The organism is Bradyrhizobium iriomotense, assembly GCF_030160715.1.
In the GTDB taxonomy this organism is placed as follows: domain Bacteria; phylum Pseudomonadota; class Alphaproteobacteria; order Rhizobiales; family Xanthobacteraceae; genus Bradyrhizobium; species Bradyrhizobium iriomotense.
The window spans coordinates 1-41,357 of sequence record NZ_BSOW01000056.1; the positions used below are offsets into that span (position 1 = coordinate 1).

Below are 41,357 nucleotides of genomic sequence, written 5' to 3' on the forward strand. Positions count from 1 at the left end.
TGTTCGGCTCCTGCTCGAACTTCACCAGCTGATTGTCGACGGTGTCCAGGCTCTCGCTGGTCTCCGTCAAAAACTCCCGCAACAGATCATCCATGGAAAACAGGCCTTCATAAGGGAGGGCGCACATGTGCGCCTGTCAGAATGGGGCCAGCTTCTCCGCAAAGCGTTTAATATTGGTTGAGTAAGTGCAAAAGAACGGAACCAACAAAGAGATAAGGCGCTCCGAAGGTTTCGAAGCGCCCTGTAAAGCTTTGATTAACTGACGCCGTGCGGTTGCCGTTTACGAAGCCGTAACAGTTATCGCCTCGCCCTCGGGCGCGAGCGTCACGGTGAGCCCGCAGGCCTGCGCCAACAGGCGCGTATAATAAGGCTGGATCGCATGCGCGTCCGCGGCGGGTCCGCGCTCGCCGCTCAGCAGCTCGGCGATGTTCTGCGGGAGGCGCGCATTGTGCCCGGTTGCGGTGACGCGAAAGCTCATGGTCTCGCCCTCGCCGATCGGATCGACCTTCAGCATGCCGCCGCGCGGGATCGTATGCTGCGCGATCACCAGCATGTTGAGCAGCAGTTTGACGCGGTTCTTCGGCAACAGCAGCCGCGGCAGATTCCAGGTGATCGTGCACTTGCCGTCCTCGATGTGGCCGCGCGCCATGTTCTGCGCGTCACCGAGATCGATCTGCGCGCCGGACGATCCGGCCGCGCCGAAGGCGAGCCGGCAGAATTGCAGCCGCGCCGATGCCGTCTTGGCGCTCTTGCGGATCAGATCCAGCGCAAATTCGCGATCTTCGGGCTTGGGATCGTCATCGAGCACCTCGAGGCCGTTGACGATGGCGCCGACAGGGCTGATGAGGTCGTGACAGACCCGCGAGCACAGAAGCGCCGCGAGTTCGAGCATATCGGGAGCAGTAGCGGTACCGGGTGACGAGGTGCCAGACATCGATGGTTCCTGGAATTGCACGGCCCAAAGGCGGCGAATCACGCATGCCCTAGAATTGGCCCGGGTTCTAACATTCGCACCCCCGTCGCAGCTAGCGCTTGCGATAGGCTCGAAGCGGCCATAAGGACGCGAATCAACTGAGGCGAAAGAGGTTGCCGATGAATGAGGCATGCAGGTGAAGGGACGCATTGATGGGGCGATTGCCCTGAGCCTGATGGAGCCGTTGACTGCGCTGGTGCTGAAGGCAGGCGAAGCGATCCTCGCGGTCAATCGGGCCGCGATGCGGGTCGATGGCAAGCAGGACGGCTCCCCGGTCACCGAAGCGGACCTCGCCGCCGACCGCATCATCGGCGCGGGGCTTTTCCAGCTCGCGCCCGACGTGCCGACGCTGTCGGAGGAGCGGACCGAGCTTGCGACGACGCCGTTTCAGGGCAGTTTCTTCCTGGTCGATCCGCTCGACGGCACCAAGGAGTTCGTCGCCGGCCGCGACGAGTTCACCGTCAATCTCGCCATCATCACCGACGGCGTGCCGCTGCTCGGCATCGTCAGCGCGCCGGCGCTCGGCCTGCTCTGGCGCGGCATCGTCGGGCGCGGCGCGGAGCGCGTGACGTTTGACGGCGCTGTCATCGGGAGCGCCGAACCGATCCGGACCCGAAGGCTGCCGAAGCCGGGCGAGCCCTGGGTCGCCGCGGTCAGCCGCTCGCATGGCGATGCCAGGAGCGAGGCCTTCATTGCCGGCAGGCCCGGCGCGGTCAGGCAGACGGCGGGTTCGGCGGTCAAATTCGGCCGTATCGCCGAAGGCACCGCCGACATCTATCCCCGCCTCGGCCCGACCTCGGAATGGGACGTCGGGGCCGGCTGTGCCGTGGTCACCGCCGCGGGCGGCAAGGTCACGGACGGCAGTGGCGGCGAACTCCGGTTTGGCGAGAGGCGCGAAAGCTTCATCGTCCCGGAGTTCATCGCCTGGGGCGACCCGCAGGGCGCGTCCGGCCCTACTGGCTGAGCTGCTCTTGGAGCGCCGGCCAGCGCTTGCCGACCTCATAAAGGAAACGCTCGGGATTGGCGGCAAAGGCGTCGCGACTGTCCTCCCGGCTGAACAGATAGAGCCGCTGGGCCGAGATCAGGAAGAAACGGGGATTGCCGGCGACGACGACGCCGCGGGCGATATCGGTGGGATCATAGCCGCCGAATTGCGGTCCATAGACCTCGGGATGGGCCAAAAACTCGGCTCGGTTACCCTCGTTGCGGAACCGCCAGACCGCCCCCCAAAGGCTCGCCTCGAACTCGGGCGTGCCCTGGACGGGCCCGCCGTCGACGAAATAGGCCACGGGGTCGAACCCCTCGATGGCCACCCCCGAAAAGCGGTTGACCACGATCCGCTCGGTGGTGACGGCCTCGACGGCCGGGCCGTAAAATGTGAACCAAAGGCCGGCCAGAAGGCCGATCAAGGCAATTCCGGGGCGCAAAGGGCTTTCTTCCTGCCGTTGTGCCGTCATAGTTGCTGCGGATAACATCCGAGTCGAGGGGACATTCGGCGCAACCTAGCCCTCGCCTGTTGGCGTCAGGTTAAGCGTGCGAACGGATTCGATACCAGGGGTTCTTTTATGACTTTCGCATCACGCCTCGCCGCGGTCGCACTTGCCGCGCTGGTGGGCTGGATCGTGCCGGCATCCGCACAGCAGGCGCCGCCGCCCAACCTGCCGCCGCCGCAACGGACCCCGACGCCCAGTACTTATGGGCCGGACGAGCTGGTGAACGCCGGCCACCGCTTCTTCGGCAACGTCTCGCGCGGGCTCGCCTCGATCATCGAGAAGGCTGTCAGCCAATGGGGCCTGCCGAACGGCTACATCCTGGGTGAGGAAGGCTCCGGCGCCTTCGTCGCAGGCCTGCGCTATGGAGAAGGCACGCTCTACACCAAGAACGCCGGCGACCTCAGGGTCTTCTGGCAGGGCCCCTCGCTCGGCTTCGACTGGGGCGGCGACGGCGCACGCACCATGACGCTGGTCTACAACCTGCCCGCCACGAACGCGATCTACCAGCGCTTCGCCGGCATCGACGGCTCCGCCTACATCATCGGCGGCTTCGGCATGACGGCGCTGACCGCCAACAACATCGTGCTGGTGCCGATCCGGTCCGGCATCGGTCTGCGACTCGGGGCCAATATCGGCTACCTGAAATACACTCCGCGCGCGACCTGGAACCCGTTCTAGAGAGTTCGTCCGGACGGGCGACAAAATCTCGAAAACAACCCCATGCAAAGGAGCCGGCGACCGCCGGCGCGATGCCTTGCGCGTCTTACGCAACCGTTTGACACGTCGGGCAAATCAGCGGCATCACTTCATCGTCGCGGCACGCAGGATGGATGGAGCCGCCATCGAGCTGCTCGCCCGCTTGGGGAGCAGCATCGCGCTCCAAAACTCCTCTCCTCCGTCTGGTTACGGATTCACGTTGTTACCGATTCACGTTAACGACGGACCGGGGCTGGCTTTTTGCCAGCCCGCCATGGCATGGTCTTTGGTAAATTTTTCCTTGTCTTGGGGAGTTCTGGCCCATGGTCGAACCGATCATGTACCTTGCGATCGGTTTCCTGCTCTCGATGCTGTGCGGGCTCGCGATCGTGCCGCTGGTGCATAACCGCGCGGTGCGCCTGACCACGCGGCGGCTGGAAGCGGCAACGCCGCTGTCGATGGCGGAGATCCAGGCCGACAAGGACCAGCTCCGCGCCGAATTCGCCATGTCCGCGCGACGGCTGGAGATGAGCGTCGATCAGCTCAAGAACAAGACCACGAGCCAGCTTGCCGAGCTCGGCAAGAAGAGCGACGCCATCAACCGCATGAAGATCGAGCTCGGCGAGAAGAACGCCACGATCTTCGCGCTGGAAGCGCGCGAGAAGGCGGTGAAGGAGCAGCTCCGCGCCACCGAGGAGGAGTTCAGCGCCAAGACCGAAAGCTTGCGCACCGCCGAGCAGGCGCTGACGGACAAGCAGGGCGAGCTCGCCAGGATCAACCATGAGCTCTCCGACCGTTCGATGATGGCGGAAAGCCGTCAGGTCGAGCTGGTCGCGGTACGCGCGCAGATCGAGCAACTGAAAAATCGCGTCGGCGACGCCGAGAAGGAGTTTGCCTCGACCCAGGCGCGGCTGACGCAGGAGCGCTCGGACTCCGAGACCGCCTCGCGCGAGCTGACGGACGCGCGCGGGCGCGTCGAGAATCTGAGCCAGCGCGTCACCGACCTCGACCGCCAGCTCCTCGTGCAGGTCAAGGAGGCCGAGATGCTGTCCGGCCGCGTCGCCGATCTCGAAGGCCGGCTCGCAACGCAAGGCAAGCTGCTCGCCGAGCGCGAATACGAGAACAACCAGCTCCGCCAGGGCCAGGAGACCGCCGAGCGCACCATCAAGGAGCTGCGCACCGAGATCACCGGCTTGAGCGCCGGCAACAAGTCGCCTGCGCTGGAGGCGCTGCGCAGCGAGAAGGCCGCGCTCGAGGAGCAGCTCAAGCTCGCGCGCGACGAGCGCGCAAAGCTTCAGCGCGACATCAACGCGATCCAGCAGCAGGCCGAGAGCTCCTGGGCGACGGAGCGCATGGAGAACGCGCTGCTGCGCGAGCGCATCAACGACATCGCCGCCGAAGTGGCCAAGCTCGCGATACAGCTCGAAGGCCCGAACTCGCCGATCGAGGCGCTGCTTGCCGCCGAAGCAGGCGCACCGCCAAAACCCGCCCCTCGCCCGACCAATGGGACCACCACGAACGGCGCGGCCGCGACCAGCCTGCCCGAGGGCGGCGGCACGCTCGCCGAGCGCATCCGCGCTCTCCAGGCCCACGCCTCCCGTGCCCGCCAGCAGGGTGCGTAAGCGGGCGAAAACACGGTTTCGCTTGCGAATTGCGTGATCTACGGAAGGTTTTCAGGCCTGAGATCGCCTGAAAACTTGACACCTTCGGCCCGCACTTCTAAATCGCGGGCTCTGATGTGCCGGTCGGCGAGCCGCCTGACCGGCACAATGGTCCCGGGCGCATAGCTCAGCGGGAGAGCGTTCCCTTCACACGGGAGAGGTCCAAGGTTCGATCCCTTGTGCGCCCACCATTAGACCTTCAATTTCAATTGCTTAGAGGCTTGGCTCCCGCAGAGTGTGCCCCAGGAAATCTGGGGCACAATAGGGGCACACCACGCCAAACCTTGTGAGGACAGTTGCATGATCGAGCCTCGTGCCGACCGGCCGACAGCGATCACGCTTGGCGCCGACAAAGCTTACGATGCAGAAGATTTCGTCAACGAGCTGCGCTTGATGAACGTGATGCCGCATGTTGCGCAGAAGACCAGCGGCCGTAGCTCTGCGATTGACGGGCGAACGACCCGGCACGGCAGCTATGCTGTCAGCCAGCGCATCCGTAAGCGCATCGAGGAGGCATTCGGCTGGATCAAAACGGTCGCCGGCCAAGAGAAGACCAGCTTCCGTGGCCATGATCGCGTCGCATTGGCCTTTGCCTTCGCTGCCACCGCCTGCAATCTGGTGCGGCTGCCCAAATTGATCGCGGAGACCGGCTGATGGCCAAGGTGCCCGGCTTCGCCAAGGCCTTTGTCGGCCGCTGGCGCATCGTCGAGATGGACGTCTGGGACAGCGACTTTCTCGATCTTGTCGAGGAGGCGCATCTCACCTTCCAGGGCAAGTCCGATGGCGAAATCGCCTTTGGGGCTCTCAAGGGTTTCCTGGACGTGCGCTACGGCACCCGCGAGGGATCGGCCTGCGCCGAATTCTCATGGGAAGGGCACGACGAGAATGATCCGTCCTGCGGTCGTGGATGGGCTATGATCGGAACTGCGGGCAGGCTCGTCGGCCACTTCTACATCCACAATGGTGACGATTCAGCCTTCGTTTGCGAGCGCGGCTGAGTTCTTCAACAGCCTGTCTCTCATGTTTGCTGTCAAGGGACTCGATCAAGCGGAGCCGCTTCCGGCTGAGCGCCCGGACAGCTCCGCTCAGCCTGATCACCATCCAGTGCTGGCAATTTATTGCTTCAACAGAGTTGCTACTACGTGCACCCTACCCCAATGTGAATCTACAGGCTCTGGCGCCGCTCATCGCGCCTCTGCTCGTCCGGTCTCGCTTGACCAGTCGCAAGACCAACTTCCGTCATTGGATGTCAGCCGCTTCGTTCTGCCCCATATGATCCGGGCGACGCGGGGAAGACGACCGTCTTGTCGTCGTTGACCAGAACGCGGCGATGGATGTGCGCATGGACCGCCCGTGCGAGAACCTGACTCTCCACGTCTCTTCCCAGGCTCACATAGTCCTCCGGGCTCTGCGCATGTGTGACCCGGATGGTGTCTTGCTCGATGATCGGGCCTTCGTCCAGGTCAGCCGTTACATAGTGCGACGTCGCTCCGATCAGCTTCACGCCGCGCTCGAACGCCTGCCGGTAGGGATTGGCGCCTTTAAAGGACGGCAAGAACGAATGGTGGATATTGATGATCCGCCCGGACATCTTCCGGCACATTTCGTCGGAAAGAATTTGCATGTAGCGCGCCAGCACGATGAGCTCGGCTCCGGTCTCCTCGACGATGCGCATCTGCTGAGCCTCCGCCTCGGATTTGTTCTCCTTCGTCACGCGGATGTAGTGGAAGGGAATGTCGTGATTCACGACGAGCTTCTGGTACTCAAGGTGATTCGAAATCACCGCAACGATGTCGATCGGAAGCGCGCCGATCCGCCAGCGGTAGAGCAGATCGTTCAGGCAATGGCCGAAGCGCGACACCATGATCACGACTTTCATTCGCTTCGATGTGTCATGTATCGCCCACTTCATGTCGAACTGTTGCGCGACGGCGGCAAAACCCTCGCGCAAGGCTGAAAGCTTCGTACCTTCCTCGGAGAGAAAGCTTACTCTCATGAAGAAGTGGTCGGTCTGCGCATCATCGAATTGCGAGCTGTCCGTTATGTTGCAGCCGTTCTGCGCGAGGAACGTGGCAATCGCGGCAACGATGCCGCGCCTCGCCGGGCATGTAACCGTGAGGAGAAAAGTGGTCATTGGAGGTCTCGACTGGATTGGCAGACACCTGCCGGATGATGAAAACGGTCTTGGCTTCTCAAACCGTCAAGCCAGGTGGCTCAGGTAGGTTTCTGGCCCGATGCGCTGCTGTCAGCGTGTTGACGAGAAGGCAGGCTATCGTCATGGGCCCCACGCCACCGGGGACCGGCGTAATCGCGCCGGCTACGGCGGCAGCTTCGTTAAAATTGACGTCGCCGACGAGTCGAAATTGGCCATCGCGTTCGACACGATTGATGCCTACGTCGATCACGGATGCGCCTGGCTTGACCCAATCCCCGCGGATAATTTCGGCTCGCCCGACTGCGGCGATGAGAATATCGGCTCGCCGACATACCGACGGCAGATCGCGCGTTCGGCTGTGGGCCACCGTAACCGTGCAATTCGCCATCATGAGAAGCTGGGCCAGGGGCTTGCCGACGATCTTCGAGCGTCCCACGACGACCGCCTCGAGGCCCGAAAGGTCGCCGTGAATCTCCCTCAGCATCATCATGCAACCGAGCGGGGTGCACGGCACCAACGCCCTTTGTCCCGTCCCCAGCAGCCCGACATTGGAAATGTGAAAGCCGTCCACGTCCTTGTGCGGCGCGATCGCGTTGACGACGCGATCTGCATTCATGTGCTGCGGAAGCGGCAGCTGGACCAATATGCCGTCGACGGCAGGGTCACGATTGAGCGTTGCGACCAGCTCCAGCAGTTCGTCCTCGGAAGCGTCAGCGGGCAGCCGATGCTCGAACGAGTTCATTCCGATTTCGCGAGTTTGCGCGCTCTTGTTGCGGACGTAGACCTGCGAGGCAGGATCTTCACCTACAAGCACGACAGCCAGGCCACAGATCACTCCATGATCCTCGCGGAGCCGCGTGGCGGCCTCAGCCGCCCGCAATCGCATTTGGGCTGCCTTGGCCTTTCCATTGATGATTTGACTTTTCATTCAGTTGCTCCGATTGCGTTGGCGCTACGCAATTCTCTGCTTGAAGAACTCCAGATCGACGTTTCCTCCGGAAAGCACGACCACGGCGGTTCTGCCCCGCAGATCGGTGCGACCAGCCACCAGCGCGGCAAGCCCAACGGCGCCGCCCGGTTCGACAACCAGCTTGGCCACGTTGAACAACAGTCGAACAGATTCCACGACGTCCTGGTCGGAAACCGCAAAGCCCCCGGCGAGATTGCGAAGGTTGATGGGAAAAGTAATTTCCCCGAGGATTTGAGTGACGATCGCGTCGCAAATGGTATTTGAACCGGCGGAGTTGCCGGTACGCTCGCCTCGCTCCAACGACGCTCGCGTATCGTCGAAACCTTCCGGTTCGACGCAATAGACTTCTATCTCCGGTCGTAGCGCCTTCAGGGCGGTCGAAACGCCGGCTACAAGTCCGCCTCCTCCGACCGGGCAAAGCAATAGATCGGCCCGTGCACCCATGGATTCGAGTTGATCGACTATCTCCATTCCGATAGTGCCCTGCCCTGAGATGATCATCTCATCGTCATAGGGAGGGAACAAAATGGCCCCTGTTCTTATGGCAATCTCCTTGGCCATTGCCGCTCGATCGCCGGTGTGGCGATCATAGAGCACGACAACTGCGCCGAGCCTTCGCGTGTTCTCCCGCTTTATAACAGGCGCGTCCTCTGGCATCACTATCGTCGCCGCGATACCAAACGCCTTGGCTGCGGCGGCAACGCCCTGAGCATGGTTTCCCGATGAAAATGCCACTACGCCATTTCTTCGTTGTCCGTCGCCAAGAGAGGCGATCTTGTTGAAGGCGCCTCTGAATTTGAATGACCCCGTCCTCTGCAGATTCTCGGCCTTGAACAGAACGCGACCGCCAACACGATCGTTCACCTGATCGTATTCGAGCAGCGGTGTGACGACTTGCATTCCATTCAGCCGCGATCTCGCCTCCGAAATATCATTTATCGTTATCATTGCGGAATATCCATGGCTTTAAGGACTGATCGATTGAGCGCACGCATCAGTTCGGCGTTCCAATGATTACTTCGAGACGGCCTTACCGAACCCGATTGCCCGCTCCACGATCAGCACGATGCCAAGCGTGCCAAGCACCAGGAGCGCGGAGACTGCTGCAACGAGCGGATCGGTCCAGCTCTCGACGTAGTGATAGAGCGAGACCGGGAGCAACTTCAGCTGCGTTCCCGCGATGAACAACGAGATCACGACCTCATCGAATGAAACGATGAACGCCAACGCCGCCGACGCGACCAGAGCAGGCGTCATGAGCGGGAGAGTGATGCGGCGAAACACCTGCCAAGGGTCCGCGCCGAGCGTCCCGGCCGCGTCCTCGACAAAGGCAGGCATGGTGCTGAGTCCGGTGATGAGAACTCTCAACGCATAAGGCAGGGTGATGACCAGGTGCCCGATGATGACCCCAGGCCAACTGCCGACCAATCCGTAGCCGGCGAATATGACTAGGATGGCCAGGCCCAGGACGATGCTTGGCAGCAGAAGCGGCGCGGTGAACAAGGACGTCAGCGCGTCGCGCCCCCAAAACTTCCAGCGCGTCAATGCGACAGCCGCGGGCATCGCGACAACGAGCGTTAGAGCGGTCACGCACCCGGCAATCACCAGGCTGTTCCGAAAGGCCGTTACCATCTCCTCATTGTGAAGAAGCGCGACATACCACCTCGTGCTCCAGGCAGATGGAGGCCAGGCCACATGAGCGTCGGCGGAGAATGAGATCGGGAATACGAGAATGACCGGGGCAAGCAGGAACATCATTATCGAAATGATGCCCAATGCGTGAAGGCCTCGCGAGATCGTTGGCAGCACGACCAGCCCTCCTCACTCTACGATTTTTGAAAGTTGGCCGTAGAACAGCAAGGCCGTTCCGAACACGACCAGAATCAGGACCGACAGGCATGCCGCAACCGGCCAGTTTAGCGTAACGATTGCCTGGTCGTAGATCTCGGTTGCGAGCAGAGCGACTCGACCGCCTCCGAGCATTTTTGGCGTAATGAAACTGCTCACTGCAAGCACGAAGCAAAGCAGGCATCCAAGCAGAACGCCGGGCATGCTGAGCGGCAGGACGATTCGCCGAAAGACCGTGAGAGGTCCCGCTCCAAGGGTCTCGGCAGCCTGCTCCAGGGTTGTATCCAGCTTTCCAAATCCGGAAAGCAGGGACAGTATCATGTAAGGCATGAGGATTTCCGTCATGCCTATGACGACCCCAAGCTGGCTGTTGATCAGGCGCGGCGGCGTCACGTTGAAGGAACGCAATAGTGCCTGCAGGAAGCCCTGATCGCCGAGAATCACCATCCAACCGTAAGTGCGCACGACGGCAGAGATCAGCAGTGGTGAAATACATAATACGATAAGCAGCGCTTTGGCTCTCTCGGCACGGCTGACGAACAGCGCGAGAGGATAAGAAAGGACCAGTGTAATGAGTGTGATGAGCGCGCCGATCCAGACCGTTCGCCACAACATCGACCAGTAGTATGTGTCGGCGACCAGGGAACTCCAGGTCGCCAGATCCACGCCCTCCTTCATCGATCCGGTCGCCGTCGCTTCGCGGAACGACATGGCCACGAGATTTGCGACCGGCGCGATGAAGGCTATGACGTTCAGAAGGACGATCGGCAGAAGAAGGGTGATGAGCAGCCTTCCGCCGCTGCTTCTTGTCCCCTCGTCGGCGGTCGAAACGGTCATCCCGCGACCTCCGTGGAGAACGTCAGGGTGTCCCGCGTTTTCCAACGCAGCGTGACGGTATCACCAGGCTGGAAGGGGTCCGTCGCCGAGCTCGTAGCCTTTTCGACGTGCAACAGACCGCCCGTGGTCGCTACTTCATACTGAAACGTATCGCCGACGTAGGTAACATGTCGGATCGTGCCGTTTATGGCGTTCTCTTCCGGCGAGACCGCGCTCTTTGCGTCCGACGCGCTCAGGTCGATTCGATGGGGACGGATCATGATCAGCACCCGGCCCGTGCCGCCATCGTCCTTCGCCCGGATCAGGGAGTCACCCACCGCAACGGCGCCGTCGTTTCGCCATTGCCCCTCCAGTCGATTGATCCGCCCGACGAACTCGGCCACCATCGGCGTCGCCGGGTTCTCGTAGATGTCATGAGGGGTGCCGATCTGCTCCAATTTACCGCGATTCATCACGATGATCCGGTCGCAAATTGCCATGGCTTCCGTTTGATCGTGCGTGACGAAAACGGTGGTCATCCGCAGACGCTGCTGGATGTCCCGAATTTCACCGCGCATGTTGTCGCGCAGTTTTGCGTCGAGGTTGGAGAGCGGCTCATCCAGCAGCAGAATATCGGGCTCGATCACCAGCGCGCGCGCAAGAGCGACGCGTTGTTGCTGCCCGCCTGAAAGCTCTCGGGGCTTGCGTTCCGCGACGCCGCTGAGATGAACCATCGCAAGCGCCGATTCCACTCGCTTTGCGATGTCCGCGTGTCTAGCCTTGCGCATCTGCAGCCCGAACGCGACGTTCTCTGCGATCGTCATATGCGGGAATAGAGCGTAGGACTGGAACATCACCCCCATATTGCGTCGGTAGGTCGGCAGCCCGGTGACATCCTGACCGCCAACCTTGATCTTGCCCGATGTCGCCTGGACGAGACCGCTGATCATCCGAAGGGTCGTGGTCTTGCCACAACCCGACGGGCCGAGAAGGCCGAGCAGTTCCCCCTGTCCAAGCGAGAAGGATAGATCGGACACCGACGGCGCAAAGTGGCCGTACCGCTTCTCTAAGGATTCGACCTCTAGATACAATTTTTGCCCGCCACTTGCGCGACGCTCCTGCGCTGGATGCCGATCTTCGAACGGGCGGCCTAGCTGCGGCTGATGACGTTCCTGCGCCACTGCTCGGTGATCTTGTCCCTGAATTTGGCGACCTCGATCCAATCCACGTCGATCATTCGTGCCATGCGCTCTGGTGTTGCGGCTGTCTTCTTCCGCGCCTCCTCGGAAATTGCAGCCCCCTTGTTGGTTGGCACGTAGTACAGCGCTTCGGTGAAGGTCGCCTGCGCTTCCGCGCTCAGGGCATATGACATGAACTGAAGAGCCGCTTCAGGCTGCTTGGACCCGTTGACGAGGTTGATCGTGTTGATTTGCGCGATCGACCCCTCTTCAGGCATCGCGACCGCCATGCGATCCGCATTCTGCTTCGAAATCGTTTGCGCGCGCGCATTGTATCCAATGCCGAGGTCGACAACCCCGTTCGCAACCGCTGCGTAGGGATTGGGTTTCGGATCCCAAGTCTGGACGAGCGGAGCCATCTCGCCCAACAGCTGGATCCCCTTGTCGATCGACTGGCGATAGTCCCCACCTCCCGCCAGCTTGTTCGCGATCAGCGTCAATCCGACCCCGAGCAAATTGGGAGGAGCATCGATTGCGATGCGACCTGCATGCTGCTTGTTCCAAAGCTCTTTCCACGACGTCGGCGGAGTCGGGAACTTGCTAAGGGCGTACATCATGACGATCGTATCAAACGTCACGGCCGGACCTGGCACACCCTCGATGAGAGCTGCAGGAACCAGCTGCTTCATGACCGGAAGCTGCTCCGCAGTTACCGGCTTGTAGATGCCTTCATCGCCGCCGGCCTTGGCGACGACGACGTCCATGATGCAGACGTCGATCTGAGGCGCCGCCTTCTGCGCGCGCAACATCCCGAGATTTTGGGCGGAGGTCGGCATCCCCATGTAGTCCACGCGGATTCCGGGATTTGCCTTCATGAACGGCTCGATGACCGTTCTCTTGTAGATATCCTCGAAGATGTCGCTATATGCGGCGACGGTGATCTTCCGCTCCTGAGCGCTAGCCCTGGTGACCCACGGCATTGCCACACCCACGGCGCCCAGAGCCAGAACTTTACGGCGTGTGAAATTCTGCATCGGTTTCTCCTGTCTCACGTTGAATCGTCTTGTTGCGCGCTCATCTTTGGAGTCATTTTTCGATACCCGTCCGGCCGTCGGCGCGGACAAAGATCCTGCGGAGGTCAGGCTCCGCCGGGATAATGTTGCTTCACGTACTCATCAGAGAATTTGCCTGACGCCAGATCTTCGCGGATGGCCTCGGCACGCCGCTCGACCGGGGGACCGTAGCCGCCGGCTCCCGCGGTCTCGAGCACCGCGACGTCGTCCGGCTCCAGGCGAATGCAGCAAGCCTTGGCAGCAAGGTCTGTGACCTGCCCGTCATCGGAGCGAATGTAGAAGCGGCCGGCGGCACCATCTTCGCCACCGAACAATCCCCAGGGCTTGTGAACGAACCGCTCTCCGACGCCGTTGAACTCACAGACGTGACCGATCGGCCGGATGGTACGGCGGATCCCGAGCCCACCGCGGAAGCGGCCCGCGCCGCCGGTGTCCTCGACCAGGGAATATTCCTCGACGCGGAGCGGATATTCGAGCTCGATCGCTTCCACGGGAAGATTGGACGTGTTGGTGATGTTGACCTGGACGCCATCCTTGCCGTCGAAGGTTGCGCGGGCGCCCATGCCGCCGCCGAGCGTTTCGAGATAGACGTAGAGCTGCCCCGTCCGCGGATCGGTGCCGGCGAAGACCGCGCTGGTATTTGCGCCGTTTGTGCCTGCGACGACGCGGTCCGGAACCTGCTCGGCGAGTGCACCAAACACGCAATCGACGACCCGTTGGCAGGAATTGGCGCGCAAAGCGACCGCTGCCGGCGCGACGCAATTCACGAATGAACCGAGCGGCGCCTTGATTTCAATTGCGTCGAAGATGCCCTGATTGTTCGGCACATTCGGGTCCAGCAAGGCCTTGAGTGCGAAGCAGACCGCCGACTGGGTCGCATTGAAGACCATATTGAAATTGCCGCGCACCTGCGGGTCGCTGCCCTCGAAATCAAAGAGGATCCGGTCGCCCGTCTTTTCGATCCTCAGCGCGATCTTGATGTTCTCGGTGCCCGCGCCATCATCGTCCATGAAGTCGGTGAAGGAGTAGGCACCGTCCGGCAGCGAGGCGATCGCCTTTCGCATCCGCATCTCGGTGCGCGAGATGACCTCGGAGAAGATGGCCGTGATCCTGTCGCCGCCATGTTCTCGCAGCATGTCCTCGAGCCTGGACACTCCGAGCTTGCAGGCCGCGATCTGCGCGTTGAGGTCGCCGCGGCGTTCCTCCTCCAGGCGCATGTTGAGCAGCAGGAGCGTCAGCAGATCCTCGTTGAGCACGCCCTTGGAATAGAGCCGGATGATCGGGATCCGCAGCCCCTCCTTGTAGATCTCGTCGAGGCCGCCGGACATCGAACCGATTGCCGCTCCGCCGACGTCGGCGTGGTGAATGATGTTGGCCACGAATCCGATCAGGCGGGTGCCTTCGAAGACCGGCATTGCCATATTGATGTCGGGAAGATGCGTGCCGCCGGCAACATGCGGGTCGTTGGCGATGAAGACGTCGCCCGGGTGGATGTCGTTGCCATATCGATTCAAGATGAACGTCATCAGGCCTCGCATCGACGCGAGATGGATGGGCAACGCCATTTCCGCCTGCACCACCAGCCTCCCCTGCGCATCGGCGATAGCGGTCGAGTGATCGTGGCGCTCTTTCACATTGGTGGAAAACGCGCTCCGCATGATGCTGATGAAGCATTCGTCGGCAATCGACTTCAGGCCGTTCCAGGCGATTTCCAGGGAAATCGGATCAATCGCGATCTCAGGCATTGTTGATTTCCATGATCATGTTGAAAGCCGCATCGACTGTGATTTGGGCCCAAGGCGGGACCACGGTGGTCGAGTCGAGCTGAGTGATGATTGCTGGGCCCTTGATGGTGGTGCCCACCGGAAGGCCTGAGCGGTCGAACATCGGCGTCGGAACGGGTCCCGCTTCGTCGAACCAGGCAGCCTTGGTGTCGCGCGGCTCAAGCCGCTTTACCGGAGTTTCGGTAGTCGACTGCCGCTGGGGAAGCTTGGCAATTGTCCGAAGCCGGAGGTTCACGATCTCGATCGGCGCTTGCTCGTCGTAGTGGCCGTAAGCCCTCAGGTACTCTGCGAAGAACGCCGCCCGTAGGTCCTCGGCTCCTGGCAAGACCGGACGGCCCGAGCCGTTGGCGACTTCAACCCCAAGCTCGTAGTTCTGACCGACGTACCGCATGTCGAGCGACAGGACGAGACGGGTTTCGAGCGCGCCTTCGCCTTCCTGGGCAACCCAAGCCTCTCCTTGTTTGACGAGGTCTGCGACGACGGCCGCGGCGGCTCCCAGGTTTCCAGTGACACGAGCCCGGCAGTTCGCAACAAAGTCTTCCTGCAGATCCGACAAGATCAGGCCTTCGGCGCACAGAATTCCTGGCGCGCGCGGAACGATGATGCGCTTGATTCCAAGCGAGCGCGCGACATCGGCCGCGTGCAGCCCGCCCGCGCCACCGAACGGCATGAGAACGAACTTGCGCGGATCGTATCCCCTTTCAATCGTAACCGCCCGAATGGCGCGAACCATATTGGATGTAACGATGCCGACGATGCCCAGCGCCGCCCTTTCCACACTGCGGCCGAGTTCGGAAGCGATCGGCTCGACGGCCTTGACTGCAAGGTCGCGATCGATGGTCATGTCTCCGCCGGTGAGCGCGACAGGCAACCGGCCGAGAATGACATTGGCGTCGGAGACGGTGGGAAGCGTGCCACCGCGGCGATAACATGCCGGTCCCGGCACCGCCCCCGCGCTCTCGGGTCCGACCTTCAAGAGGCCGTCTTTGCCCAACCTTGCGATGGATCCGCCACCCGCGCCAACGGTGTGAATATCCACCATGGGTAGCCGGATTCTGAAGCCCGAAATGTCTCGGGTGCTCGCGATGGCAGTCCTGCCGGCCTGGATCAGGCAGACGTCGGTGCTGGTTCCTCCGATATCCAAGGTGATGATGTCGAGAATATCGGACATCGCTCCCGCACCGGCCGCACCGACCGCGCCCGCGGCAGGCCCGGACAGTGCCGTACGCACCGGGAAATGCGCAGCCCTGTCGACCGACATCAGTCCGCCGCTCGATTGGAAAATGCCGAACTCTGCGTTTGGAGCGACCGTCGCCACTTCTGCCTTCAGGCGATCCATGTAGCGGCCCACTTCGGGCTGAAGAAACGCGTTGATCAGCGTGGTCGAGAACCGTTCGAACTCGCGAAACTCCGGCTGAACCTCGCTAGACACGGAAACGAAAATGTCCGGGAATGCCGCACGCAGCGCCGCGGCGACGCGCTTTTCATGGGAGGAATTCAGGAACGAGAATATCAGGCAAACCGCAACCCCTTCGATCTTTGGCTGCTTTCTCAATTCCTCCACCAAGGCATCGATTGAAGCATCGGTGAGCTCGCGGACCACCTCGCCCGACGGGCCGATGCGCTCATCGAGCTCGAAGCGAAGCGCGCGAGAGGCAAGTGGCTGAGGCGCATCGAGTTGCAGGTCGTAGATGTGCGGTCGAACCTGACGGCCGATCTCGACGAGGTCGCGAAAGCCCTTGGTCGTGACCAGAGCCACTTTCGCGCCCTTGCGCTGAAGCAGCGCATTGGTGGCGACCGTCGTGCCATGCGCGAAACGCGAAATTGCCTTTGGATCGATACGATGCTTGTCGGTCAGCTCTCGCAGCCCATGAAGAACCGCGCGCGAGGGATCGTCGGGCGTCGAAGGCCTCTTGTGAATGAGGACCTGACCGGTCGTGAGGTTCCTGGCGGAAAAGTCGGTAAATGTACCACCGACGTCGACGCCGACGACCCAGTTTTCGTCCGAGCTGTTCTTTTGAAGCATTGTCGGCCTACCTATTCGCCCCACTTTGATTTGAGTTCTTGAGCATCAGAACGCAGCTTCCCCCGCTAGCCCGCAATCCCTCGATTGCCCGCCTCCTAACAATTGACGATCCCCTTGGACGCCAGTATGCGCCGCACCGATCCGGCAGCCGATTTGGGGGTGTAAGCCCCCGTGACGCCACCAAGCGAGTGCGACGCGACCGAGAAATCCCAGGCGAATCCTTGTCCCGAAACTTGAATGCGATGATGCATCTCGTCCGTTCCTGGCTTCGCCACGACGATGCTTTTGGTTCGGTCAAAACCGATGCCCGCAATTGCGATCGCGGCATGCACGTTCACGTTTCGCGGGAATTTCCGGCAGGCGTCCCTGGCGGTGCCCTCGAAGACGACGCCGTGAGCGTCTCCTTGCTGGCCGAGGCCGGCGGCACTCTTGGTGGTGGTGATCGTCACGTCTTCGATGCACTCGCGTCCATCGACGAGGCCATCGAGACCCAGGATCGCACCGTGAGGTAGAAAGAACCGCGTGCCGTTCGCTAGGCAGTTCTCGGTGATGGCACGTTCGACATCGGGCCTGGCAAGAGCGGTGCAACTGAATCCGCAAAGATCGGAAGACGCCAGAACGCGTGGCGCGATCGACGCCAGCACGTCTGCATGAGCGGCCTCGAACACGACGTCGACCGGTCGCGCCAACGCTTCTTCAAGGTCGTAGACGCAGAGCCCGAGACCCAGCCACTCGGGGACTCGCCTCTGGGCGTTACCTGCGCGTGACGCGAGAACATACGTCACTTCGGCTTGTTCGCATCGAAGTACTTCGTCGTAGATGGCCTTCCCGATCAGGCCCGCGCCGATAATGCCGATCCTACGATACGTCATCGAGGTAACTTCCCGCTAGGGACAGAGCGAAGTGCACGGATGGGCAAGCGCATGAGTTCGACGCGATCACGCCCTCCGCGCGACACGTTGAACGCGATATCGGTCGATCAGCGCAGCAGTCCTTTCAACCGCTGCGACAGCCGCTTCATGATCCTGAGAGTAATTGAACCGGATGCTCTCGAAGCTGCGCGGACCGAACTCTGCTCCCGGCGTCACGGTCACGCCGGCCTGATGCCGCAAGGCGCGCACGAAATCGATCGACGAAATCGTCAACTCGGGCAGCCGTGGAAACAGGTAGCTGCCAGCCTCGGGGGTCCGCAGCGCAAGTCCGTCGACGCGACTGAGGATGCCGACCAAATCGTCGCGGATCGCCTGGTGCTGCTGAATGCGGTCACGCATCCAGCCGTCTGGCTCGGCAAGCCAAATATTGAGAACGGATTGACTGTAGCCGGCAGCGCGCAATGAGACGATGGCTTGCAGCTTGGCCATGCGCTCGACGATCGCGCTCGACCCGAAGGCCACGCCAAGTCGAAAGCCACTGAGCGACTCCGTCTTCGAAGGCCCCATGATCGTGATGAGATTTTCTCGAGCTGCCGACCGGGCCCGGAGATGAGTATATGCGTGTCCTTCGTAGAGCAGGCGCGAGTAGAGCTGGTCGACGATAACCGTCGCACCGAACTTGTCGGCCAACTGAGCAATCGCGTCGATTTCGGCTTCAGAGTAGATGACGCCGGTTGGATTGTTCGGGTTCGAGAGGACGAGAACCTGGGCGCCGCCCCTGAAGGCCGCCTCGAGCTGATCCAGGTTCAAGCCCGCCCGCCTCGTCGTTCCCAGATAGTCCAGGTCGACCGGAACCAGCACCCCATCGAAGAACCGCACCAGTTTCCGATTAGCGAAATAGTCAGGCTCGACGACGGCAACCTTGGTTCCCGAGGTCACGGTAGCCCCCATGGCCAGAAACAGGGCCCCCTGCGTTCCCGGCGTCACGATCAGGTCCTCGGCGGCGGTCAGCGGAGCGCCGGTAAAGGCCCCCAGCCTCTCGGCAACGACATCGCGAACTACAGCGTCGCCGAGATACTCGGTGTAGGCTTGGGAGCCGCCGCGGCGATAGCCGTCCAGGAACGCATCAAGGGCCCCGGGGGCCGGACGGAACGCATTCACATCGCCATGAGAGAAGTCGACCGGCCTGCCGTCGATCACGCCCCCGTGGAGAGCACTTTCCGAGGACGCCGACTTTAGTCGCACCTCCTGGCCAGGGGCGTTTTCAGTGGCGAGATCAGCGAATTTTCTCTGGATCGAATTCATCGTCAACGCCCGCCATCCTCTGCCGTTTTGTCCGCAAATTGCTGATTGCGACCAACGCAGCGCCTTTGCCGCCAGGATCATCCCCTCGTCATAATCGGTAGGGCTTGCGGGCCGGAGGTCCAAGAAATAAAAACTGGCCCAGTGACCCTGTTTTCATTTGGCGGTCGTTTATGAGAAATTTGCCTCCCCTGAGCGGGCTTGAGGCGTTTGAGGCGGCAGCGCGGCATCTGAGCTTCACAGAAGCTGCTAAGGAGTTGAATTGCACGCAGGCCGCGATCAGTCAGCGTGTACGCGCCTTGGAGTCGTACCTTTCGCGGCAGCTTTTCGTACGCCGGCGAAACGGACTACAATTGTCCGAAGTGGGCGAGGCCTACCTTCCCGGTGTAGCAGAAGCCCTCAATCTCGCGGCCGCGGCAACCGAGGGCCTGCGCGGCAAGAATGTGCCTCGCACCGTGACCGTCTCGGCCCCGGTGTCATTCCTGAATTTGTGGTTGGCCGCCCGGCTTAGCGGCTTCCTCAGCGGCAATCCGAATGTCCCGATCCGCCTGAACAGTGCGATCTGGACAGATCCCAACGCCGAATTGGCCGACATTGTCGTGGAGGTTCACGACATCTCGGAGTTGGACTCCCACACGCCTCATTTGCCGACCGAAAGCCTCGAGCTGGTCTGCGCGCCCGCATTCATCGAACAGCTTTCCACCACAACGCTACAGAATGTCCTGAACGCATCGAGGAAAATACTCATCCAGGGGCGACACAGTGTTTGGGAGCGTTGGGCGGCAGAGCTCGGCATCAATCTGGACAGCAACGTCCCCGCAATGAAGGTGGACAACTCCGCGACCGCCCTTGAGGCGGCTGCTCAGAACCTGGGCTTCGTTGTCGCCTACTCGTCCTATTGCCAGCCATATCTCAAATCTGGCCGCCTCGTCTCCTGGAGCAAGGCTACGGTGAAGACCACGCTGTGCCTCGCGTTAACGGGCTCTCCCGACAAGCCACTGTGGCATCCCGCGCACAAGGTCTTTGATTGGCTCAAGCACGAATTTCAAAAGGAAGCCTCCGCAACGTAGGCAATGCCGCGACAATTGATCGCACGGTTTCGTTGCAGGCCCGAACTATCCAATCCCGAGCTCTCGCAGGCTCCGCATCATGAAACTTGCCGAGGCGACATCAAAGAACAGGTCGAAGCCGTGGCTGCCAGCCCGGTCCGTGCGAACCAGGATGCAGTCCATCTGCGCCACTCTGCTCTGCACGACGCTCCGAACCGGCAAGCGATCGGCATTGAGATCGACCGGACAGGTCTTGGCGAGAAGCTCGGCCACGTCAGTCCCGCCAATGTGAAACCAGGCCCAAACCTCTTCCCGCCAGGCATTGAAGCCCTTGCGCGGGAGGCGGTCAGCTTCCCATTCCGCTCGCAGGGCACTCAGGGACGATGTCTGCTCCAGGGATTGGGGCAGGAACAAATAGTCCTCGGCGCCGAGGCGAACGATGTCCAGGCCCCGTGATGCGATTGGGGCAAGGGTGTTGATCCGCTCAGGTAACGCGATCCCTCTGGATCGCAGCCAATCGCTGGCGCATCTGCCCTTGATGCCGAAACGACCATACCGGGTCAGATCCCGAAGCTCGATTGGCCGGCCACCTTTCCTCTCGAACAAGACCGTTGTCTGGTGGGAGGCCGCATCGATGGAGCGCGCTTCGCCTTCCGAGAATTCAGCATACACGTCGCCGAACGGCGTGCGCCGAGCTGCCGCGAGAAGAGCCATATCAGATGTCCTGACGCTTGTTTTCGGGGTCGAAGAAGTGCGGAGACACAATTCGAGCCTGTAACTGCGTTCCTCGTCGGGTCCTGATCACCGCGGTCTTGCCGGGCTCGGCCTGATCAGCCGGCGCGAAGGCCAACCCGATCCACTTTCCCAGAGTCGGTGAGAGGCACGTCGACGTGACATGGCCGACGGCCTCGTCGCCTCGCAAGATCAGGCAGGCCTCGTCCGGCTTGTCTTGCACCGACGCCGGAAGCTCGAAGCCGACCAGGCGGCGCTTGGCGGGAAGACGGCGAAGCAGTTCGATCGATCTCTTGCCGATGAAGAAGGGCTTCTTCATCGCCAGCGCCCATTCCATTCCCAGCTCGTCCGCCGTGCTAACGGCATCGGTGTCCTGACCGATGATGATGTGCCCCTTTTCCAGCCGCAGAATACGCGATGCTTCCAGGCCATACGGCCGAAGCCCGAATGGCCTGCCCGCATCCATGAGCGCGTCCCACAAGGCCTCGCCATAGGATTGCGGCGTATGCAGCTCGAAGCTGAGCTCGCCGGAATAGCCGATGCGCATGATACGGACCGGGCAATTCGCGAACCGACCAACACGCCCGCCCAGGAAGGGGAGCGCTTCGGAGGAGGCGTCCATGCCTCCCACCGTCTCCAAAACCTGCCGCGCGAGCGGCCCGGTCAGGTTAAAGGCCGCAAAGCCGGCGGTGACGTTGTGGATGTCGACATCAAGTCCCCACTGAACGTTCTGCCAGCACATGTCGGCATAGAAGCGATCCACCCCGCCCGTGGTCGCCGTGACGTAATAATGATCCTCCGCGATTCTGAACGCCACGCCGTCGTCGATGACCGAGCCCATCTCGTTCAACGTCAAACAATATCGAACCCGGCCGACCGGCTGCTTGGCGTAGTTCATCGTACAGAAGCGATCGAGGAGCACGCCTGCGTCCGGTCCGCGCAGCTCGATCTTCCCGAGCGTGGAGACGTCAAGCATGCCGACGCGCTGCCTGACGAGGTTCACCTCGTCGACAATCAGCTCATCGCGAGTTCTCTCGTCGCCGTAATACAGCGGACGCCACCATGCTCCCACCGGCGTCATCTTCGCGCCGGCCTCGATGTGGCGATGATGGACCGATGTGTGACGATAGCGGCTTTGCTGAAGTCCGGCGAGGAGGCCGAGTTTTTCGGGTCCGAAAGGTGGGCGCGACGTGGTGACGCCGATATCGGCAACCTTGCGTTCGGTGGCATGCGCGACGATGCGGGCGGTCGCCAAGGCCGAATGACGGCCTTGCGACGGCCCCATGCCGACGGTCGAGAAACGCTTGACCAACTCGAGCTCGCTGTAGCCGGTCCGGACGGCGTCCACGATGTCCTTGATCTGCAAATCCTCATCGAAATCGACGAAATCGCGCCCCTTCGGATGCCCGACAAGGGGGAGCTCGAAGCTGCTGACACCTCGCTCGTCGTCCTTGGGCACGTCGATGTCACGCCCAGGGAGACCTAGCGTTTTCGCCGCAACGGCTCCTGCCTTGCGCCCCGCGGCGAGAACCGAAGGAAGGGAAAAATTGCCAGCGACGGATCCGGCCAGCGTCAGATGCGCTGGGACATTGGAGAGGGCGAACTGTGCTGCCCCATCGTCATAGCTCAGCTTCGCCCCGGCCTGCAGCGCGAGCTGATAGGTTGGCGTATATGCGCAGGAAACCGACAGAAGATCGCAATCGATCCACTCTGATGTTCCACTGCCCGCACTCGCAATCTTCGCAGCCTTCAGATGTTTGTTGCCCGCCGTGGCGGCAGCTTCCGCAACCGTCGCGTTCATAATAATCCGCACGCCCTTCGCCGCGAGGTCTTCGGCAAGTGAGGCGTGCTGCTGCGCACTTCGGGGATCGACGACCGCCGCGACCTCGACGCCGGCCGCGATGAGATCGAGCGCGACCCGATAACCGTCCCGGTTGCCAGCGAGAACGACCGCGCGCCGGCCCGGCTTGACGGCATAGTGCCGCATCAGTCGCTGCGCGGCCGACCCCAAGACAATTCCGGGAAGGTCATTATTGCGGAACGGAACCGGCTGGTCGAGCGATCCGGTGCAGAGGATCACCTCTTTCGCACGAACCTTGAGCAGCCGATTCCCGCTGATGATCGGGACCCAATTGTCCGCATACCAGCCGTTCGCAACGGCGTTCGTCAGAATATCAATGCCGGAATGCGCTTCGACCTGCCGCTTCAAATCGCGAAGCAGCAGCGCCGTGGCCTCCGGCTTGTCATCGAAACGCGCATAGGTCAGGGAGCCGCCAAGCTCAGGATTCTCGTCGACCAGCAGGACGCGCGCTCCCGCAGCGGCGGCTTGGATCGCCGCCGACATACCGGCGGGCCCGCCGCCAACGACCAGGACGTCGTAGAATCGATTCTGCTTCTCGTAACGGGCGCGAGGCGCGGCAACGTCGACCTTGCCAAGGCCGGCCTTTTTTCTGATGAGCGGCTCCCAGAGCCGAAGCCAGCTGTTCTTGCCCGGACCAAAGAACGTTCGGTAGTAGAAGCCGACCGGCATGAAACGCCCGAGCCGGTCGAGCAGCGCGTCGCGGTCATTGTCGAGCGAGCCGTTCACATTCTGAGCGGTCGCCTCGAGGCCTTCGCGGAGCGGATAGACATCGGCCAGGACGTTTGGCTCCTCAGCCACCTGGACAAGCGTATTCGCATCCTGTCCAGCCATGGTCAGGACGCTCCTCGGCCTGTGATATTTGAACGACCGCGAGATCAGCCACTGGCCGGACGCGACGAGCGCGCTTGCTATGCTGTCGCCGGCTAGCCCGCGAAATGCCTTGCCTTCGAACGTGAAGGTCAGAGTCTCGCTTCGATCGATGCGGGTCCCGTATGGCGCGGGTAGACGCGGAATCATGACTTGCTTTCAGTGCGCGGGAGTTCGCTCGGGCTGTAGGTCGCAACGATTTCGTCGGTAACGGTGTGCCGTTCGGCGATGAAGAAGTAATTGGACGGCGTATGCCGCCACCACTCACGAATGATTCCGGCCTTGTTCTCGTGATAGAACAGATAGTGAGACCAGCCGGAATCGCTGATGGATTGCGTGTCGAGCGCGTCGTGAACCGGCCCGAAGCAAGTGAATTCGCTGATGTTTCGCGGCCCGTTCAAAGGGCAATTCATGATTTTCATCGGGGAATCCTAGTGGCTTGCCGCCGTGGCACCCATTTCATTGATGAGAGCCAGCTTCTCGAAACGATCCAGACTGAAGGGAAGCAGGATGTCGGCGGCCCGCTCGTTCGCGACAGTCTCGGCCATGTATTTCCCCGCGACGGGCGTCGCTTTGAAGCCCCACGTCCCCCAGCCGCAATCGAGCCAATAATTCTTGAGCGGACTGGCACCCATGATCGGCGTGTAGTCCGGCGTCATGTCGGTGATCCCTGCCCACTGCCGCAGCAGCTTCACGTTATGCAGGAACGGGAATAGCTGAAGCGCGCCGTGGGCCAGCTGTTCCTTGAGGACCAGCGTCGAGCGCGTCGAGATCAATTGATAGGGATCCGAGCCGCCGCCGATGACAATCTCGCCGCGCGAGGATTGCACGAGATAAGTGTGAAGATTGGCCGAGGAGACCAGCGTATCGAGAAACGGCTTTAGCGGCTGCGTCACCATCGCCTGCAACGGAAAGCATCGAATAGGCATATCGATGCCGGCCATTTTCGCCACGTGCTCATTGGCGCCGCCGGCCGCCTGGATCACGTGTCCGACGCTCACCGTTCCACGGCTCGTCCGGATTGACGATATCCTGTCGCCGACCTTGTCGAAGCCGAGCACCTCGGTCCGCTGATGGATTTCCACGCCTCGCTTGGCGGCCTGCGCTGCATAACCCCAGGCGACCGCGTCGTGTCGTGCCGTACCGCCGTCCTCGTGCCAGAGCCCTCCGACGATTTCGTGTTGACCGCGCTCATCCATGTTGAGATGCGGACAGATTTCCTTCACCTGACGCGGATCCACGACCGAAATCCGCGTGCCATGATGCTTACCCATCTCGGCGCGCAGATGGAAGGATCGAAGGGTCGCCTCGGAATGCGCCAGCGTCAGCTGGCCGCGTTGCGAGAACATGACGTTGAAATTCAACTCATGCGACATGTTCTCGTACAACGACACGGCTTCCTTGTAGAAGCGTATCGATTGATTTGTGATGTAATTTGAACGGATTGTAGTCGTGTTGCGCGCCGTGTTGCCGCCGGCAAGATAGCCCTTCTCCAGAACGGCAAGCTTTGTGATGCCGTGATATTTGGAGAGGTAGTGCGCGGCTGCGAGTCCGTGCCCGCCGCCGCCGACGATGACGACATCATAGTGCCGCTTGAGGTCCGGCGTCGGAGGGATCTCGCGATGTGGAACGTGGTCGCGCTTCAGCCCATATTTGAGCAGCGTGAGAGGCATGTCGCTGGGCTGCCTTCGTTGAAATCATGACTTGTTTTCAGCCCATGCTCTCCTCCTTCGCCCGGCCCAGCAAGCAACGTTATCTGGATCAATGACCTCGAAATTTTTTTGCAGACCTCGGTAGATGGAGGCGCCCGGAATCTGCTATCCATTCTCACCAATGGACGAGATCCTCGAGGCGACGAGAGCGGCTCTTTCGCGATGCGCGGCCAAGTGCATGAGGGATGCGTGGTGGTCTTCCCGCGACCATTTTAAGGTGACGCCCGAAACCATGTTCGAAATGGTCCGGCTGGACTGATTGCCCAGTTATGATCTGGGCCTCATCCTCCGGCAGCGCTCGGCCTCCTCAGATGGTGAAGAGGCGAGGCGCGTATGCGTAGTCTTGAGCCATGAGACCCGCTGCCGAGGTCACGATGCGACCAGATGTCGTTTGAGGCAAACCATCTGACGTTACGCACCCTACCTACACCACCGGAGAACCGAACGCACAGCGCGGAAACGCGTTAAGCACCAACATCGAGCGTACGTAATCGCGGAAAATCGTAGTTTGGCGTGCAAAATCGCAGACTTGGTAGCCACACGGATCCTGCGCGCGCCCCAATGTGGCTTCTCGGCCTTGAGGCCGACGATCAGGCTCTCGAGCTGTTGCGGCAGCTGGTTGGCGTAGCGCACTGGCCGGCGGGAGCGGTCACTGAGCGCCGCCAGTCCGCACTCTTTGTAGCGGTCGAAGATCTTGTAGCCGGTCTTACGGGAGAGATGCCGAACTCACGGCACACATCCGTCATGGCTTTCCCATCCAGAAGCCGGGCGACAAAGCGAAGGCGCTTTTCCATCACCGAACTCGCTTTCCACGGCATCCACACCTCCCGCAAAACAAAAGTGGAAAGTGTAACCCTGTGTCCGGTACGTTTGTCACCTATGTCTCGGGCCGCTCACAACGCGATACACATTCTTCGTTCGAAAAATCTGTGTCTCACGTAGCGGAAAGAAAACCCCTTTAGTTTCAAGCCTTCCCGATTAGTCCCGCTGTGTCGATAGTACACAGATAGTACACGGCGTTTCCGCCTTTGTTCCGGATTCGACACTCGCTCAGATCCGGTTGTGGTTTAGACGAAATCGTTTTGCCGGGTCCACGAAAAGATCCTGAAACAATCCGCCCCTAGCGTCATTCTCGTCAAGTCGGGGGCGTCATCACATGTTCAAATATCTCATCAACCTGATCTACCGCCAGTCATGCTTGGCCAGCTTGAACGCAATTGGCAAGCGTCGTTTGGCTGCCTGAAGGCGCTACGTCATGTTCGACGTGAGAATTGCCCAGCGCGGCCGCAAGGGCTGGGAATGGCGCGTGATCCACTCCGACGAAACGTTGCTCATGAGGGGACGAAATAGAACGCGCCCCGAGGCCCGTTACCAAGCCTATCGGGCACTCTTACTTTTGCTTGCTGCGCAACCCGGCAAAATGAAAACGGTCCCCCGGAGCTGAATGGGACCGTTCTGCTTGGCAGGTACGAGCAACCGGATGGCCGGTGCGCGAGCAACACTAGATGACCAGAATCGGCCGGGAGCAACGTTATGCGGGAATTGCACGAGCAGGAAGCCTAGTTGCAGAGGGCCCCAGAGGGCTTTGGGCGGCTTAAAGCCCAGGAGTTTCTTGCGCGTCCAGAAACCTGGCGTGCAGCGTGATGCTGCACTTGGAGCCGTCCAATAAGACTCTGAGCTGACTTCGCGTCGTCCCACGCCCGAGGACGACACCTCTTTTGCCCGACAGTTTCGGACCAGCGACATCTAAGACCATGATCCGACATCCTCTTACGAGTTCGGTCTTGACCGGCGACAGGTCTGACAATTTGGTTAAAACACGGTTGTCTCGAGACATTATGTGTTATCGCAGGGGCGGTACGGCGGAAATGCCAGCATTTGACGAACTGTCGGAGAAAGGCGTCCGCCTCACATTCATCAAAGAAAACCTACTGGCCAGGAGTTTGGCGCCGGCATCAAGTATGTCGTCGAGAAAGGCTGGCTGGAGCTGCACAAGTCCGGCACTTATGTGCGGCTCTTGAAGGCCTAGCCAGCAAACTCAGCTTTACCGGAGCGGCTTGAGGCGCCGGGTCAACTAACCCGTAGATTTTCCGTGGACATCTTACCCGACCTCCCGGCTCTCAGCTCGTAGCTGATGCGCACGCCCTCGGCCAAGGCCGTGTAGCCGGCTTTCTCGACGGCACTAATATGCACGAAGACGTCTGAGCTGCCGTCATCAGGCTGGATAAAGCCATAGCCCTTGGTCGCGCTAAACCACTTCACCTTGCCCGTCGCCAAAGTCGATCTCTCCGAATCAAAAAAGTATCTCCGGAGCGTAGCCTAACCCATAGGCTCTGAATGTTCGATTCCGGACATAGGAGCTGGCGCAGCTAACAAGACCGCCGACGGGGTCGCGGGTCAGAACGGAGATGAGGAATCCACCAGCGCCCCCTTGAGCATCCCCAACTTGTTGATGAACTATTGCTGGAATCGCGTTTTCCCGGCACGTTTGCCGCATACAGGGGGATAAGCTTCAATGGCTATCGGTCCAGAAGTGCCGAGCGAACGCGAAGCAGCAGTCAAACACCTTTTGCGGCGAGCGGCCAGACGTAGACGCCCAAGTCAGGTTTTTTCAGATGTGCCCCACGGCCGTGACACGGACGCAAACCGTGAGTTTGCATCGCATCGCGAGCCCAACGGCGCCGTATGGTTTTTCCTCTTTCTGCCCGCATTTGTGATTGCCTACGCGATTTGTGTGAAGATGGGTGTCCTCTAGATACCATCCGCCGTTAGTCTAGATTGGGAAGACAAAAGGAAAATGAACCATGAGGACGCTGCCGATTCTCGCCGCCGCCATACTTGGCTTTTCGGCATCTGCCTTTGCTCAAACAGCGGCGCCCAAGCCGAGCGCAGCGCCCAAACCTGCCAGCAAGCCGCATAAGCAGCCGGCACCCCCAATGGGCTGCAAGCTCGTAGGAACAGTCAGAGGGACCAAGCTATGGGCTGGCGATTGTGCCGCACCGTCAGAGCTTAGGGGCAGCAGACCCGAAGCCGAACCCACACCGCCAGCAACACCTGCCGAAGAGCCCGCCAAACAATAGCGGGCATTCCCTGGCGCAGGAATGGCGCTGAAAACAGCGTTGCCTCCTTCAGCCTGATCTTTTCCGGCAAATCCGAGTTAGGTCGATTGCCCGATCGCATGCGATGCGACTGAGGCATGCTGTCTGCCTGAGCCAGCGCACGGTTGGCTCGGCCCCTTGAGCCCCTCGAGCTGGGGCCAGAAGCTTGGTATCGAGCACATGCGCAGCAAGATGGTCGGACGGGGGGTGTTGTTGGATATCGCGCGGTGGAAGGGGGTCGACTGGCTGGAGGACGGCTACGGCATAACCAGCTCTGACCTCAACGATTGTGCGAAGGCTCAGGGAGTGGAAGTTCGTAAGGGCGATTTCGTGATCGTCCGCACCGGCCACCAGGAACGGTGCCTTTCACAAGGCAGCTGGGTCGGATACGCCGGCGGGGATTCGCCAGGCTTGGCTTTCGAGACAGCCTACTGGATCCGGGAAAAGGACATCGCGGCGATCTGCGCCGATACTTGGGGCTGCGAAGTCCGTCCAAACGAGACGACCGAGGCTTATCAGCCTTGGCACTGGGTTGTGATCCCAGCGATCGGCATCTCGATGGGCGAGATTTTTTACGTGAAGGAACTAGCGGAGGATTGTGCGCGCGACAAGGTCTATGAATTCTTCTTTGTCGCGCCACCACTGCATCTGCCAGGTGGTGCCGGCTCGCCCGTTAACCCACAGGCTATCAAATAGGCGCGGAGCCATTCAATCTCGCGATCAACAGGGAGCACTGCATGGAGTTTCCTGATGAAGTGGCGATCAACGCATCGCCGCAGCAGGTCTATGCGGCACTCAACGACATCGACGTGTCAAAGCGGTGCATTCCAGGGTGCGAAGAACTTGAACGGCTGTCCGACACCGAACCGGAGGCAAGGGTTGTCCTTAGAGATTCTTGGGCGGTTTCTCGTCGAGGTAAGCGCCGCTACCCGCTTGATTGCTTTGCCAATATGGACTTCCTTCGTCTCTCATGCGCCTCTTCGATGATGCCAAGAAGCGCTTCCTTCACTCGTCGCGATCTGCGCATTTACGGTGGCCGCAACAACGAAGTTGTCAGTTAGCTGTGAGATCGAGGAGTTCGAAGACCAGCTCGGCTATATCCTGTTCGTGCGACGAACTAGTCGGATCGCGTTCAATACCTTCTTTGCGGAAGGCTGAGTATTTCACGCACATTTCGGATTTCACTCGACGCCCGCCCTCGCGCGGTACATTCGCTTGATGGTCTTGCCGCATTTGGCGCGATCGATCGGACGACGCAGTGTCCCGCCCTCTGATGTCTGGCCGACCGAGGGCGCGCTGCGTTCCCGCACCAATCACTGAACAGTGCACAAAAGCTGCGCGAAGAAAAGAAAAAACGCGTAACGCGAACGCAACCACAATTTACTCTCGCCGAACCGGCGGAGGGGCCGTACTTGTAGTTAGATAATCGTACGGAGCGCACCGTCATGGCGCAGTCGGGCTGCGCCTGACGGTGTGCGTACGCAGGTTGGGTCCGTTTCTTACCTAGCTAGTATGCGTGCCGAAAACGAGCGCTATCTGTCAACATAAGGACGCAACTCCAATTCAACTGCCGCGCGATCATGGATCTCAAGCAATTCTATCATAGGCGAAAAGTCCTTGTTACCGGCGCCGGCGGATTCATAGGAAGTCATCTCACGGAAGCTCTCGCGCGCGCGGGCGCTCACGTGACGGCCATGATCCGGTACTCTTCGTCTCCGGCATGGGGAAATCTTGAGCATCTGCCGCTTGATCTGAAGAATTCGATCAAGGTGATCGCCGGAAATATCGAAGATCCGGAGTTCGTCATTCAGGCAGTACGCGACCAGAATATTGTCTTTCATCTGGCCGCTTTGGTTGCTGTTCCGTATTCCTATGTCGCCCAGCGAAACTACGTCCGCACGAATATTGAAGGTACGCTCAACGTCCTCGAAGCTGCGCGGCGCCCAGGCGTATCCCGCGTCGTGCACACATCGACCTCCGAGGTCTACGGAACCGCAATCACCGACAGGATTGATGAAAGTCATCCGCTCCAGGGACAGTCACCTTTTTCCGCGTCCAAGATCGGCGCCGACAAAATAGCGGAGAGCTACTTCCGGTCGTTCTCGACGCCGGTTGTGACCGTCCGGCCGTTCAACACGTTCGGCCCGCGGCAATCGGCTCGCGCCTTTATTCCCACGATCATTTCCCAGGCGGCAACACGCGAGGTAATCGAGCTCGGCGCTCTGGATACATTGCGCGACATGACCTTTGTGGGGGATACGGTCTCCGGCTTCCTTGCGGCGGGCGCGACGTCCGGGATCGAAGGCGAAACCATCAACCTCGGTACAGGCAAGGCATTTCTCGTCAGCCACTTCGCCCATCGAATACTGTCCTTGATGAAGGTGAAGAAGAGAATCGCTCGAGATCCAGAGCGCATTCGACCTGCAACCAGCGAAGTTTTCCGGCTTGTTTCAAACAATGAAAAAGCCTGGCGCTTGCTGCGTTGGATGCCGGAAACCTCGATCGACGAGGGGCTGAGGCTCACCATCAGCTTTGTCGAAGCCAACATCGCCTCATATCGTGCCAACGATTACAATATTTAACGAAGGTCGGTCTGCAACCGACGTGCGCATACACTGATTGGAAATATGCGGTCTCCCATGCCGCGGCCGGGCGCGGCGATGGAGGCCGACCGGCACACCTGCTACAGGCACTCAGGTCAGAAAAACTCCCAATCCAAGTCTGTGCGCGTCGGAATGCGCTCTGGGCGGTGAGGATGAGAGACTAATCATGCCACCGCTTCGCAAGCGCCTGAGCGATACATAGGCGACCGGAGTCCACAACCCTTGCTTGATCAGGAGCCCCCATTGCAATCTTCTAGCGTTTTGATTAAAAGCGCTAAATTCGGGAGATTTCGGAAATGAACGACAACAGTTCATCAGCAATACGTGAGTTGCAAAACCTTCGGCTCATGCAGGCATTTCTCCGGATCCACGACCAAACGCATCGGCTAGCACTGCTGCAGGTGGTCGAAGCACTTGCCGGCCCGGCCCTCGACCAGCGTTCTCACGGCAGTTTGGGCCCGCAAGACGTACCGTCTCCGGCGACATTTCCGGAGAATCCGGCTTAAGTGGTCGGGATCGTCCGATCGTTTCTGCAACCCTGGTCTCCGACCGCTTGGGTCCGACAACGCGATTCAAGCGCCTCTCGCCTCGTTCGCATGCGGACGCACCCGCTGCCTCTGGCGCGGAGGGCCCTGGTATCCAAGTGCAGCTCAAGCGCCCCTCGCTTTTGCTAACGCGTTAAGACCATCGTCAGGCAGGCGTCTGCGAAGCGTGTGCCCCTGACCATGTTTGGCAGATCTCTCTGGAGGAGGACTGACGATCGCGAGGCCCGATTTGGATTTACCTCCGTTTGAGGGCCTCGCTGTTATTCGAATTAACCTATATTAACGAACCCTCCCCCCTCGTTTGGGAACGTTCACGCTTATCCTTCCGTTGAGAGTTGTCACCGAGGTCTTCCGGCTATCGGTGATGAGAGAACGCAACGTCGCGCTCCCGCCATTTCTTGAAGAGACAGCAGCATCATGTTGAGGCGGCGTCGCTTTACCCAAACCAAAACCCTCGAGGAACGGCTCACCGAAGAAGCCAAGCGCCTGCGCGAGCAGGCAAAGGCTCTTGCCGCAGGGAGCCTTGCGCGAGGCCACGCTCAGGAAAGCTCGCCAGGCTGAGACCGGGTCGCGCGTCAGCGAATGGCTGCGGTCCCCTGGACTACGGCCACCGGAGTGAGGTTGAACCGCCGCGCCAAGCTCCGTTCCGACATTTCTAGCGACCGGCGAACGGATTGCAGGCCAACGACCCAGGGGTGATGCCATCATCGACGATGATCGTGTGGGCGTCGGTAGCTGAGAAGACCGCTGCGCGCTTCCCCATGCATTTAGGACAGCGTCGATCGAAGCACACAGCATCAACTTTTCACGAAAGCCGAGCGGCACATTTCATGTTGTGCGCCGGATTCATCGCGCCGTCCCTTTATCGAGGTCACATCTTATGTCGTCAGCAACTGCGTGAATGACCATCAGCGGGTCCGTATCCTCTGCGTCTATCATCCGTACGTATTCATCGACCTCAGCAAGCCAGAGCCTCCTGACTTGATCCATCTTCTTCTGAGTCCGCTCGCTGAGCCGGTTGTGCGCAATCTCATTACGCAAAGCGTTGAGGGCAAGCACAAGTGTCCAGACCGGATGATTGTCCCTGTTAAAAGCGAACGCGCGAGCGAGATTGACCTTTTGGGCGAAGGTGAAGCGACCGTTCCAAATGTGATCAAGGTGGAAGCAGATCGAAGATATCAGGTTGTCTAGGATACGCTCGATAAGCAGATACCCTTTCAGAACGACCGGCACGAGCGGATCGAGTTCGTCCATCAGTTCTTCAAACTCCTTTTCGTACGGATTCCGTTCGTGCGTCATTTCAATCGTCCTCGATGGGCGCGTGTCGTAATTTGCTCGAGCGGTTCCCTTCATTTATCGACGGAAGTCGGAATATTTCCTGAAACGAGCGGCACGCAATAGTCGGGCCGCACTCCTACAGCCCAATTCGCAGAAAAACGACTCGGGGGACCTGAAACGAAATAGCGTGGCGCAGGTGTCCTTGGCGTGAACGATAAGATGCGCCGTTCTAGTCTTGGTACGGGCGGCCATTGCGGTTTCACGCAGAGCCGCCATTTTTTACTCTTTCGCTAATGCTTGAGCATCATGATCGCAAGCGCAGCGCGGTGCCCCTACGACCTGCCGTGTGTTCAAGTCGGTTTGTTTCGAAACGCGTCAGTGCGCCCTCGATATCGCGAAGAATCAGGCGCGCTGCTCGCGTCTTGATCCATAGATGCGCTTCTCCGGAAGTGTGAGCTCCACGTCTTTCTCAACGACAATATGCGTGACTCGCTGCCCTGGCTGCCTGAAGCGAGCAGGCCATTGTATAGAGATGATCTTGGTATACAGGAAGCCACGATGTGCGGACTCGATGCATGCAAGCTGACGACGATCCACGGTGAAAGCATCGATCTTCATCTTGCTGACCATATCTAGCGCTAGCCTTCCGGCTGTCCAGCGGCGGGTGAGCCCCTTAGGCGATTGATGATCTGGATTCCTTGGAAATACGCTCATTGTCGGTGGCAACAACGCACTCGTTAGCGACGGCGACGGCGGCGATGATCATATCGAGCCCGCTAGCGTGGTTGGCCGGCGGCCTTCCCCTCCGCCATCAACCCTGCCCAGACAAGGCCCGCCTTTTCGTCGAACGGCAAGATGCGGTCTGCGAACAAAGCCTGAGGCCCCTCCGGACCTGAGAACCAGGCGTCAAGCGCTGCTCGCTTTTTGCCGTTCGGTTTTTCCAGGATGTCACGATAAATTTCTGCGAGCGTAAGAGAAGCGATAAACAGATTCTTGTCGCGCTGGGCCGCCATCCAAGCAAGCAGTGACTCTGCTGGCTTCCGCTTGACGATGTTGCTGATGATGTTTGTGTCGAGGAGATAGCGGGTCACAGATCAACCTTGCGCACATCTTCACGTGGACGCGTCAGGTCGAGATCGGCGCCGACGAGCGGCGAGCGACGCAACGCTGTCAGGATGCCACCGGGCTTGGACGGCTCGTCAGAAACGGCTTGTTGCAACGTGCGCCGGAGTTGCCCAGTTTCTTGACCTTCGGTCAGCTTGCGAGCAAGCATTCTGATGAGGTCCCGATCAGTCTCGAGGGATTGAAGCTCGAACCGGACGATGCCTCGTTCGGTCATCCGAGATCGATAATTTGCGATCGCCCTTTTCTGCGCGTTATTGCTCACCATATGTCTCCGTGCTTTATCCGGTTATATAGCCGAACCTCCATTTGACTGAGAGGTTTCCGGTCTACCTATCAAATCGCCACGGGCGTCGGTCGGAAAAAGGAGCGGTGGGCGTAGCCAAGATCAGGGAAAAGGCAGCTTGGAGCGGCGATCATGGAAATATTTTTCGTGCGCCTGACCTAGCGCAGTCCCGCCCTAATGCGCTCTGCCTCTCGGATTACCGCCCAGTTTCGGCACATCACATTGATATAACTTGCATTTTCTACTTGCTTCATGAGTAACTTGCCATTTTTGTCACGAAGCGATCCGCGCAACGGCAAGGACGCGGCAATGGCGCGATCGAGAGAACAACAGCCGAGAAGCTCCGCGTGGTCGCCGAGGCGGCGCCCGAGGTCGCGGTTGTATCCATCGCGTCGAAGCCCGATCCCCGTCTTGTCCACCTCGTTCGGCTGCTCGCCCGCCAACCCGCTCGCGATTTTGTACCAAGGTGAAACGGACAGCCGGAAGGGTGACCGTCTCCCGGACAAAGGAGGCGTCATGAAAGTCGCGCTTTACGCTCGCTGCTCCTCCGACAATCAGTGAGACCCCTCGATCGAGGATGAGTTGCGGCTCTGCCGCCTCCACGCTGAGAAGCAAGGGTGGATTGTCGTCGACAGCTATACGGAGACAAAACTTTTGCGGCCATTTCGGCCGTCGAAGGGTTGAAGCTCGGCAAAGCCTCTCTGGAACGCCTATCGGCCCTCCAGAAAACAGAACCTGACGTCCGCTCAAAAGCGGGCTGAGGTTTTGAGGGCATAGGTCCAGCCCAAAGATCGCTAACGGTGTTGAGCGGTTACGACGTCTTTGACGATCCCTACTGCTACAAAGGCACTGCCTTCTCAAAGAATCGAGCCCGCATCAGCGACGCGAAGACCCTCGACAGCTTCGAGCTAGAGACTTTGAGATCGCTAGACCCCCTCCCTGCTGGCAGTTTTACGCCAGCGCACTACGGAGGCATCCACCGTCATCTCTTTTACACCTGGGTCGGCAAGTACCGTACCGCCGAATATTCAAGGGCGGAAATCCGTTCGCGTATCCCGAGCACATATCCTCTCATATGGATCGGGTTGTTCGGGAAGCTCGCGCTGCCGGGTATGGCCCCCGGCTCAAGTGGAGCGAACTTCCTAGATGTGGCCATTCGGCCCAAATCCGTCCTCAATGGGCAATTTTGCGAAATTGAGACGGAGAGCCTAGAGAATCTCCCGGTATCGCTCCATCGCTTGTTTGATCCAATGCATGCAACGGAGCGGCATTGCATGATCGAAGCATTCTCGATTGCGACAGCGCATCTTTTCTGGGATGCCTTGGCCTCTCAGGCTCGCCTCAGACACGAAGTGTTCGTCTGTAGGAGGAAGCTCGATCACTTCTCATTCGCGGGGCTCGAATTCGACGAACTCGACACTCCGGCGGCAATCTACTTGATTTGGCGCGAGCGGTGCGAGGCTTGGTTCGGCTTCTGCGCAAGGCACAGCCCTACATGCTCAAGGGCTACTGGCCGTATCTCGTCACGGATGGAGATCTCCCGAATTGCAGGATGTCTTCGAGGTCAGGCGCGTGTGCGCCGACAAAGCGGTCTCGCTGGGGACACGCAGAACCATACTCCCGGAACTTCTCTGTGCGGTGAGCTTCTCTCCCTTGGCGGCGCCGCTGGAATGACAGCGGCGACGCGGGAGCATCTGCTCTCACACTTCATAAAATCGGGGATCCGCTGGCTGGGTCCCACGCACGAGATCGAAGGCGAGTTGGAACGCGCGTTCTTCGTCCTTACTCCATTCATACGTCCAACGGCGAACTGCCAAGAATTCGATATCGGACCGAGGGTTCTGTTGCTTGGACCGGATGCTATCTCAAGAAAGGACGTCGCATGAGCGGGAATTACTCCGAGCGTTTGACGGTCGTTTTTGGCGCGGACGAGGATGCGGCAGCTACATCGCCGATGCTCTCTCCTATCTCAGTCGGGCGGCAGCTGATGCTGGCTACGGCGCAATGGCCGCCGATATTCTGCTAGTGCGCGAAAAGTTGGTGACGATCTCGCGGGCGGAGAAGGTGCCCATTCCGCGGAGGACCCACGCATGAGGCCGGAGCTTGATACGATCATATTTCGTTCTTCGAAAATGACTCCTCAGTTCGATATTATACACAATCATCCTCATCTCGAGAAAGCGGCCATCGAGTATGCGCGAGAGACGGTTTGAGCGCGGCGCTCGATTCCACGCCGAGGCGAAACTCCGCTTCATGTCGAGCTTCCGCGACGAAATTCTTGCGCAGAGAGGGCGGCTCTCCTACCGAATGCAATTTCCAGGACCGACCGGCGCGAATTGCGTCGAAGCCGCGATCAAACTCGCGAAGGTCACAGGCAGACACTGTATATCCGCCTTCACTGATGTGCGCCGACGCACCATTCGAGGAATGTGTAGGTGTGCTTCCCCCTTAGGCGGGCGGACAGCGGAGCCGCCGTCGAGCACGCGCGGACGGAACGCAGAAACCAACGCACTGTCCCGATCCCCGCCTGTGTAAACTTCGATCATGGTGCCGTCGTCCTCGGCGGACTTGAAGGCAGCGGCGACAAACCGGTCGCGGAACAGTTGGGAGGGCCGCTTTGTGGTAGACTGTGGTGTAGAGCCGGGGTGGAAGCCTGCAACTTCCCTCTGAGTTCTTTTTGGGATAACACTAATCCCATGACACAGTCACTTCGTGTTATCACAAAAAAGAGACGGGGCCGTCCCGTCACTACGGGCAAAGGTACGTTGATAGGCGTTCGCCTGCTTGAGGCGCCCCTTTCGGAACTGGATTCGTGGATTGAGAGGCAAAAAGAGCCCGATTTGACGCGTCCCGAGGCCATCCGCCGGCTAGTCGAAATCGGACTGTCTAAGCCGCAGCGGCGCAGGGCGCTGGATTTAGCATCGAGTTCCCGAAAAGCCGCTTGGAGCCATGGACGACGTCGCCGAGGATCTGAACAAGATCGGCCCGAAAGCTAAACGATGAGAACAAGATCGCTGCGCCGATCGTGCGGAACGGTAGCAGCGCAGGCCGCAGGCACCGCTTCAATGCGGCAGCCTGCGGCCGTTTAATCCGCCCATGCCGCCAGCCTCACCGATCGGCCCTCTCACAAATGTGTGGCATGGGTATTGCTAACTTGGAAACAACTGGGATTTCGATGCTCAATATAAGCACTGCCGGGACCCGTATTTCGAGCCCAAGTGCCTCTTTCAGCCAAGCTTATTTGAGGAGCCCCACCCCATGTCATCGACCACCATTGAATTGATCGTTTCCGCTTATGTACGTTTGAAGAACCGGCGAGCTCTGGACGATATGCGCGAACTTCGGCGCCGGCTGCCCAAAGATCTGCGGGCTGCTTCCGGCTTCGATTCGCGCCAGGCCCTGAAGCAGGTTCAGGAGGATCTGCGAATAATCGAGCAAGGTCTAGAGCAGCTCCGAATGCCACAAGTGACGCTACGCGAGAACGAGCGGCGCTGAGGGGTTTTCCTTCAGTGCCCCGACCGCCGGCAAGCAGGTCCCCCATCGGGCACTATGATGAGTAACGACGCCCTTGCGAAGGTGGTCGTGACGGCCCTTCTTCTGGGTGCCCTCCTCATTTGGCGGACCGAGGCTTTTCACTCACCTCACTGCAAAGCCAGTTGCCCAACGGGATTCTCGGCCAGTCGCAAATAGATCGGGCTGAAGGCGAAACGCTAGTTCAGCGCCGTTGCGGTTAATCCGAGTTACGCCGATTGCTCAAACGCATGCGCGTGACCACAAGACATGTTGCCTGCCATCGTCTCGTCCACCCTGCCCGAGTTGCCCATATTCACACCGCAACCGCAACAGAACAGGTTTACGCACTGATCCCCGGACCGCCCGGTTCGTTCAATGCCAGAGTCCCCTACCGGCCAGATCGCTTCGCCCTCCGGGCGAGATAAGTGGACGACATCGTCTCGGAATCCCCTGCGACTTCATATCGGCATAGCTGCGGGAGTTCGTCGGAATCCGCAAAGTGCTGTGCCCGCGACCGTCTAGGACGCGAGAAACTCGAGAACAGGGCACAAGGCGACGTATGTGGACAGATGCGTGACGAGTAAACGTTGCGACCCGTACAATCGTCAAGCTCGATCGCTCGCCTAGACTTTCGTTCATCATCGAAAACGGTTGACCAGCAATAGCTCAGTTCTGAGTCCTTTTGGTCCACAGCAGGCCGCCCGACCATATGCGTTCAACACGTCCCCACCGGCAGGCTGATGCCACATCCGGGAAGAAGCCGCGTCCATGTTGATTGGCGCTCGTATTACAAAGCAGGGGAATGCTCGTGAGCTTCTCATATTCGACAAGAAGCTCTGCGACCTCGTGGTCGGAAGTTCTGGGAATGGTCTGCAGTCGGGCAGATCCGTCGAGGTGGACAACGGCGGGGACTTTGTCCCGCCATTCTGACCGCGTCTCGTGATCGAACAACATGTACGGATCCGGCGTTCCTGGACTGAAAATAGAGGGCGCGCGATCCTCAAGGCATATCGGCGCCACTGGCCGGAAGTGTTCGCGATGTTTGATATCATTGAGAGAGTCCTTCATCCCCCCCGATGTTGCGGCTGCAAGAATGCTTCTGCCACCCAATGCCCGTGGTCCGAGCTCGGCGCGGCCGGTAAGAAACACCACCGGCGTGTTGCTCGCAAGAATGGTAGCAAGTTCACGCATGCTGCACGGTGTAGCCTCCCATTCGGGCGGCACATCGCCGCACTGAAGCGCAGGGCCACTGTAGATTGACCAATCCAGCGGAACGAAGCCGCTGTCCGCCGCGATGGCGGAGCAAGCGGCACCTATTGCTGCCCCGCTGTCATTCGGAAAGGGCGGCACCCAGACGGCATCGAATAGACCGGAGGCACGCAAAGCGCTGTTCCATTTGATGTTGAGAGCGCAGCCGCCAGCGATACACAAATTGCGTGATCCCGGAAGACCCGAATACTGCTTCAGAATCGTCGTCATGTTCTGGATGAGAAGACGCTCGAGGAAGCCATGAAGAGATGCAAGCACATCTTGAGCGCGCTTGCCCTTCAGCCGCAGGGCACTCGCGCGGAAGAAGTCGTGAATAGCCGCAAGGGAGGCGTCCACACCGCTCTCTGCATGGTAGTTTCGAGCGTGCTGCACGCTAATCTCAAGACGCTCCTCGTAGAGGCCCCGAAACACGGCTGTGATTTCTTCATCCGCAGATCCCAGCGCAATATACGCCATTAGTTTGCCGGCAACCCCTAGATCGTCCCAGCTGGACCGGTTGATGTAAGGTCCGAAGTGATCTGCCGCTGTCGCGTAGACCTGACCTATCAGCGGAAACAGGCATTCAATGAACCGAGCGCCGCGGGGGTCCACGTAATAGAGGCGTGGAAAAATGATACCGTCCCAGATCAGAACGAATGCGCCCTGTCCGGCCTTGGCAAATGGACCGGTGCAGAATGCGGCGACCAGATGCCCCGTGACATGCGGATAGCTTCTATAACGAAATGACCTCCCGTCAAGGATTAGGCCAACGCCGTCATATGAAGCAAGAAGGCCCTCTGGATGAGGTTCAACATAGGATGCCCACTCGAGACTGACAGGTTCGGCCCCACTGCGGAGCCGAAGACCGTCTCTCCACCACGCTCCATCGACGACAAATATATCAACATCGCGCGGATCGAGACCATGCTCCGCTAAATCGTCAACGATGGAGTCAAAATTGTCAATCGCTTGGTATCGTCGATTGTTGCCTCGTTTCTCCTGCTCGACACAAAAGGCAAGCCGTCCACTCTCGACAAGAGCGATCGCCCCATCATGCCCCAGTTTGATACCGCAGATGCGCAATCAGCCCTCCACGACTTCGCTGGAAGTTGAATTCACTCGCAGATAAATTGGTGCCTGAGATCCGGAGTTAAGATGCCTTGCTTGACGGGCAAGTTGACCGAGATGCAATGCGATCCAACGTGAGGACCGGCTTAAACTCGACCGATCCGGCTCAGTAAGGTGATCGCGCCAAAACATCACTGTGAAACCGGAGCACGCGCACTGGAGTTTCGCCAAGGCCGGTTCTCCATTTTGCGCTTGACGTGAGAAGAATGCGCGGGCGAACCGGCGATATTGGCACCAGCCGAACTCCTCCACGAGGTCGGGACGGACTGAGATTCTGCACACGTAACGCCAGCTCAAGCGGCCTGCTGGTTTCAAATGAACTAAACCAAGACCGATTGGCTTTGCGAGCTGCCAAATCCGATAGGCTGTAGCGCGAAAGCAGCGCGCGAGCTAACCGAACTCGCTTCGTTTACCCTAGGTGTTCAACCTCTCGAATACCTGCATCTGTGTCCCCGGATCACTGGATTGAGCGTCACGCCGTCTTGGAATAAACGCCGAGCGGCGCTGGCCAGACCGATGCCGCAAGGCAAACTTAGGCGAGGAGGTATGCCTTGTAGCGCTGCTCTCATAACCAGGTGATCGGCAAGTGGCTAAACTGCAACCTTCTCAGCGAGTTTGCAGTTGCGTGATATGATTGCGGCATCCACCACGAGGGTTGACGCGGCAATGCACGGAAGAATGGATCTTGCCCCCTCCACGTAGCAGCCTCGTGCCATGACGATACGCAAGTGGCTGCGATACCTACGCTCTGCTCTTCTGTCGGGGATCTACACGAAGTAATACCTCGGCATTCGGAAAACTGGGCCACGTAGGGGCAGCTCCGGCAGCTCGTCACACGTTACAGTCATGCCATAAGCCATAAGTGAGAACTTAGGCAGCTATCCGGTCACGCCCAAATCGAACACGGAAGTAAGATGTCTGGCGTGCGCCGTCTGTTGGCGCTGCGGATTGTCGGGTTTGCGACGAAGCATCCGTGAGCTGCAGACACGAGTGCACTCCAAACCCCCTTTTTGGTCCAGCTAGCTGGCACGATTGTTGCCAGCATTTTTGAACGTCAAACTAACAGGACAAATACAATGTTGCGATTGTCCGCGATCCTCGCGCTCCTGCTTCTCCGACCAGCATTTGGCGAGCAAAGCAACACACCGACACCACGCAATCTCGGCGGCGCGACAATGAGCGAGTTTGCCGGAAAATGGTCTAACGAGGATCAGAGCACCGGTATCATTACGCACATATTTGTCGACCAGCAGTTCGACAAAGCGCTTGTTCGTGCATGGAGCAGATGTCGTCCGACCGATTGCGATTGGGGTACTGCGCGGACACCGAGTTCCGACGCCTCCTCTGGAATCCTAGAAGTTAAATGGCACTCTAGTACCCACTTTTCTTAGATCGTGAGTCGTGATTCAAGGTCGGGATGATACCCGAAGCAAGAGAAGTCCGCCTTTCGAGGAAAGATCGCAAGGTG

General features: G+C 59.8%; 33 protein-coding genes, 1 tRNA gene and 4 pseudogenes. 14 read left to right on the forward strand and 24 right to left on the reverse strand.

Annotated elements, in window-relative coordinates; genetic code table 11:
* Positions 1-280: 280 nt before the first annotated feature.
* Positions 281-934, reverse strand: coding sequence for a histidine phosphotransferase ChpT (gene chpT / locus QQL28_RS42795; RefSeq protein ID WP_284275522.1), 654 nt, complete (start codon positions 932-934; stop codon positions 281-283).
* A 169-nt stretch (positions 935-1,103) separates the two neighbouring features.
* Here chpT and QQL28_RS42800 point away from each other — a divergent pair, with 169 nt between their 5' ends.
* Positions 1,104-1,937 (forward strand): 3'(2'),5'-bisphosphate nucleotidase CysQ family protein, encoded by an 834-nt coding sequence (locus tag QQL28_RS42800; protein ID WP_284275523.1) that lies wholly within the window; start codon positions 1,104-1,106, stop codon positions 1,935-1,937.
* Here QQL28_RS42800 and QQL28_RS42805 read toward each other — a convergent pair.
* Complete coding sequence (locus tag QQL28_RS42805) at positions 1,927-2,400, reverse strand: YHS domain-containing (seleno)protein (protein WP_284275524.1); 474 nt, start codon at positions 2,398-2,400, stop codon at positions 1,927-1,929. The genes QQL28_RS42800 and QQL28_RS42805 overlap by 11 nt on opposite strands.
* A 138-nt stretch (positions 2,401-2,538) precedes the next feature.
* On the opposite strand from QQL28_RS42805, the gene QQL28_RS42810 reads away from it, so the two are divergent.
* From QQL28_RS42810 to QQL28_RS42830, 5 genes and pseudogenes are all read left to right on the forward strand, one after another.
* Positions 2,539-3,144, forward strand: coding sequence for a DUF1134 domain-containing protein (locus QQL28_RS42810; RefSeq protein WP_284275526.1), 606 nt, complete (start codon positions 2,539-2,541; stop codon positions 3,142-3,144).
* Positions 3,145-3,485: 341 nt separating this feature from the next.
* A complete protein-coding gene (locus QQL28_RS42815; protein ID WP_284275528.1) occupies positions 3,486-4,784 on the forward strand; it encodes a coiled-coil domain-containing protein in 1,299 nt (432 codons plus the stop codon).
* Between the two features lie 155 nt (positions 4,785-4,939).
* Positions 4,940-5,014, forward strand: a tRNA-Val gene (locus tag QQL28_RS42820).
* Between the two features lie 106 nt (positions 5,015-5,120).
* A pseudogene (locus QQL28_RS42825) lies at positions 5,121-5,477 on the forward strand (transposase); the annotation flags it as partial.
* Complete coding sequence (locus QQL28_RS42830) at positions 5,477-5,821, forward strand: hypothetical protein (RefSeq protein ID WP_284275530.1); 345 nt, start codon at positions 5,477-5,479, stop codon at positions 5,819-5,821. The pseudogene QQL28_RS42825 and the gene QQL28_RS42830, both read left to right, overlap by 1 nt.
* A gap of 251 nt (positions 5,822-6,072) precedes the next feature.
* On the opposite strand, the gene purU is transcribed toward QQL28_RS42830, so the two are convergent.
* The 11 genes from purU to QQL28_RS42885 all read right to left on the reverse strand — a co-directional run bounded on the left by purU (position 6,073) and on the right by QQL28_RS42885 (position 18,931).
* The gene (gene purU, locus QQL28_RS42835) at positions 6,073-6,957 is read right to left on the reverse strand and encodes a formyltetrahydrofolate deformylase (protein WP_284275531.1); all 885 of its coding nucleotides are present in this window, start codon (positions 6,955-6,957) and stop codon (positions 6,073-6,075) included.
* 58 nt (positions 6,958-7,015) lie between these two features.
* The gene (gene folD / locus QQL28_RS42840) at positions 7,016-7,906 is read right to left on the reverse strand and encodes a bifunctional methylenetetrahydrofolate dehydrogenase/methenyltetrahydrofolate cyclohydrolase FolD (RefSeq protein WP_284275532.1); all 891 of its coding nucleotides are present in this window, start codon (positions 7,904-7,906) and stop codon (positions 7,016-7,018) included.
* A gap of 24 nt (positions 7,907-7,930) precedes the next feature.
* Entirely contained in the window at positions 7,931-8,896 is a 966-nt protein-coding gene (locus QQL28_RS42845) for a threonine ammonia-lyase (RefSeq protein ID WP_284275533.1), read from the reverse strand.
* Between the two features lie 66 nt (positions 8,897-8,962).
* The gene (locus tag QQL28_RS42850; RefSeq protein WP_284275534.1) at positions 8,963-9,757 is read right to left on the reverse strand and encodes an ABC transporter permease; all 795 of its coding nucleotides are present in this window, start codon (positions 9,755-9,757) and stop codon (positions 8,963-8,965) included.
* Positions 9,758-9,769: 12 nt separating this feature from the next.
* Complete coding sequence (locus QQL28_RS42855; protein WP_284275535.1) at positions 9,770-10,633, reverse strand: ABC transporter permease; 864 nt, start codon at positions 10,631-10,633, stop codon at positions 9,770-9,772.
* Positions 10,630-11,793, reverse strand: a complete 1,164-nt coding sequence (locus QQL28_RS42860; RefSeq protein WP_284275537.1) for an ABC transporter ATP-binding protein — start codon at positions 11,791-11,793, stop codon at positions 10,630-10,632. Before QQL28_RS42860 ends, QQL28_RS42855 begins: the two co-directional genes overlap by 4 nt.
* Positions 11,763-12,824 carry an extracellular solute-binding protein gene (locus tag QQL28_RS42865; protein WP_284275539.1) on the reverse strand — a complete coding sequence of 354 codons (1,062 nt, stop codon included), beginning with the start codon at positions 12,822-12,824 and terminating at the stop codon, positions 11,763-11,765. The genes QQL28_RS42860 and QQL28_RS42865 overlap by 31 nt, the downstream gene beginning before the upstream one ends.
* Before the next feature lie 104 nt (positions 12,825-12,928).
* Positions 12,929-14,608 carry a hydantoinase B/oxoprolinase family protein gene (locus QQL28_RS42870; protein ID WP_284275541.1) on the reverse strand — a complete coding sequence of 560 codons (1,680 nt, stop codon included), beginning with the start codon at positions 14,606-14,608 and terminating at the stop codon, positions 12,929-12,931.
* Positions 14,601-16,673, reverse strand: coding sequence for a hydantoinase/oxoprolinase family protein (locus tag QQL28_RS42875; protein ID WP_284275543.1), 2,073 nt, complete (start codon positions 16,671-16,673; stop codon positions 14,601-14,603). The genes QQL28_RS42870 and QQL28_RS42875 overlap by 8 nt, the downstream gene beginning before the upstream one ends.
* Positions 16,674-16,768: 95 nt before the next feature.
* On the reverse strand, positions 16,769-17,545 hold the full coding sequence (locus tag QQL28_RS42880) for an aspartate dehydrogenase domain-containing protein (RefSeq protein ID WP_284275546.1): 777 nt from the start codon (positions 17,543-17,545) through the stop codon (positions 16,769-16,771).
* Between the two features lie 66 nt (positions 17,546-17,611).
* Positions 17,612-18,931: a pyridoxal phosphate-dependent aminotransferase gene (locus QQL28_RS42885; protein WP_284275548.1), complete on the reverse strand. Its 1,320-nt coding sequence runs from the start codon at positions 18,929-18,931 to the stop codon at positions 17,612-17,614.
* An 89-nt stretch (positions 18,932-19,020) separates the two neighbouring features.
* On the opposite strand from QQL28_RS42885, the gene QQL28_RS42890 reads away from it, so the two are divergent.
* Positions 19,021-19,917: a LysR family transcriptional regulator gene (locus QQL28_RS42890; protein WP_284275550.1), complete on the forward strand. Its 897-nt coding sequence runs from the start codon at positions 19,021-19,023 to the stop codon at positions 19,915-19,917.
* Between the two features lie 45 nt (positions 19,918-19,962).
* On the opposite strand, the gene QQL28_RS42895 is transcribed toward QQL28_RS42890, so the two are convergent.
* The 6 genes and pseudogenes from QQL28_RS42895 to QQL28_RS42920 all read right to left on the reverse strand — a co-directional run bounded on the left by QQL28_RS42895 (position 19,963) and on the right by QQL28_RS42920 (position 27,345).
* Entirely contained in the window at positions 19,963-20,610 is a 648-nt protein-coding gene (locus QQL28_RS42895) for a hypothetical protein (protein WP_284275552.1), read from the reverse strand.
* Between the two features lies 1 nt (position 20,611).
* The gene (locus QQL28_RS42900) at positions 20,612-23,506 is read right to left on the reverse strand and encodes an FAD-dependent oxidoreductase (RefSeq protein ID WP_284275554.1); all 2,895 of its coding nucleotides are present in this window, start codon (positions 23,504-23,506) and stop codon (positions 20,612-20,614) included.
* Positions 23,503-23,778, reverse strand: coding sequence for a sarcosine oxidase subunit delta (locus QQL28_RS42905; protein ID WP_284275555.1), 276 nt, complete (start codon positions 23,776-23,778; stop codon positions 23,503-23,505). Before QQL28_RS42905 ends, QQL28_RS42900 begins: the two co-directional genes overlap by 4 nt.
* 9 nt (positions 23,779-23,787) lie before the next feature.
* Positions 23,788-25,029, reverse strand: coding sequence for an FAD-dependent oxidoreductase (locus QQL28_RS42910; RefSeq protein WP_284275556.1), 1,242 nt, complete (start codon positions 25,027-25,029; stop codon positions 23,788-23,790).
* Between the two features lie 579 nt (positions 25,030-25,608).
* Positions 25,609-25,886: pseudogene (locus QQL28_RS42915) on the reverse strand (helix-turn-helix domain-containing protein); the annotation flags it as partial.
* A 1,252-nt stretch (positions 25,887-27,138) separates the two neighbouring features.
* A complete protein-coding gene (locus QQL28_RS42920) occupies positions 27,139-27,345 on the reverse strand; it encodes a cold-shock protein (RefSeq protein WP_284275557.1) in 207 nt (68 codons plus the stop codon).
* Between the two features lie 1,001 nt (positions 27,346-28,346).
* Here QQL28_RS42920 and QQL28_RS42925 point away from each other — a divergent pair.
* The 5 genes and pseudogenes from QQL28_RS42925 to QQL28_RS42945 all read left to right on the forward strand — a co-directional run bounded on the left by QQL28_RS42925 (position 28,347) and on the right by QQL28_RS42945 (position 31,933).
* Positions 28,347-28,862 (forward strand): cyclase family protein, encoded by a 516-nt coding sequence (locus QQL28_RS42925; RefSeq protein ID WP_284275558.1) that lies wholly within the window; start codon positions 28,347-28,349, stop codon positions 28,860-28,862.
* A gap of 41 nt (positions 28,863-28,903) precedes the next feature.
* Positions 28,904-29,227, forward strand: a complete 324-nt coding sequence (locus QQL28_RS42930; RefSeq protein ID WP_284275559.1) for an SRPBCC domain-containing protein — start codon at positions 28,904-28,906, stop codon at positions 29,225-29,227.
* 519 nt (positions 29,228-29,746) lie between these two features.
* Positions 29,747-30,748, forward strand: coding sequence for a GDP-mannose 4,6-dehydratase (locus QQL28_RS42935; protein ID WP_284275560.1), 1,002 nt, complete (start codon positions 29,747-29,749; stop codon positions 30,746-30,748).
* A gap of 317 nt (positions 30,749-31,065) precedes the next feature.
* Positions 31,066-31,275, forward strand: coding sequence for a hypothetical protein (locus QQL28_RS42940; RefSeq protein ID WP_284275561.1), 210 nt, complete (start codon positions 31,066-31,068; stop codon positions 31,273-31,275).
* A 456-nt stretch (positions 31,276-31,731) separates the two neighbouring features.
* Positions 31,732-31,933, forward strand: a pseudogene (locus tag QQL28_RS42945) (hypothetical protein).
* 227 nt (positions 31,934-32,160) lie between these two features.
* On the opposite strand, the gene QQL28_RS42950 reads toward QQL28_RS42945, so the two are convergent.
* The 4 genes and pseudogenes from QQL28_RS42950 to QQL28_RS42965 all read right to left on the reverse strand — a co-directional run bounded on the left by QQL28_RS42950 (position 32,161) and on the right by QQL28_RS42965 (position 33,982).
* Positions 32,161-32,613 carry a hypothetical protein gene (locus QQL28_RS42950; protein ID WP_284275562.1) on the reverse strand — a complete coding sequence of 151 codons (453 nt, stop codon included), beginning with the start codon at positions 32,611-32,613 and terminating at the stop codon, positions 32,161-32,163.
* Positions 32,614-32,994: 381 nt separating this feature from the next.
* Complete coding sequence (locus QQL28_RS42955; protein ID WP_284275563.1) at positions 32,995-33,222, reverse strand: hypothetical protein; 228 nt, start codon at positions 33,220-33,222, stop codon at positions 32,995-32,997.
* Positions 33,223-33,230: 8 nt separating this feature from the next.
* Positions 33,231-33,683: pseudogene (locus QQL28_RS42960) on the reverse strand (PIN domain-containing protein).
* Entirely contained in the window at positions 33,680-33,982 is a 303-nt protein-coding gene (locus tag QQL28_RS42965) for a hypothetical protein (RefSeq protein WP_284275564.1), read from the reverse strand. The pseudogene QQL28_RS42960 and the gene QQL28_RS42965 overlap by 4 nt, the downstream one beginning before the upstream one ends.
* A 1,292-nt stretch (positions 33,983-35,274) precedes the next feature.
* On the opposite strand from QQL28_RS42965, the gene QQL28_RS42975 reads away from it, so the two are divergent.
* On the forward strand, positions 35,275-35,886 hold the full coding sequence (locus QQL28_RS42975) for a hypothetical protein (protein WP_284275565.1): 612 nt from the start codon (positions 35,275-35,277) through the stop codon (positions 35,884-35,886).
* Between the two features lie 1,372 nt (positions 35,887-37,258).
* Positions 37,259-37,495: a hypothetical protein gene (locus QQL28_RS42980; protein ID WP_284275566.1), complete on the forward strand. Its 237-nt coding sequence runs from the start codon at positions 37,259-37,261 to the stop codon at positions 37,493-37,495.
* Positions 37,496-38,179: 684 nt separating this feature from the next.
* Here the strand turns inward: QQL28_RS42980 and QQL28_RS42985 are convergent.
* Entirely contained in the window at positions 38,180-39,844 is a 1,665-nt protein-coding gene (locus QQL28_RS42985; RefSeq protein WP_284275567.1) for a carbamoyltransferase N-terminal domain-containing protein, read from the reverse strand.
* Positions 39,845-41,357 lie beyond the last annotated feature (1,513 nt).

What these genes read in the sequence shown, in the direction of transcription:
- QQL28_RS42895 (WP_284275552.1), bottom strand. Translation starts at nt 20,610, where the DNA reads ATGGCTCTTCTCGCGGCAGCTCGGCGCACGCCGTTCGGCGACGTGTAT.
- QQL28_RS42965 (WP_284275564.1), bottom strand. Translation starts at nt 33,982, where the DNA reads ATGGTGAGCAATAACGCGCAGAAAAGGGCGATCGCAAATTATCGATCT.
- QQL28_RS42815 (WP_284275528.1), top strand. Translation starts at nt 3,486, where the DNA reads ATGGTCGAACCGATCATGTACCTTGCGATCGGTTTCCTGCTCTCGATG.
- QQL28_RS42930 (WP_284275559.1), top strand. Translation starts at nt 28,904, where the DNA reads ATGGAGTTTCCTGATGAAGTGGCGATCAACGCATCGCCGCAGCAGGTC.
- QQL28_RS42845 (WP_284275533.1), bottom strand. Translation starts at nt 8,896, where the DNA reads ATGATAACGATAAATGATATTTCGGAGGCGAGATCGCGGCTGAATGGA.
- QQL28_RS42810 (WP_284275526.1), top strand. Translation starts at nt 2,539, where the DNA reads ATGACTTTCGCATCACGCCTCGCCGCGGTCGCACTTGCCGCGCTGGTG.
- QQL28_RS42865 (WP_284275539.1), bottom strand. Translation starts at nt 12,824, where the DNA reads ATGCAGAATTTCACACGCCGTAAAGTTCTGGCTCTGGGCGCCGTGGGT.
- folD (WP_284275532.1), bottom strand. Translation starts at nt 7,906, where the DNA reads ATGAAAAGTCAAATCATCAATGGAAAGGCCAAGGCAGCCCAAATGCGA.
- QQL28_RS42975 (WP_284275565.1), top strand. Translation starts at nt 35,275, where the DNA reads ATGATCGAAGCATTCTCGATTGCGACAGCGCATCTTTTCTGGGATGCC.
- QQL28_RS42800 (WP_284275523.1), top strand. Translation starts at nt 1,104, where the DNA reads ATGCAGGTGAAGGGACGCATTGATGGGGCGATTGCCCTGAGCCTGATG.
- QQL28_RS42890 (WP_284275550.1), top strand. Translation starts at nt 19,021, where the DNA reads ATGAGAAATTTGCCTCCCCTGAGCGGGCTTGAGGCGTTTGAGGCGGCA.
- purU (WP_284275531.1), bottom strand. Translation starts at nt 6,957, where the DNA reads ATGACCACTTTTCTCCTCACGGTTACATGCCCGGCGAGGCGCGGCATC.
- QQL28_RS42935 (WP_284275560.1), top strand. Translation starts at nt 29,747, where the DNA reads ATGGATCTCAAGCAATTCTATCATAGGCGAAAAGTCCTTGTTACCGGC.
- QQL28_RS42870 (WP_284275541.1), bottom strand. Translation starts at nt 14,608, where the DNA reads ATGCCTGAGATCGCGATTGATCCGATTTCCCTGGAAATCGCCTGGAAC.
- QQL28_RS42900 (WP_284275554.1), bottom strand. Translation starts at nt 23,506, where the DNA reads ATGATTCCGCGTCTACCCGCGCCATACGGGACCCGCATCGATCGAAGC.
- chpT (WP_284275522.1), bottom strand. Translation starts at nt 934, where the DNA reads ATGTCTGGCACCTCGTCACCCGGTACCGCTACTGCTCCCGATATGCTC.
- QQL28_RS42940 (WP_284275561.1), top strand. Translation starts at nt 31,066, where the DNA reads ATGAACGACAACAGTTCATCAGCAATACGTGAGTTGCAAAACCTTCGG.
- QQL28_RS42910 (WP_284275556.1), bottom strand. Translation starts at nt 25,029, where the DNA reads ATGCCTCTCACGCTGCTCAAATATGGGCTGAAGCGCGACCACGTTCCA.
- QQL28_RS42950 (WP_284275562.1), bottom strand. Translation starts at nt 32,613, where the DNA reads ATGACGCACGAACGGAATCCGTACGAAAAGGAGTTTGAAGAACTGATG.
- QQL28_RS42925 (WP_284275558.1), top strand. Translation starts at nt 28,347, where the DNA reads ATGCGCAGCAAGATGGTCGGACGGGGGGTGTTGTTGGATATCGCGCGG.
- QQL28_RS42830 (WP_284275530.1), top strand. Translation starts at nt 5,477, where the DNA reads ATGGCCAAGGTGCCCGGCTTCGCCAAGGCCTTTGTCGGCCGCTGGCGC.
- QQL28_RS42980 (WP_284275566.1), top strand. Translation starts at nt 37,259, where the DNA reads ATGTCATCGACCACCATTGAATTGATCGTTTCCGCTTATGTACGTTTG.
- QQL28_RS42905 (WP_284275555.1), bottom strand. Translation starts at nt 23,778, where the DNA reads ATGAAAATCATGAATTGCCCTTTGAACGGGCCGCGAAACATCAGCGAA.
- QQL28_RS42855 (WP_284275535.1), bottom strand. Translation starts at nt 10,633, where the DNA reads ATGACCGTTTCGACCGCCGACGAGGGGACAAGAAGCAGCGGCGGAAGG.
- QQL28_RS42880 (WP_284275546.1), bottom strand. Translation starts at nt 17,545, where the DNA reads ATGACGTATCGTAGGATCGGCATTATCGGCGCGGGCCTGATCGGGAAG.
- QQL28_RS42875 (WP_284275543.1), bottom strand. Translation starts at nt 16,673, where the DNA reads ATGCTTCAAAAGAACAGCTCGGACGAAAACTGGGTCGTCGGCGTCGAC.
- QQL28_RS42955 (WP_284275563.1), bottom strand. Translation starts at nt 33,222, where the DNA reads ATGGTCAGCAAGATGAAGATCGATGCTTTCACCGTGGATCGTCGTCAG.
- QQL28_RS42885 (WP_284275548.1), bottom strand. Translation starts at nt 18,931, where the DNA reads ATGATCCTGGCGGCAAAGGCGCTGCGTTGGTCGCAATCAGCAATTTGC.